The following is a 52563-nucleotide window of genomic DNA, read 5'->3' on the forward strand; positions in this document are numbered from 1 at the left end:
CCCACACAGGCGGCGCCCCGGCGCTGTCCGCTCCCACCGATGAACGCCCCCGTCGACGTCTCCTTTTTTGCGCGTGCCGCCAAGCCGCTGACCAGCTACCGCAAGTACTGGGCGGCCCGTTTCGGCACGGCCAAGTTCCTGCCGACCTCGCGCAAGGAGATGGACGCGCTCGGCTGGGACAGCTGCGACATCATCGTGGTCACGGGCGACGCCTACGTCGACCACCCCAGCTTCGGCATGTCGGTCATCGGCCGCATGCTCGAGGCGCAGGGCTTTCGCGTGGGCATCATCGCGCAGCCCGACTGGCAAAGCGCCGAGCCCTTCAAGGTGCTGGGCAAGCCGAACCTGTTCTTCGGCGTCACGGCCGGCAACATGGATTCGATGATCAACCGCTACACGGCCGACCGGAAGATCCGCAGCGACGACGCCTACACCCCCGGCGACGTCGGCGGCTCGCGCCCCGACCGTGCGGCCATCGTGTATTCGCAGCGCTGCAAGGAAGCCTGGAACGACGTGCCGATCATCCTCGGCGGCATCGAAGGCAGCCTGCGCCGCATCGCGCACTACGACTACTGGTCGGACAAGGTGCGCCGCTCCATCGTGGTCGACGCCAAGTGCGACCTGCTGCTGTACGGCAACGCCGAGCGCGCCATCGTCGAGATCGCGCACCGCCTGGCCGCCAAGGAGCCGGTGCAGCAGATCACAGACGTGCGCGGCACGGCCTATGTGCGCCGCGAAACGCCCGAGGCCTGGTTCGAGATCAACTCCACCAGCGTCGACGAACCCGGTCGCGTCGAGGCGCACGTCAACCCGTACCTGATGGTGTCCGACCAGGCCAAGGCCAACGGCGCCACCTGCGCGAAGGAAGACGAGGCGCAAGCCGTCGCCAAGGCCGCCGAAGCCGCGGGCTCTGCCGCCGGCTCGGTCGTCAACCCCGCCATCAAGCCGCTGAACTTCGTGCCCAACCCGGCGCTGCAAGGCCGCGGCAAGATCGCCGTGCCGCCGCGCGACCGCTCGGTGATCCGCCTGCCTTCGTACGAGCAGGTGCGCAGCGATCCGGTGCTCTACGCCCACGCCAACCGCGTGCTGCACCTCGAGACCAATCCCGGCAACGCCCGCGCGCTCGTGCAGGCGCACGGCGAGGGCGCCACGGCGCGCGACGTGTGGATCAACCCGCCGCCCATTCCGCTCACCACGGCCGAGATGGACCACGTGTTCGACCTGCCGTATGCGCGCAGCCCGCACCCGCGTTACGCCGACGAGAACGGCAGCCACGACGGCGCGACCAAGATCCCCGCGTGGGAAATGATCCGCTTCAGCGTGAACATCATGCGCGGCTGCTTCGGCGGCTGCACCTTCTGCTCGATCACCGAGCACGAGGGCCGCATCATCCAGAGCCGCTCGGAAGACTCGATCATCAAGGAGGTCGAGGCCATCCGCGATTCGGTCAGCGGCTTCACCGGCACCATCTCCGACCTGGGCGGCCCCACGGCCAACATGTACCGCCTGGGCTGCAAGAGCCCCGCGATCGAGGCGGCGTGCCGCAAGCCCAGCTGCGTGTACCCGGGCATCTGCCCGAACCTGGGCACCAACCACGACCCGCTCATCAAGATCTACCGCCGCGCGCGGGCGCTCAAGGGCATCAAGAAGATCCTCATCGGTTCCGGCCTGCGCTACGACCTGGCCGTGCAGTCGCCCGAGTACGTGAAGGAGCTGGTGCAGCACCACGTCGGCGGCTACCTGAAGATCGCGCCCGAGCACACCGAGCAAGGCCCGCTCACGAAGATGATGAAGCCCGGCATCGGCAGCTACGACAAGTTCAAGCAGATGTTCGAGAAGTACTCGGCCGAGGCGGGCAAGAAGCAGTACCTCATCCCGTACTTCATCGCCGCGCACCCGGGCACCAGCGACGAGGACATGATGAACCTCGCGATCTGGCTCAAGAAGAACGGTTTCCGCGCTGACCAGGTGCAAACGTTCTACCCGAGCCCGATGGCCACTGCGACAACGATGTACCACACCAACAAGAACCCGCTGCGCAAGATCACGCGCGAGAGCGAGACGGTGGACATCGTGCGCGGCGACAAGCGCCGCCGCCTGCACAAGGCCTTCCTGCGCTACCACGATGCCAACAACTGGCCGCTGCTGCGCGAAGCCCTGAAGAGCATGGGCCGCGCCGACCTCATCGGCAACGGCAAGCACCACCTGATCCCGACGTGGCAGCCGCTGACCGATGGCGGCTACACGAGCGCACGCCGCAAGAACTCGACCTCGGCGCCGGTGGCCGCCAAGGCCGCGGCGCCGGTCCGGCTGGCGCCGGTGAAGCCCTCCAAGGGCCGCATCCTCACGCAGCACACGGGCCTGCCGCCGCGCGACAACGGCAGCGGCGGCAAGCCGCTCAACAAGCCTTCACGCAAGGTGCGTTGAGGCGTTGATAAGTCGAAGGTGCGGTCAGCCGAAGGCCGCGTGCTTCGACAGCCAGAACACCCACGCCCCCAGCGCCGCGCAATGCAGCGCGACCGTGACGTAGAACCTCCACAGGAAACTCGCCTTGCTCGACTTGTGCCGCAGCAGCCGCTGCGCGCACCACGCGCCCGGCCAGCCGCCTGCGAGGGCGAGCAGGTGCAGCGTGCTTTCCTGCGTGCGCCAGCGCCCGGCCTGCGCCGCGCGCTTGTCGAAGGCGTAGGCGCCGAAGGTAAGCAGGCTCAGCCCCGCGACGACCGCCAGCGCGAACAGTGGCAGGCGACCGAGCCAGACAGCGGCGCCCAGGCCCAGCACATAGACCCCGATCAGCCACGCGCCCCACGGCGTGCCGGCCGTGCTGCGACCCGAAGACCGGCGCGGCTGCGGGCGTGACGCTGCGCGAGGTGCGGCAGCCGCCGAGGCCGCAGCCTCCACGGCCATCGCCCGCGGCCCCTTGCCGCCGACATGGATCTCTTCGAAGTGCACCGCCATGCCGACCTGAGGCTTCAACTGGCGGTCGCGAAAGTCGCGCAGGTGCACGAAGACGTCGGCCGACACCTCCGGGCTGCGGATGAAACCGAAGCCGCGCTCGGCCTCCCAACGAACGAGTCGACCTTGGCGCTTCATGGCATGCAGTGAGAAAGGGCAGGGCACATGCGGGCGATTCTCTCTTGTGGGCGCGGGGCGCCGCTCCTATCATCGGCCGCTCATGCACCTGCATCACTCTCCCCCTTCGTCGACCTGCCGCTGACGTTCGCGCGCGCCTCGCGCCGCGCCCGTCAGGCCCGCAAGTGGTCGCTGCCGTCCGCCTTCTTCCGCTGAATGAAGAACGCCGGGCGGTGGCCGGATGGTCATGCCCGCCCCCGGCAGTGCGTCGACGCGACGCCGAGGCGACGGGCCTCACGGAGAGTTTCAACATGAATGCAAGAACAACGGCCGCCTTGGCCTGGGGCGGCGTGCTGCTGGCCGGCGTGCTCTGGGGCGGCGGCGCCCTGGTGGCGCAATTCCTGATCGACGGCGGCATCGCGCCGCACAGCCTGTCGCTGGCGCGCTTCGCGCTGGGCATGCCGCTGCTGTGGTGGCTGCACTGGCAGGCGACGCGGCGTTCGCCGGTTGCCGATGCCGAGTGGCGCCATCTGACGCGCCGCGAGCAGGGCCACGTCGTCGGCACCGGCGCCGCGATGGCGCTGAACGTGAGCTGCTGGTTTGCCGGCATCGCGCACCTGGGTGCCGCGCTGCCGACGGTGATCTCGATCTGCTGCGCGCCACTGATCGTGGCCTGCGTGTCGGTGCTGCGCGGCTACGAGCCCTTCGGCGCGCGCCTGCTCGGCGGCCTCGTGCTGGCGCTGGCGGGCGTGTTGCTGCTGGTGATGCCAGCCGCTGGATGGGGCGCCTTGCCGACGGGCTACGGCGCCGGGCTCGCGTGGTCCTTCGGCTCGGCCGTCTGCTATGCGCTGGTGGTGCTGGGCAACGCGCGCATGCCGGCGCGGGTGCCGGCCGTGACCGCGTCCGCCTGGGGCATGAGCGCCGCGGCGCTGTGCATGCTCGGCGTCGCCGTGGCGAACGGCATCACCTGGCCCGAGGGCGCGGCGCAATGGACGGGCGCGGCCTACACCGGCGTGGCGACCACGTCGGTGGCCTACCTGGCCTTCGCCTGGGGGGCGCGTCGGCTCTCGCCGACGGCGGCGGTGGTCGGCACGCTGATCGAGCCGCTGGTGGCGGCCTGGCTCGCGGCGCTGTGGCTGGCGCAGCCGATGGCGCCGCGCCAATGGCTGGGCGCGGCGCTGCTGGCGGGGGCGATGCTGCTGCTGGTGCGGCGGAACCGGGGTATCGTGTAGCCCCATGATGAGCAGTTCGCCCCCCGTGCCGGTTTCGTGGAAGCGCATCCTGGCGGTGGCCGCCTGCTGCGGCGTGTCGCTGCTGGCGCAGGCGGCGGCCCCCGAGGCCTCCGCGCCCGCGGGGGCCCAGGCCCTGCGCGCCGAGCACCAGAAGCTCAGCGACAAGCTCGACCAGAGCCGCTTCGGGCGCCCCGTGCAGCTCGACTCCACCGAGACGCCCGGCGGCCTCGAGGGCGACATCTACGCCGTGGTCGAGCACCCGCTGTCGAAGGTCAGCGCGGCGCTCAAGGGCTCGGACCACTGGTGCGAACTGCTCACGCTGCACATCAACAACCGGCGCTGCCGCATCAGCACCTCGCCGCAGGGCAAGGAGACGCTCACGCTGTTCGTGGTGCGCCGCTACGACAAGCCGGTCGACCAGGCCTTCGAGCTGCCTTTTGCCTACCGCGTGGCCAGCGCCACGCCCGAGCACCTGCAGGTCGAGATGTCGGCCGACACCGGCCCGTTCGGCACCAGCAACTACCGCGTGCGGCTCGAAGCGGTGGCGCTCGACGAGCGCAAGACCTTCCTGCACTTCAGCTACGGCTACAACCACAACACGATGGTGCGGTTGGCCACGCAGGCCTACCTCGCCACCTTCGGCAGTTCCAAGGTGGGCTTCACCGTGGTGGGCAAGGGCGCCGACGGCCAGCCCGAGTACATCCGCGGCCTGCGCGGGCTGGTGGAGCGCAATGCGATGCGCTACTTCCTCACGCTCGACGCCTACCTGGCCACCGGCGCCAACGACCCGGCCGAGCGCCGGCAGCGCTACTGGTTCGCGGCGGCCGAGCGCTACCCGCGCCAGCTGCACGAGGTCGATCTCGACACCTACCTTGCGGTCAAGCGCGAAGACCGCCAGCGCGACGGCAGCGGTCGCTGAGAAGGCGCTAAAAGCGCGCCGACCACCGCAACCTTTCGGTTGCAGTTTCACGGGCTTGTCATCTGCCTCGGCATTAATCGCCGGGGCTTGCGCCTTTGCGCGGGCGCATCACAAGGACAACAAGCAATGCACAAGACAACAAGAGGATCGAGGATGGGATGGCTGGCGCTCGTGGGCGCTGGCGCGGTGCTGACCGCCTGCGGCGGCGGCAACGGCGGCGGGGGCGGCTGGTCGTTCCCCGTGGGCGGTGGCGGCACCACCAATCCGCCCGCTGCACAGTCGAAGACCGGCACCTTCCTCGATGCCGCGGTGGAAGGCCTCGACTACGTGGCCGGCAGCGCCCCCAAGGCCGCCACCAACGCCAAGGGCGAGTTCATCTGCAAGGACGGCGAGACCGTCACCTTCAGCGCCGGCGCGCTGGCTTTGGGCAGCGCCGCGTGCGGCGAAGCGATCACGCCGCTCACCCTGGCCGGCGGCAGCGACGTGAAGGCCGATGCCGTGGTCAACCGCCTGCTCGCGCTGCAGAGCTTCGACGAGGACCGCGACCCCGCCAACGGCATCCGCCTGACGCCCGCGCTCAAGGCCGCCCTGACGGCCGGCGCGCTCGATTTCAACGCCTTGCCCGACGCCTTCCACACCGCGCTCAACGCGGTGCTGGCCGCGTTGCCCGCTCCCTACAATGCCCGCATGGTCGACTCGAACCGCCGCATGCTGGCCCGCGAACACTTCGAGGACACGCTGGCCTCGCGCCTGGGTGCACCGGTCACCGAGGCATCGAAGCAGACGAACCAGCTCGGCGCCATCGGCATCGCTGTCACGCGCTACCAGCTGCAGGCCGACACCCGCTTTCACGTGCCCTACGAGGGCGACAACCCGGACATCAAGGCCGACTTTCCGCAGGGCTTCCTGCCGGCCTACGGCTCGGGCCTGGCGTTCAAGGGCAAGGCCGACGACGGCGCGCTCGAGTTCTACGCCATCACCGACCGCGGCCCCAACGGCGACGGCCCGACCGCGCCCGTGCCCGGCGGCGGCGACGGTGTCACCAGCATCAGCAAGGTGTTCCCGGCGCCATCGTTCGCGCCGAGCTTCGGCGTCGTGCGCGTGGGCAAGACCGGCGCGGTGCTCAGCACCAGCGTGCCGCTCAAGCGCGACGCCAACACCAAGATCACCGGCCTGCCGCCGCGCTCGGGCGTGGGCTCGACCGGCGAGACCCCGCTGACCGACCAGTACAAGTTCGACGAAGCCAAGGCCGGCTACGACGCCAACGGCCTCGACCCCGAGACGCTGGTGCTCGACAAGGCGCGCAACGTGCTGTGGACCAGCGACGAGTACGGTCCCTTCATCGCGCGCCTGAACATCGCCAGCGGTGTGGTCGAGAAGAAGTACGCGCCCGGCCCCGGCGCCACCGACCTGCCGGCCGTGCTGGCCCAGCGCCGCCCCAACCGCGGCATGGAAGGCCTGACGCTCGATGTGGCCAGCGGCGTGCTGCACGGCTTCCTGCAGAGCCCGATCGATCCGCGCGACGCCAACGGCAAGTCGATCAAGGCCAAGCCGCCGGGCGGCAGCAACACCGACGTGCGCCACATCGCCAAGTTCACGCGCTGGCTCGCGTTCGATCCGGCCACCGAGACCTCGAAGCTCTACGCCTACCCGATCGACGGCAGCCAGTACGACAAGGACCGCACCGGCAACGCCAAGCTCGGCGACATGGTGAGCCTGGGCAACGGCCGCTTCATCGTCATCGAGCAGGGCGCGCGCAAGGGCGACGGCAAGGTGTTCAACAAGCTGATGCTGGTGGAGCTGCCGGCCAACGCGACGAACATCGCAGCCCCGGAGTTCAACCACAACCTCGAGATCAGCAGCATCACGCAGGCCCCGTCGAATGGCGTCGACTATTCGACCGTGGTGACGATGCGCAAGACCGAGCTGCTCGACCTCAACGTGCTGGGCTGGCTGGCCGAGAAGGCCGAGGGCCTGACCATCGTCGACGACCAGACCCTGGCGCTGGTGAACGACAACGACTTCGGCCTGGGCACCGTGCTGCTCGCCGCCGATGGCACCCGCCTGGCCGGCAGCGTGGAAGAGTGCAAGGTCGATGTCGACGGCAAGCTCCGCGATTGCCCGGCGGGCGCGACCGAAGCACGCATCACGCGCGGCTCCGATCTGGAGCGCCCGACGCGCATCTGGCTCATCAAGCTCGATCGCAAGCTGAGCGAACTGCGCCTGCCGGCGTCCTGAGCGCCGTCAGTCGGCCAGCGTGAGCAGCGGCACGTCGCGCTCACGGCCCATGGCCTCCAGCTCGGCGCGCGTGCGCGTCGCGAGCCAGGCGGCCAGCGCCGCGTGCGTGGCGGGCGCCATCATGTCCGGCGGCGCCACGCCGGCCACGTCGCACAGGCGCGCCGCGAAGTGCGGCTCCAGCGCCGCCACCGCCACGCGGCCGTCGGCGCAGGGGTAGACGCGGTAGCCGGCGTGCGCGCCGCCCACCGCGCCGTCGGGCTTCGTCAGGCCCCAGGTGCGGGGCAGGGCGAGCCAGTCGGCCGAGGCGTTCAGCGCCACCTCGAGGTACACGCCGCCGCGCTGGCGCGTCTGCTGCAGCACGGCCTTGAGCACCGCCTCGCTCGCGAGCAGCGCACCGCCCATGTCGGCGTACAGCGTGGGCGGCAGTGCGGTGCCGGTGACGAGGCCGCTTTCGGCGAGGTAGGTCAGGTCGTGGCCCGGCTCCTCGGCACGTTCGCCCGGGGCGCCGACGATGGCGACCTGCGACAGCGCCGGGTGCCGCGCCTGCAGCGAGGCCCAGTCGAGCTTCAGCTTCTGCAGCGCCGAGGGGCGAAACGAGGTCAGCAGCACGTCGGTGCGGGCCAGCTCGGCATGCAGCTGCGCCTGGCCGGCCTCGGTCTTCAGGTCGACCGTGCGGACCTCGACGCCCTCGTGCAGCGCCGTGTACGCGGGACGGTTGTACAGCCCCATCGGATCGCCACCGGGTGGCTCCAGCTTGAGGCAGGCCGCGCCCATCGTGCGGCAGCGCAGCAGCGCGGCGGGGCCCGGCAGGTTGAGCGCCAGGCTCAGCACGCGCACGCCGTTGAGCGGCAGGAAGGAAGCATCGGAGGAACGGGGCATGGGTCGTGTGTCCGGAAGGTCCAGGGGTGAAAGGGAAGGGGGGCGCGGCCATTTTCACCCGCTGGCGGAGCCAGATTCCGCAAGCCATGGCGCCCTGGCAGTCGTAGCATGCGGCCGATGGCAGCACGCGCTCCTGCCGCTGCCGCAACGCCAAGGAGACCCCTCATGTTCGAAGCATCCCTGATGCGCGGCCAGCGCATCCTCGTCACCGGCGGCGGCACCGGCCTCGGCCGTGCCATGGCCGAGCGTTTTCTGAGCCTGGGCGCCGACGTCGCCATCTGCGGCCGCCGCCAGGCGGTCTGCGAAGAAACCGCCGCCGCCTGGCGCCAGCAATTTCCCGATCGGCGCATCGATGCCTTCGGCGTCGACATCCGCATCGCGCAGCAGGTCGACGACATGGTCGAGAGCCTGTTCCAGAGCGGCGGGCTCACCGGCCTCGTCAACAACGCGGCGGGCAACTTCGTCTCGCCGACCGAGAGCCTGTCGCCGCGCGCCTTCGACGCCGTGGCCAACATCGTGTTCCACGGCAGCTTCTACGTGACGCAGGCCGTGGGCAAGCGCTGGGTGGCGCAGGCCAAGTCGGGCGCGTGGAAGCCGGGCGATGCCTTTCGCAGCGTGATGAGCATCATCGTCACCTGGGTCGACAACGGCAGCCCGTACGTCGTGCCTTCGGCCATGAGCAAGGCGGGCATCGAGGTCATGACCAAGTCGCTCGCGGTGGAGTGGGCGCGCCACGGCATCCGCCTGAACGCCGTGGGCCCCGGCGAGATCCCGACCGAGGGCATGAGCAAGCGCCTGAACCCCGGCGAGGAGCCCGGCGCGCGCAGCATCAAGACCAACCCGATGGCGCGCGTGGGCCGCATGAGCGAGCTGCAGAACCTCGCGTCCTTCCTGATGGCGCCGGGCCAGTGCGACTGGCTCACGGGCCAGAGCATCATGATGGACGGCGGCAATGCGCTGGCCACCGGCGGCAACTTCTACGAGCTGCGCGAGTGGAGCGACGCCGACTGGCTGGCCGCGCGTGAACGCATCGAGGCGCAGAACCAGAAGGACAAGGCGCAGCGCTGAAAGCTACTTGCGCGGCGCCTTTGCCGCACCCACGGTGACCTGCTTGCGCACGGGGCTCGACAGCACGAGCGAGGTGGTCACCGAACCGTCGACCGCGAGTGCGTCCACCACGCGCTCCAGGTCGGTCGGCTCGGCGATGGCGCAGCGCACGAAGAAGCAGTCGGCGCCGGTCACGCGGTCCACCGCGAGCACCTCGGGCATGGCCTCGAAGAGCGCGAGGTAGCGCGCAATGGCTGCGTGCGTGGTGTCGATGCGGATGATGGCCTCCAGCCCCACGCCCAGCGCGCGCAGGTTCACGCGCGCGCCGTAGCCTTCGATCACGCCGGCGTGCTCGAGCTTGCGCACGCGCTCGCTCATCGCCGGCTGCGACAGGCCAATGCGCTTGCCGATCGCGGCCAGGCTCTGGCGCGCGTCGGTCTGCAGGGCTTCGAGGATGAGGCGGTCTTTCTTGTCGATGGTCATGGCGTGCAGCGGAAGAAGAGGGGACCGATGATCGATCGGTAAGGTGCGCTGATTTTCGATGGGTTGCCCTTCTGCGCGCGCGGCGCGGGCGCTATGGTGGCGGTCATCTTTCTTCAGGAGACCCCATGCAACTCGTCGGCATGCTCGACTCGCCCTTCGTTCGCCGCGCCGCGATCTCGCTGCGCCTGCTCGGCCTCGGTTTCGAGCACCGCTCGATCTCGGTCTTCAGCACCTTCGAGCAGTTCCGCGCGATCAACCCGGTGGTGAAGGCCCCGACGCTGGTGTGCGATGACGGCACGGTGTTGATGGACTCGACGCTCATCATCGACCATGCGCAGGCAGTCGCTGGCCGTAGCTTGTTTCCTACCGACCCGGCCGCTCGGCTGCGCGACCTGCGCCTCACGGGGCTCGCGCTCGCGGCCTGCGAGAAGACGGTGCAGATCGTCTACGAGCGCAACCTGCGGCCCAGTGAGAAGCAGCACCAGCCGTGGGTCGACCGCGTGCAAGGCCAGCTGAACACGGCCTATGCCGAACTGGAGCGCGAACTGGCCGCCGCGCCGCTCGCGGTGCCCGACGAGCGCACGATCACGCAGGGCGGCATTTCGACGGCGGTGGCCTGGACCTTCACACAGTTCATCCTGCCTGACGCTGTGCGCCCGTCAGACTTTCCGCTGCTCGCCGCGTACACGGCACAGGCCGAGCAACTGCCGGTGTTCGTCGGCGCGCCGCTGGCCTGAGCGACCGCGTTCAGGCCGCGATGTCCGCCCCGCGCTCGGCCAGCAGGCCGCGCAGCAGCGAGCGGTGGCAGCGTGACTCGTCCTCGCAGTAGCAGCCGACCGCGAGCGCGGCGGTGTGCGAGAGCGCAGCGAGCAGGTCGAGGCTGCGGCTCGCGTCGGCCTCGGCCATCTCGGCCTTGTACTTGCGCATGAAGGCATTCCATTGCGCTGGCGTCTCGGCGTCCTGCCCCAGCTTCATCGTCTCGGCCGACGGCGCGAGGTTGGGGTACCACACGTCGTACCAGTTCTGCGAGGCGAACTCGGTCTTCGGCACGCCGCGCGGCGGGCGGCGCACGGTGCCGATGCGCAGGCCCTCGTCGGGTGCGCGCGGGGTGCCGAGGCGGACGATGCGGATGCTCATGACGGGGATCTCCTTGGGCTGTTGTTGTGGTGTGTTCGACTGTCAGGTGCCGACGATACCGCCGTCGCGCCGGCGGATCGCCAGCGTGGCCGAGCGCGGGCGCGCGCTGCCGGGCTGCGAGCCGTCGGGCCAGGCGCTGTTGTGCTTCGCGTCGCCGTCGTCGCGCGACTCGCCTGGGTGCTGGATGTTGACGAACAGCGTGCGCCGGTCGGGCGTGACCACGCAGCCCGTGATCTCGCAGCCGTTGGGCCCCGTGAGGAAGCGCTGGATGCGGCCCGTGGCCGGGTCGGCGCACAGCATCTGGTTGTTGCCGAGCGCGGCATAGGGCGGCTTGCCCATGGACTGCCCGCTCATGTCGGTCTGGATCCACAGCAGCCCGCCGCTGTCGAAGTGCAGGCCGTCTGGGCAGCCGAATGCGTCGGCGCTGTCGCTGGGGTAGCGCGTGCCGGCGCCGGGCTGCGTGGGGTCGCCTGCGAGCGCGTAGTGGTCCCAGGCGAAGGCGGTGCTGGCCGCGTCGCCGCCGTCCTCGCGCCAGCGCAGGATGCCGCCGAAGAAGTTGGGCGCGCGCGGGTTGGCGGCATCGGCGCCGGGCTTGCCGAGGTCGCCGCGCTGCGTGTTGTTGGTGAGCGTGACGTACACCTCGCCGCTGTGCGGATGCACGGCGATCCATTCGGGGCGGTCCATCTTCGTGCCGCCGACGATGTCACCCGCCAGCCGCGCGTGGATCAGCACTTCGGCTTGGTTGGCGAAGCCGCTGGCGGCGTCGATGCCGTGGCGGCCGTGCACGAGCTCCACCCAGCGCCCGCGCCCATCGGCGTCGAAGCGCGCGACGTGCAGCGTGCCTTCGTCGAGCAAGTGCCGGTTGGCGGCGCGCGCGGCGGCATCGGTGCCGGGGCGCACGGGGTCGCGGCTCACGAACTTGTAGATGTATTCGAAGCGCGCGTCGTCGCCCATGTAGACCACCACGCGGCCGTCCCTGGCCACGGTGCAGGTCGCGCTTTCCTGGCGCTTGCGCCCGAGCGCGGTGCGCTTGACGGGCACCGATTCGGGGTCGAAGGGATCGATCTCGACCACCCAGCCGAAGCGGTGCGGCTCGTTCGGATGGCGGCTCAGGTCGAAGCGTTCGTCGAAGCGCCAGTACTCCACCCACTGCGCGCCCGGCACCGTGCCGTAGCGGCGCTGCGCGGGTGTCGCGTTCCTGGCTGCCTCCTTCGGGCCGCCGAAGTAGCCATGAAAGTTCTCCTCGCAGGTCAGGTAGGTGCCCCAGGGCGTGACGCCCATCGCGCAGTTGGCGAAGGTGCCGAAGACGCCGGTGCCCGCCGGGTCGGCGGCGGTGCGCATCAGCGGCGTGCCCGAGGCGGGGCCGGCGATGCGCATCGGCGTGCGGCCATGCACGCGGCGCGCGTAGGGCGAGGGCAGCACCTGGCGCCAGCCCTCGGGTGTGCGACGGACCTCGATCACCGACACGCCCATCGCATGCAGCGACTTGCGAACCTTGTCGGCGTTCCAGGCCTTCACTCCGTCGGTGTGCAGCAGCTGCTCGTCGGTGTATTCGTGGTTCATCACGAGCAGGCCGCGTTCGCCGCGCGCATCGAGCGCGAAGAAGTGCATGCCGTCGTGGTGCATGCCGGCCTGCAGGGCCTGCTCGTCGGCGCTGTTGCCGGCGTCGGGCGCGAAGGCCGGCATGCGGCCCGCAAGGCCCGTGGGCGCGCCCCAGGGGTAGAGCATCTGCCACTCGTACTCCGGCGGCACCACCACCGCATCGCGTTGCGAAATGGGCACGCTGGTGAAGAAGCCCGAGGGGCTCGTCGCGCTTGTGGAAGGCGGCAGCTGCGAGTGCACGCAGCCCTGGCCGAACAGCGCGACGACGGCGGCGGTGGCGCCCGATTGCAGGAGAAAGTGACGGCGGTCCAGGGGCATGGCGAGGCGGCGGAGGTGTTGGGTCGGCGACAGTGCGCATCATCGCCCAGCGGCCCGGTCGCGCGATACTGAGCCGATACCCGGACACCGACAGGAGACATGCAATGAGCGACCGTATCGAATGGACCCGCCACGCCGACGGCGTGGTGGAACTGCAGCTGGCGCGCGCCGACAAGATGAACGCGCTCGACCCCGCGATGTTCGACGCGCTGGTCCAGGCGGGCGAAGCGCTGCGCGACGACAAGAGCGTGCGCGCCGTGGTCATCGCGGGCCGCGGCAAGGCCTTCTGCGCGGGGCTCGACATGGCGTCGTTCGAACGCATGGGGCAGGGCGCCGCCAGCGACGTGCTGGGCGCCGCGGCCGGCGGCACCGACCTCGTCGCGCGCACCCACGGCCTCTCGAATGCCGCGCAGCAGGTGGCGATGGTGTGGCGCGAAGTGCCGGTGCCGGTCATCGCGGCCGTGCACGGCGTGGCTTTCGGCGGCGGGCTGCAGGTGGCGCTGGGCGCCGACATCCGGCTCGTGGCCGCCGACACGAAGCTGTCGGTGATGGAGATCAAATGGGGCCTCGTGCCCGACATGGCCGGCATGGTGCTGATGCGCGAACTGGCGCGCACCGACGTCGTGCGCGAACTCACTTTCACCGGCCGCATCTTCTCGGGCGAAGAGGCCGTGCGCCTGGGCCTGGCCACGCGCGTGGCCGTCGACCCGCTGGCCGAGGCGCTGCAGATGGCGCACGAGATCGCCGCCAAGAGCCCCGACGCCATTCGCGCCGGCAAGCGGCTGCTGAACGCGTCGCTCGCGCACAGCGCCGCCGAGTTGCTGATCGCCGAGTCGGTCGAGCAGCAGGCGCTGATCGGCAGCCCCAACCAGGTCGAGGCCGTGAAGGCCAACATCGAGCGGCGGGCGCCGCAGTTCAGCGCGCCGGCCTGAGTTTCTTCTTCTCGTTTTTTCCTGCGTTCCTCGCGGTGCGGACACCGCGAGGCGCAGCTGTTGGCGCGCCCGTTTCCGCCGGTCGAAGCGGTGGTCGCAACATTTCGTATGCCAAAAATCGTACACAAAGCGCGCCATCCGTGTCTTTGTGTAAGAATTAAGTAGTTGTTTTCCCGAGTAATTCGGCGGAATTGACCGCACTTTGTGTGCAGAAGGTCACGTCTTGCCGTATGCCCTCGGTCGGGAAAATGACTATCGGAGTCACACTCGAAAACAATTAATCAACTTTTGCTTTGGCTAGCGACGGCGTTCCGCATGTCGACGAATACGTTTTTTTGCAATCTCAGCGTGCCCATCCTCGTGGGCGAGGACCGCTACAAGTACGTCCCGATCGTGGGGGTGTTTCGCAGCATCCCCATCGAGCAGGTCGACGAGTGGGTGATGCACCCCGACGGCCGTCCGCGCAGCGATCGCGAACTCGCTGCCGAAGTGCTGGTCGAAATCCGCAAGCCGCTCGGCACCAGCGGCCACACGGCGCCGAACGCCTTCGACGTCGCCGACATCCTGCAGCTCGATCGCGCGGCCGCCATCGTGGTGTCGACCTTTCTCGCGGCGCTGCCGCGGGTCTGAACGCCGCCTCGCGGCGTCTTCCTTTTTCTTCGCGTCTCAGCTCGCGATGGCGCCGACCGCCCAGTAGAAGGTCGGCCGCGCACCGTTGAGCAGGTGGTCGCCCACCACGCGCCCCTTGTAGATCGTCGGGTTGTGCGACGCCAGGGTGCGCGCATTGCGCCAGTGCCGGTCGAGCCGCCGGTCTTCCTGCAGCGCCGAGGCGCCGCCGATGTCGAACAGCCGCGTGCCCGCCTGCAGCACCGCATCGACGATGCCGGCCTGCGCCTTGGCGGTGTTCAGCTCCACCTCGAACAGCAACTGCTCGGGCACGGCCTCGCCGCGCTGCAGATGGCGGTCGACCTCGCCCAGGCCGCGCGCCACCGCCTGCACGGTCGACGCGGCCACGAAGGCCGTGCTGGCGAGCTGGCCGATCACCTGCTGCACCAGCGGGTCTTCGCGCGGCGTGGCGCCGCTGCCGTGGCTGTAGACGCGCTTGCGCGGCTGCACGAAGGCCACGGCATCGCGCACGATGGCGCGTGCGATGCCCGCCAGCGTTGCCAGGTGCGTGAGCTGGAAATGCGCGGTGAGCGGCGTGGGCTGGTCACGCACGTACAGCAGCACGTGCTCGGGCTTCACGCGCACCTGGCGAAAGCGCGTCGTGCCCGAGGCACTCAGGCGCTGGCCGAAGCCGCGCCAGTCGTCGACACGCTCGACGCCCGCCGCTTCCGCCGGCACGAGCGCGATCACGCGGTCGCTGCTGCCGTCGTCGTTCAGGCGCTGGGCCGCGACCGAGATCCAGTCGGCGTAGAGCGTGCCGGTGCTGTAGAACTTGTCGCCGTCCAGGCGCCACGTGTCGGCGCTCTGCGCGTCGCGCGTGAGCGTGGTCTGCAGCGCGCCGAGCGCGCCTTCGCCGAGCTCGGTGGTGGCGTTGCCGAAGATCACGCCGTCGGCCGCCAGGCGCATCCAGGGGCCGTGCAGCGCGGGGTCAATCTCGGCGAACAGGCGTTCGATGAAGCCGAAGTGCGCGCGAAGGATCTGCGGCAGGTTGGAGTCGGCCTCTCCGAGTTCGATCAGCAGGTCGTACAGCTGCTCGACCGATGCGCCCAGGCCGCCGTGCGCGAGCGGCACGCGCAGTGCGCCGAAGCGGGCGGCCTTGAGCCAGGCCACCGGCGCGTAGGCCAGTTCGCGGTCGTTCTCGCGCTGCGCCGCGTGCTCGGCGATGCGCGCGAAGACGGGGCGGAAACGCTCGGCGAGTTGCTGGGAAGAGGGGGCGAGCGTGGAAGGGCGGGCGGGGGCCGTGGGCGCGGCAGGGCGCGTCGGCGTGTCGTGGGTGGATGCCATGGAGAGCCGGGCGGCCCCGAGGGCGCGCCGGAAAAAGAGCGATACAGGCGTGGGACTGTGCCCGCGCCATGCCGTCGCTGGGAAATACGCTTTTCGTGTTTTCTTATGCGCGACGGGCGAGCGGCGCCATCGCGTCAGAACTCGCCCTTCAGCCCCACGCGCACGCCCACCGATCCGCTCGAACCGCTGACCCCGGCGGAGAGCGCCAGCGGCATGTCCGTCGCAAGGCGGTGCACGACGCTGGCACCCATCGCGGAGTGGCCCTTGTAGTTCGCCAGCTGCGCGGCCCAGCTGGTCTTGCCCGGTGCGGACGGCATCGGCGCATCGCCCATCGCCATCGCCGCGGCCACGCCCTTGGCCGCGAAGCTGCGCGCCTCGGACACCGCGGCCGCCGTCAGCTGCTGGGCCTGCTGCAGGTTGACCGCGTCGGTGGGCAGCACGCCGGGCGCCACGTTGGCGATGCTGCGCGTCTGGCCGGTGGCGGCATTGCCCACCGACACCGAGTTGTCGCGCGTGGCCACCGAGCCCTGGCCGAGGGCGACCGAGTTCGATCCCGCGGCCAGCGTGTTGGCGCCCAGTGCCACCGCGTTGTTGCCGGTGGCGACGGCGTCGTTGCCGACGGCGGTCGTCGGATCGGCCAGCGCCTTCGCGCCCGCACCGATCGCCACCGAGCCCGCGTAGCGCGCCTGCGCCCCGTTGCCCATCGCCGTGGTGTTGTCGCCGTTAGCAGTGGCGTTGGTGCCCAGCGCCGTGGCGCCCGTGCCCGTGGCCTGTGTGCCGGTGCCGCAGGTCACGTTGCCGCCGCTGAAGCTGCACAGGCCATTGGACAGCGCCTGGTTCATGACGCCCTGCAAGGCGGCGATCTGCTGCATCGTGAAGGTGTTGGCCGTGGTCAGCGCGCCTTGCTGCACCTGCTGCAGCTGGCCGACGTTGGCGGCGTCGGTGGCGGCGACGCCCGCGCGCACGTTGCTCAGCGTGGTGCCGGCGCCGCCGTTGGCGTTCAGCGCGACCTGGGCACCGCCCGCGCCGTATTGCACGGAGTTGTTCGCCACGCCCAGTGCGGTGTTGGCGGTGCCTTGCGCGGCGACGGCGGTGGCCTTGGCATCCGTGGCGCTGGCTTGCGCACCTTGCGCCGCGCCGAGGGCCGTGTTGGCGGTGCCCTGGGCCGTGGCTGCGGCCGTGGCCGCGGTGTTGGCCGTGCTCTGGGCGGTCGCCGCCGCGGCCTGCGCGGTTTGCGCGGCGCCCAGGGCGGTGTTGGCGGTGCCTTGCGCCGCGCCCGCGGCGTCCCTGGCGAGGACGGCCGTGCCATTGGCCGCGGAGGCCGCGGCCTGTGCGGTGTCCGCGGCCTGCCGCACGGTGTACAGCTGGCCGCCGTTGACGGCATCGGTGCTGGTGGCGTTCACCGCGCCGGCGCTCACGTTGACCAGGCCGCGCGTCTGTCCCGCGCTGCCGAAAGACACGGTGTTGGCCGATGTGGCGACCGAGTTCGCGCCGATGGCCACGCCGCCGTTCGCACCGTTCGCGACCCGGCTGCCCGAGCCGATCGCCACGCCGCCCGCGGCCAGTGCTGCGGCGCCCGAGGCTGTGTCGCTCGCGCCGCCGATGGCCGTGCTGCCGTTGCCGGAGGCCTGGGCGCCCTGTTGGGTGCCCAAAGCGCTGCCGATGGCGACCGCGGCGTTGCCCGATGCCTGTGCGCCGCTGCCGCCCGATGGGGGGAAAAAGCCGCAGCAACCGCTAGCGCCGGTGCCTCCCGCGCCGAGCGCGATGGCCCCGCTGGTCGATGCCTGTGCGCCACGTCCTCCGGCGCCGCCCGTGCCTCCTGCGCTGCCCTCTCCACCGGTGCCTCCGCCTCCGATGGCCGTCGTGCCGCTTGCGGTGGCGCTGGCGCCGGCCCCTCCCGTGCCGCCGGTCCCGCCGGACGTTCCCACGCCACCATCGCCGCCCGCACCCAGCGCTGTCGCACCGTCGCCGGAGGCCGAGGCGGCACCTCCGCCGACACCGCCGAATCCACCCGACTGCACCGCGCCCACATTGCCCACGTTGCCGTGGACCAGGCCGGCCGCATGGGCACTGCCGGCAACCAGCAAGGCCACGGCAGTCAGGTGCTGAAGTGCGCGGACGCGCGATGGTTGTCCATGGACACCGTGGATGTGGACGTGGATCGGCATGGACTCTTCCCCTGTGAAAGCAAACAAGACAAACGCGTCGAAGTGTGTCTTTTTGCCCTCGAGGGAGCCATCACCGAAAACTGGTACGAGCCCTCGCCAGGGTGCTAGATCGCCTTGACTTCGAAGTACGCCTCGTCGGTATCGCCCAGGTCGCGAAAGCCCGCCGTGCGCGCGGCGTCGTAGGCCTTGACCCAGCGCGCGGCCAGCGCGAGTTCGCCCTTGGTGAGGTCGGTGTCGCTCGACTCGCTGGCGTTCTGGAACGCGCGCATCGCCGGCAGCACGTCGGCGCCCAGCTGCTTTTCGAGTTCGCGCCGGAAGCGTTGCTCCGCGACCCTGACTGCGTCGGCCGACGAGTGGGGGTAGTCGATCAGCTTGGCGGAAAAGGCGTCACGCGGCTCGTCCTCGGTGTCTTCGAGCGCGGCCGCAACGGCAGAGGGCTCGTGGAAGTTGAAGAGGGGCGAGGGCGGCGTTGCCGGCCGGGGGAAGAAGAGTTCAGCTTGGGTCATGGTTCTCCCACGCGTTGGACTGGGATGCGTTCTTCGGCATGTGGATTCCTTGAGGATACTGTTTAAATGTACAGTATTGAATCCAGAATTCAAATGACAGATGGCGCGCATCTGGCGCGTGGAGCCCTCTGCTTTAATGGCGCCTTGCCGGGGAGGTCCCAGGCTTGTGTCACAGAGGAAGGCGACGTGCAGATGGATTGGATGACCGTCCTGGGGACCGTCGGAGTGATCGTCCTCCAAGGGCTGTCGTTCTGGTTCCTCTACTGGCTCTGGAAGAAGCTCCGTACGCCCAAGGCGCCCCGGGCGGGGGCTGCGCCCCTTGCGATCAAGGGTGGGGTAGTGCCCGTCGTGGCCACCTTCACCGGCCTGCGCGGACTGCCGTGGGTGGCGCTGGCGACCAACAGCCTGAACCCTGTCTTGCGCATCGAAAGCGAGCAGCTGGTGTACCGCGTGCTGCGCCAGCGCGAGCGGCCCTTTGCGGACATCCGCCAGGTCGATGTGCGCGAGGCCTATGGCACCTTCAACCTGATCTTCGAGTTCCACGACGCGCGCCGGACTTTCGTGGCCAATGTGGGCACGGCGGCGCGCGGGGCGCAGGCGCTGTCGCTGCTGCCCGAGAGCGTGCCGCTCTCCGCCCGTGCGCGGGAGGCGTTGCGGCCAGCGGGCGCCTAGGCCGGGGCGTGACGGGTTCGTGCGGGGCATCGGCGCGGCTGGCGTCGATGACCTGTGCACTGCGAGGCATCGCTACTACCATCGCGTCCATGCGCCTCACCTTCCTCGCCAGCCTTCTCCTGATCGCCAGCGGCATGGCCCATGCCCAGCAGGTCTATCGATGCGGCAACCAGTACAGCGGTGAGCCGTGTAGCGGCAGCGGCGGCCGCGTGGTCGACGTGTCGCCGCCGGTGCGCAACCTCGAGGCGGCCGGTGCGTCCCAGGTGTTTCTCTGCGTGAGCAACAGTGGCGGGCGTTTCTGGTCGCCGAATCACTGCCGCGAGCGGGGCGCATTGGTCGAGCGCATCGAGCCGGTCCCGGCCGGGCTGCCATGGGAGCAGCAGGTGGAGATGGCCGACCGGCAGACCCGACAGGGCTACGCGGTTCAGCAACAGGCCGCGCAGCAACGCGGTGCGACGTCACCGGGCGTGACGGGTGCCAGTGGCGACACGTCGCGCTGTGCGCACTTCAACGAGCGGGTGGCGTACTACGACCGTTTGGCGCGGCAGCCGCAGAGTGGCGCGACCCAATCCTGGATCGCCGAGCAGCGCAAGGAGGCCCGGGATCAGCAGTTCAGGGCAAGGTGCTGAGGCCCGCGAAAAACGCATTCGCGTGATGCCGTGAGGCCTTCGCTCGCAGGGCCTCAACGGCCGGGCCCGAAATGATTCTGCGCAACGCACCGACGCCCGCCGGATTGCACGGCATTGCAGGCGTTCTCGGCGGCAGCGTACTGCTGTTGGCGCGTCTGGCGTTCCGCGGCGATCTGGGCGGGTGTCACGCCGGGCTCGGTAGGGCAGTTGGCGGCGATCATGTCCAGCACTGTTTTCGTCATGAACATCACCGTTTCCTGGCTGGCGGTGATCGAGGCATTGGGTGCGACCTTCGTCGCGATGACCGACTGCTTCATGGCTTCGCAGGTCTGGCTGGAAAGGCGCGTCCCGGCAGGGCGGCTGGCCGCGTTGGCCGTGCCCGCTGGCGACGAACCTCCACCCGCGGTCGTGCTGCCACCCGACTCGCCCGTCATCTGCCTCGCCGTCGTGGCTGCCAGCGGATGCTCGGGGAAGCGGCTCATCAACGTGCGCTGCACTTCGCGCGCGCGGGCGCGGTCGCCCTGGGCGTTCAACTCGTCGGCGCGGGCGAAGAGCTGGCCTGGGTTCATCGTCTGCAGGCTGGTTCGGAATTGCTGTTCGGCCTGGGCCGCCTGCTCGCGTTTGCGCTGCTGTTCGGCTTCGGCCGCGAGCCGGTTCTTTTCTGCTTCGGCGCGTGCGGCGGCCTCGCGGTCGCGCGGCAGGTTGACATCGATCCGGTTGCCCTCGGTGTCGATACGCGCGCCTACCGACAGCACGCCCTTGTCGTAGCGCCCTTCCTCGGATAGCGACCCGTCGGCACGGTACTCGCGGCCCTGGGCGGGCTTGCCGTCCACGCGCAGGCCTTCGAAGCGGGAGCCGTCGGCGCGCGTGAAAGTGCCCTGCACGGCGCCTGTGTCGGTCCAGCGGCCGACCAGGGTGGCGCCGTTCTTGAAGCCATACGCGCCCGCGCCGACACGCTTGCCGTTCACGTACTCGCCCACGAACCGGTCGCCGGTGGGGTGCAGGACGTCGAATGCCCCCTGCCTCTCGCCTTGCCGGTATTGGCCGCGCTGGATCTCGCCGCTGGAGAAGATCGTCGTGCCGGCGCCTTCTTCCTGCCCGTCCCGGGTCTGGCCGTAATAGACCCAGGTGGTGCCGTTCTTGCCATTGCCGCTCAGGGTATCGCCGGTGCCCGCATCGCGCACGCGGTTGCCGATGTCCTGTGCACGAGGCTGGACGTCGGGCCGGGCGCCCAGCGCACGCTCGTTGCTGCGCTCCTCGCTGTTCAGCTCTGCCGTGAAGATTGCATCAGGTGTGACTTCCTTGCGATAGCCGAACAGCAGCGTGCGCGTGCCTTCGCCAATGGCCGCCTGCAGCCGCTCCAGGTAGCTCTTGGCGCGTGCGCAGGTCTTCTGCACGTTCAGCACGAAGCGGCAGCCGACATGCGCGGCGCAGAGATCGGCCTGGGTGACTGTGGCCTCGTCCTTGAGCTCGGCGCAGTTGGCGATCTCGGGATTGACTTGAGCCCGAGCGTCCGCAGGAACAGCCAATACACAGGCCGAGAGGACGAGCACCGACAGGAAGTGGGTGGGGATCTGGATCGCGTGCAAGGGGCCATGCCGACCTCGGCGGTTGGAGGTGGCGTTAGGTTCTTGCGCGGTGGTCTTTATCGTCATGGCGTCATCCCCTCGATGTGAGACCAGTCGAATCTAGTCGCTCGATTTGCAAGCGAAATACCTCTTTTGTGGGAGTCCACGGAAACCAGTGGGCTGGGACTGCGCTGGCCAAGAAAAAGCCCGCACGACGGCGGGCAAGGGTGGTCCTGAGGAGAGAAAAATTGGGCCACTGAACTCAGCCTGGTGGCCGATCTTCTCGATCAGCGCACCGAGGCATATTGGCTATTGCATGTTCCCCCGGTTGTATTGGTCAAGCCCACGCTGAAAAGCCGTTTTCCCGTTGTACGCCTGGTCATTCTCCCGAAAATATTGGGCAGCAGTCTGAAAGTCCTTGGCGCATTGCTTGTAATGGTTGGCCGCCATCGGTCGGCGATTTTTCTCAGCCTCATGAGCGGCAGTTTCACATTTTCTTTTGTTGTCCATGGATGTTGTCCAATTGCTGGCGAGTGCATGAGAGGAGGCGAATGCCAGCAAGATAGCGAGAGAAAATCGAATCATATGAACTCCTATACAACCCCGTTTTGGTCAATGATGAATTGCAAGCGTTATTTCGCCTCAGGGTTCCCGCCGGATACGATTTGAGCGCTCCCTGGCTTCTTGAACGGATCCCGCTCCCCGGGTGTTGAATCGAACAAGGCACGTGGCGTGTGCGTCTTGGGCGCGCTTGAGCCTGGTGGCTGCGCAGTACTCTCTGTCGTCCTGTGTTCGCTCGCGCTGGCATTGCGCGCGCGTTGTCATGACGGCGCTGTCGAAGTCCCCGCATGCGCGCTGCGCTTCATTGGCGCTCGCAAGGGCGGCGTAAAGAAAAAGGCCGAATGCCAATAGCGGGCTCTTGTAATTCATCGACGTCTCCTCGTGGTGGAAGACCCGAATCTATCCATGCCATTTTGCAAACCAAATACCGCATTTGTGGGAGTCAACGGATACCGGTGGCACGGCAGCGATCACCTTTCGGAGGATGACTGGGCAGTCTTGGGAGAGATCGGAGGGGGGTGTACCGCGAGGGAGTGAGCAGGCGACGGGTGGGTTGAACCTACCGCCGCATCCGTGGGCAGCAAGCGCGTCGACTTGACGATAGCTCGCGCATGCGTGCTCTGTGCGTCGTCCTTCCGGCGGAGCAACGGCGCAAAAGTTGGAGAAACCCGTTGCGGTTGGAGACGCAAATGGCCCCCGGAGGGGATTGAAGGTCGAGCTACAGGCCGCGCCAGTATTCAAATCTGTTTGTTGGCTTGTGAATTGTTCCCCCGTCTGTTCCCCCGCATTGGATGTACTTGCTTTCGATGCGATCTCAGGGCGAGTAGGTGCGCTGCGAGAAGGCATCGAGGCCGAATGTGATCTGGCCGGGGGGAACCCCATTGCCGGTGGTGCCTATGCTGCAGCTCCTTGTTCGCGCAGCCAGGTCGTCACGTCGCCGGCGCGCCAGCGCGTGCATCGCGCACCGTTCTTGATCGGCTGCGGAAAGTTGGCTGTGGCCATCTTTCTGCGGATCGTCGACTCGCCGAGGCCGGTGAGGTGCTCGACGACGTCGATGCGCAAGAGTGCGTCGGGTATGAGAGCGGCCTGCAAGGTCTGGGCCGGTGGTCGACGGTGCTTTTTCGCCGGCACCGAGGATGCAAATTCATTGGGTTCATTCAGCTCGGTGGCGGTTTGGATCTTCGCCCACAACTCGGACGGCACGTTCACAGTGACCCACTTTCCGGCGCCAGCGCGTCGGTGATTTGGGTCGCGGTGATTGCACTGCAGAAGTTCGCGTAGAAGGGCTGTCATGCGGGCACCTCGATTTCTTCAAAGCGCGCCGCGGAGGATTCGCGCAGCGCGTTGATGCAGTGGATCAAGTGGGCGTTGTCGCCGCGGAAGGTGTCGTTCATTTCGGGTCGTCCCATTTGATGCAGCTCGTGCTCGAGCAGCGCCCGCTCATGCGGCCGTCGATTGCGCTGGCGGTGTAGTTGAAGAGGCCGCCGCAGCGCACGCACTGCATAGAGGCCTTCACGGTCTCAGCAGGGCGCAGCGTTGCGGGGTTGTAGTGGCGGCTGAAGATTTCGGCCTTGGCGCGTGCCACCGCGCTGGAGAAGGCGCCGAAGCCAGGCGTGGTCATACTGCGGCTTTCGACATGAGGAGACAGCGATGGCTGAGCCGGAAAAGCAGTTCGAGTACAAGGGACACCAGGTGTCGATTCACGTCACGGAGCGGAAGGACCGTTGGAGCTGGTCGTTCACCATTGACGGCTTCGAGTACGTCGAGATGCAGGACCGACCGATTCCGTCTGAGGGCATGGCGATCCTGGAGGCCGCGGGCGAGGCGAGGTGGCGTATTGACCAGATGAAGTAAGGCGCAAATCATGGCCGGGCCCTCTTGAACTCGACCACCCACACCCAGGGGTTCGCGTCCCAGCTGGCGGCGCCGTTGATCAGCTCCCAAAGCTCCCGGTACCACCCGATGACGTCTTCACCAATGCCGTTCGGGCTCTTCCGGACCGCTTGATAGAAGCCTTCGTCCACCGCATCCGATTCGCTGATGTCGTTCAGGCGCTCGACGCGCACGTCGGTGATTTCGAGATCGATACGGCTGGCCCACCGGGGCATATGGATGCCGGGTCGCAGCTTGCCGGCCCGTGGCGATGTGGTCGGATAGGTCAGCATGCCGACGTTCTTCCAGTTGCGCTGGTCGCCGTCTGCTTCGAATTTCAACGGCGCCCACGGCTTCGAATAGCCTGCATCGAGGCAGCGCTCCGCTACACGGCTCGGGCTATCAGCGTCGAAGGTGTCGGTGAAGCGGTATGCCTCGCGCACCCACAGCCGGTCGCCGGGCTGCCCGTAGGGGCAGTGAGCGAGTATGGCCTCACAGTCATACGCGCGGTGCAGCAGGTGAGCGCGGCTGAAGCCCTGTGAATCGCGTGGGCCGAGGAATGCTTCGCCAAATACGGAGGCGTGGGTCTTCACGATCCGCCGCGTTTGCGTCTTCGTTCCGTCGAGCAGCGCGCGCACCATGGGCGCCGAGAAGAGGATCGGACGCTCCTTCGCCGCCGGTCTGGGCGGGAAGGGCTTCGTGCTCACGAACTCAGGCGGCGCCATTGCGGGCCTCCCGAACGTCGAAGACCATGTCGTAGGAGCCCATCGCCGGCGGCATGCGCGACTCGAGGTCGATGGTGACAGCCAGGCCGCGCGCCCGGGCCGCGTCGACGAGCTGCTGGGCGGCCATCTGCAAGGCCTGGATTTCCTTGGCGCGCACGCGCTCGGGGGAGGTGTCGAGGAGGTTCACAATGCGCTCCCAGGATGGAGTGAGAGATGAAAGAAAAGCTGGTGACCATGGGCACGTTGGTGTGCCTTGTCGTGCTGTCGAGCCTTCTGGTGACCTACGCCTTGGTGATCTTTCCGGGGGGGCCATCGATCCGGTGGTTCTTGGTCACCTCCGCGGTCGTCCTCGGAAGATTGGATGCTCCAGCTTGGGTGCAGGCAGTCGGCTCTGTTATCGCGATCCTGGTTGCGGTCGCGGTTCCAATGCATCAGCGGCGCGCAGAACGAGATGATGCAAGGCGGGCCGCTGCTGCGGTCACGATGGTCGTCGGAGCGGAGATCAGTTCCACCGTCGATATGGCCCTTGCATGCGCGCGTGCAATGTTGTCGGACTTCAAAACACCGACCCATCCGAGCACTGTTGCTCGGGCGAAGTTCTTCTCGGATCTTTTTGAGAAGACTCCGCTGCCTACCGAAGCGCAACTCTTGCAGGTTGCCCCAGCTATGCCCGAGGTAGCGGCCGAAGTAGCCTATGGAGTTGCTTCGTTTCGAAGAGTGCGTCGTTCCCTCGACCTCTTGCTGACGAGAGCCGAGGTGGCAGAGCCGCGACCTGGAGTGCTTGACGGACACTACGCTGGGATGCGGTTGAACCTGTTGCTCTCGATGCGTGCTCTGCGAGCCGCACAAAGACGATTGAACGCATTCCCGAGACTTAAGTAGATGCCCAAACCTACCCGCAGCGCCAAGCAGCTGCAGCAGATGCTGCTCGTGCGCAGCGAGGCACTGCCGGGCCTTCGAGGCCAGCAGACGGATGTGCACCGCGGCGGCGTGATGTGGATGGACCCGGGCCACGAGGGCGGCCCGAACTGGACCGTGCCGGTGCTGACCGACCGGGGCACCTACCGTGCCGATACCGCGCGGATCATTCGGCAGCTGCATGGGCAGTTCGACCTCGAGGATTGAGGGTCGATGGACATCGATCCCAGAGAAAGGCTCGTTGACGTCTACAGCGAGATGCGCGCCTCTGATCCCGATGAGTACCAATATCTGTCCACCAATTACCCCGACGAACTGAGGGTCTGGCACCTGGTCTGCAGAAAGGGGAAGTTTCGAAATTTGATTCTTGAGGCACTTCAGCTGAGACAAGCGATGGGCTTGGACTGACATCACGCGCCCTCCGAAAACAGGATGAGATGCTGCGCGCGCGCATCGCGACCCCCGGCCACGCGGCACTTCTTCGCTCAGCTGAGCAGTCCCGAGCGCCAGCAGATATCCGGAGTTGCGCGCGTACCAGAAAGTTGATCGCCGGTTCATACTGCCGCCTTCAAAAGGTGATCGAGGCAGGAGATGAATAAGAACTATTGGTGGGTGAACCACAACAAGTCTTTCGAGGCTGAGTCGTCCGGCAACTTCATTTGGAGTCCGAAGACCTCGAGTGATGGCAAGCGGAACGAGAGCTATCTCAATTTGGCAAGAACGAGGCCGGGCGACGTCGTGTTCTCGTACGCGCGTCGTCGAGTTCAAGCCGTGGGTGTAGTGACACGTGCCTGCACCGATCGGACCAGTCCACACATTGACAACAGGGACGGTCAAAACTGGGCTGCCCAAGGCTTCTTCGTAGAGGTTGAATGGGTGCCTCTGACGAATCCATTCAATCAGCGTGACCACATGGAGTTGCTTCTCCCTTTGTTGCCGGTCGAACACTCGCCGCTCCAGGGGAGCGGGAAAAGCAATCAGAATTCGTATTTGGCTGCGGTCAGTGAAGCGTTTGCGGATGCCTTGCTGGGATTGATCGACCACGCCAACGTTGGGGTCAGTGAGGAGGTTGCGGATCGCCTCGATGAAATCGATGCCGAGGAAGAGACCATCGACCCTTCGATAGACGTTGATCCCGTTGGCGGGACCATGAGACGTCAGGTCGGTCTCGCGCGCCGCGGTCAGGGTCTTTTTCGAGCTCGAGTTATGGCCATCGAGAAGCTTTGTCGCGTGACGGGAGTAGGCGGAACCGCCTTGGTTGTCGCGAGTCACATCAAACCGTGGAAGCTTTCTAGCGATCGCGAGCGCTTGGATGGCTACAACGGGCTCTTGCTTGCTCCACACGTTGATCGGCTCTTCGATCGGGGATTCATTACCTTCAAAGACGATGGGCAAATGCTGACCGGCGGAGAAGCGGTCGTGACGACGATGAGGCGTTGGGGTATCGACCCGGCTCAGAAGTTGGCGCCGCTGCACGCGCGGCACGCCGAGTACATGGCGTTTCACCGTGAAAAGGTCTTTGGCCTGAAGCGATTGCCAGGTTGAAGCGGAGTTCATTGGCAAGCTGCAGTGGTTTGTTTCTGCTGCATCGGCGACGAGCAATTGACCTCGCGCACCGTCTCGACGGCGATGCCGAGGGCCTGGGCCGCGGCGCGCGCAGCAGCCTCGCGGTCAGCGTTGAGGGTCAGGGCGCGCGCGAACGCGGCCTTCACCTTCGCGATGGGGATGACGGTGAAGTCCATGGTTCAGGCGGATTCGGTGGCAGCGAACTTCTTGAACGGCAGCGGCTTGATGTGCTTGCCGAAGTACGTGCCGATCGATTCAGCTGCGAGGAAGTCGGCGTGCACCTTGGCGTCAACGCCGGGGTACTGGTAGACGGTGCCGGGCCCGCGGTTGAAGGTCACGGCGAGGGTCTTGCTGCCGGCGTCGTAGCCGATGGAGGCCACCTGCTGAGACTTCACGGGCTTCATCACGATCACGATGAGTTCGGCTTCGTCGTTGCGGGCGGCGGGTGCGGAAGTGGTCACGGGCATGGTTGCTCCTGGTGGTGGTCGGTCAGGCAGCCAAGCGCAGCGCGTGCGCGGCCTTGGCTTCGGTGGCGCGGTGCGCGATGGCGTCGCAGATCAGGGGAAACTGGTGCTCGTGGTACAGCGTGGCGGCGCGTTCGGTGCCGGCCGGTTCAACGTCGAGGGCACGCAGCTGCGCGGCGGTGACGGTCCAGCCCAGGCGCTCGGCGATCTCGCCGATGCGCAGCGTGGGGGCGGTGCCGACGACTGGTTCGTTTGCTGCGGTCGCGTCGGCCTCGAATTGCTGGATCGACGCGGCAGCCGGTGTTGGCGAAGGCGCGCGCGGTGCGCGGCCACCCGAAAGGCGGGCCACGGCGGCAGGCGCGCGCTCGGTCGGCGGCTCTTCGCGCTGCTCCTGGGCCTGCTCCTGCGGGGTGGGAGCCGCTTCGGCAGCAGGCGCCGGTGCCGGAACTGGCGCTTGCTGGCGCCTCAGCTCCTCGAGCTGGGCCTGCAGCCGTTCGTTCTCGACGCGCAGCGCTTCCGCCACAGCGCGCTCACGCGCGTCGGCGATCATCTTTTCCAGCGCGCGGATGGTCACGTCCTTCTGCGCCGCGGCGCGCACAGCGAAGTCTTCGAAGGCAGCGGCGCTCACGTCGATCTCGCGCACGTAGGTCAGGCCAGCTTCGATTCGTTCGATGGGCAGGCCCTCGGCCTTTGCCGCGTAGCCTTCGATCAGGGCGATGGCGTCGAGGTGCCGCTGCGCGCGCTCGGCTTCTTTTCGGTCGCGCTCGGCCTTCTCGGCGGCGAGCATGTTTTCATGCACCGTGATCTGCTCGTCGACGGCGGTTTCGACGGGCTTCACGATCTCGATCAATCGCGCGGCCTCCCCATCGACCACCTTCTTGCAGTCGTTGAGCTGCTCCTTGGTCCTGTCGCGCAGGCGTTGCAGCGCGAAGCGGCCCGATTCACGCAGCTCGAGGCGTGCGTCCTTGGCGGCCTTGAAACCCTTCGGCGTGCTCATGTCGAAGGCGACATCGCGGTACCGCTCCGCGAGAGTCTTGACCTCGGTTTCTAGTGGGGAGAAGAGCGCGAGCGCGGCCTGCGCGATGGTCTGCGGCTGGGCGGCAACTGCGTTCGGGGTGACGGTGGAAAGTTCGGACATAGGGCCTCTCAGAAGGGGTTGTCGATGACTGCATTGCCGGCGCGCGCAAGCGGTGCGGGATCTGCGAAAAGGGCGGGTAGGGGGGCGGGCGTGGCCTCAGCGGTGCCGGTGCTGGTGTCGGCAGCCGAGAGCGATGCCGCTGCGACCTTGTCGGCGCCGGACATCTTTTTCGGCGTACACAGGATCTCGAGATAGCTCTCGACGAGCCGGCTGAAGTCGATCAGGTCCGCTTCGAGGGCCTCGATGGCGTCCTCGTTGCGGTAGATGCGCTTCACGAACAGGTCTTTGCCGACGGGCTCCAGCCAGGGGCAGTACACGACCAGGTCGCACCACTTGCGGCCGGTGATCCACAGGCCGCCGTTGATCTGGTCGAGGTACTCGAGGTGCGCCGTCTCAGGGCTAGCCCAGACCTGGCCCAGCTTGTCGCAGGCCAGCGGGCACTTGATCTCGACCATGCCGTCGTCGTCGATCAGGCCGTCCGAGGAGTACCCGAAACGCTCGTCGTCGGTCAGGATCAGGCTGACCTCTTCGACCAGCGCGCCGGTGCGCGCCTCGTAGACCATGCGGGCCCTGGGCTCGAGGTCGCGGCCACGGCGCATCGCGTAGGTGACGAACGTGTCGTCGAGCGGCTCGCGGCTGATCGTCTCGAACGCGACCAGCCAGGCGTACTTGACCGCGGCCGCGCCGGGCTCCGTGGTCGGCTCGCCGTTGAGGGCCTTGGTGAGGGCGCCCGCCGACGGCTTCATCTTGTAGCCCGCTTTGGCGCGCGCGTCCGGTTCGTTCATGCCCAGCTGCAGCGCCTCGACGTAGAGGCGCTGCTGGTCGGTGAGCCCGCCCACGCGCTCTCTCGCATCGGAGAAGCGCGATGCCGTGGGCACGCCGCAACGTGCGCGCAACCAGTCTTCGCTCCCCTGGGGATAGTTCAGCAGGATCACGGACGAACTCCTGCCTTCAGCCGTTGGCGGTGGGCGATCACCGCATCCTTGAACTCGGTGTAGAGGTCGCGGCGCTGTGTCGCCGCCAGCGCGCTCGCCCCTTCCGCCCACAGCGCTGCGGCTGCCTTGTCGGTCTTCGTTTCGCGGAGGCGATGGAACAGCGAATCGGTGAGTCGGTCGGCGTCAGTCGCCTGCCTCACGTCGCCGGGGTCGGCACCGGCGCCGTTGCCATCGTCGTCGTTCTCGCCGATGGCAACGTTGAAGATCAGCTTCAGCAAGTAGCGCTGGGAGTAGGTCATCGCCGAGCCATGGGCGTGGGTCTTCGTCATGACGTCGCCACCCTTGGCGCCCTTGCCGTCGGCCGGCATGTCGCACTTGTAGGTGCGCACGTGCCCGGCAGCGTGCGACACGTAGCAGAGCACGCGGATGTGGTTCTCCTTCGGGCTGTCGTCGGTGTCGAAGCTGAGCGCGAAGCCGTTCTTCGTGTAGATAGGGCGCAGGGCGCGGTTGAGCTGCGCGTAGCTGGCGTAGGTGCTGCGCGTCTGCGGATTTACCGCGTCGGCCGAGATAGGGCCCATCGCAGCCTGGGCCTTCGTCATCGCCGCGTTGAACTTCTGCTCGTTGGCGCGCGCATGCATGCGCTCGTGCATGCTCAGCAGCCGCTCCATCTTGTCGACGTCGACGTTCGGGTCGTTGGCAGCGGCCGTGATGGCGTGCATCACCGTCGCAATCTCGTTGCGCGGCGGCAGGATCACGGGCGCCTTGGCCACGAGCACCTCGGCGTCCACGTGAGCGAGTGCGGCGCTCACTTCGCAATGCCCCACAGAGAGAACCAGGAATCGCGCGGGCCTTCGCCGTACATGCCGAGCAGCACGGCGGCCAGGATCAGCAGCAGGACCAGCGCACCGACAACCAGGTTGTCGCGGCCGGTGGAAGGGAACCAGAGGCCGCCGATGGCCTCGTCGTTGGCGGCCGGCGGGAAGCTGGTCGGCGTGGTGGCGGCGCTGGCCTGCGGGCGCGGCGGGTGGACAAGGCGAACGCTCACGATGCGATCCTTTCGAAGATGAGAAGGGCGATGACGAAGAGGCCGGCGAGGGCGCCGGCGCACGCGACCAACTTCTCGGACGGGTGCATGGGCTTGTCGGCATCCATCGGAACCAGAACACCGAAATCGGCGGCGGGCCCGAAGGCCTCGCGCAAGGTCCGCGGAGTAGGGCTGCCGCGGTCCGCCGAGCCGTCTACGAAGCCTGCGAATTCGCTCGGGGCGCTGAGGGAGGGATGGCGCAGCGCATTCACGACGTGCTTCCCTTCGCTTGGCGGCCGGGTGTGCCAACTCGGGCGATACTTACGACAGGAGAAGAAGGAGCAAGTGGATGGCAGGCGGTGAAAAGTCGAGCTGGGTGCGAGAGATCGTCGTTTCGCTCACGACAGCAGGGTTGATCGGACTGTTCAGTCTGATTCCAGGCGGATGGACTTGGTTGTTCGCGCTTCCAGGTGCGATTTGGGCGCACCTGATCCGAACCAGCGCCATGCCAAATTGGTCGCTTTATCTGCTTGGCGTAGCCGCGCTCTTCACGCTCGGTTCTTTGATTTCGTCCCTCTTGCAGTCCCGTGAGCCGGAGTGGAAGGCGTATGTCAAGGACGAATTCCTCAGCGTGCCCTGGCGTTGGAGCTACATCGGAAATCAAATTCACGCGCCTTGGGCGTTCTGCCCAGCATGTGACACAACCTTGATCTATCAAGAGCGAGGTGGAGGCTTTTCCCCGACGCCCGAAACCATCCATCTGCGGTGCGAGCGATGCAATGTCGAGCGCCTTCGGCATGAGGGCAACAAGAAGTACTTGACCAGTCTGATATCGCGCCAGATTGATCGCAATATTCGAACGGACGAGTGGCGCAAGCCTGTGCCTTGATCTAACTGAAAGCGAGGCGCGCGTAATCCTCTCGCCGCGACCTTGGCGCGGAGCCAGCCTTGTGGCCCATAGGCCGATCAGTTCCTGTGCGCGCTCGTGAGGATTGCGACGCTGGCGGACGAGCCCCCCTCGCTTGACGAAGATATTGGCCGACGGTGTGCGGTGCGCGGCGCTCATGCTGCACACCATCCAAAGTGGGTCGACATGGCGCGCACGCGGCGCGCATCGGCGTAGCGCCGGCGAAGGGCTGCGATCTGGCGCTGCAGCTCCAGCCCGTGGGCAATCAGCGTCGCCATCATGCGAGCCTCGCCGAACGGTTGTGCGACAGCTCGAGGTTCAGCGCGGCCGAGGCCTGCATGCGCTCAAGCGCGCCGGTGTCCTTGGCGCCCGCATAGCCACGATCAAAGGCGAGCAGCTGTTCTTCGCTGAGCTCGGGGCAGGGGGCCGGCAGCGCCGCCAGCTTGGTGTGGGCCGTGTGCCCGGGGTTTTTGTGCATCTGTGCTCCTCGCGGCGTCGGTGCCGGCGGAAGCGAGTATCAGCGCCGCTGATTTGCATGTCAATCAGCGGCACTGATTTTTTTGTTCATCTTTTTTGTAACAGTGCCGCTGATATTGGAGCGACCGCTCAATAGCGCACAAAAAAAAGCCCGCACTCGGCGGGTTGCGGGCTATGCCCCCGGAGAGGGGCGGGGAGCGAGTTAGCCTAGAGCTTCGTGCCCATCCATACCGCCTTGCCGACCAACGTTTGGCCGGCCTCAAACGGGAAGTCGGGATACCGACGCTTGTTGTCGCTGTCGGATCGTGCGATCCAGCGGTCTCCCTCGTGCACCACGCGCTTGACTGTCGGCCCATCTTCTTTCACGAAGACGAAGATTTTTCTGTGCTCAGGCGACCTGATCTTCTTGTTGATGAGGATGACGGCGCCGTCCGCAACGGTGTCCCCCATGCTCTCGCCGCGCACGTTGACAATCACTCCCTCGTGCGGGGTGTAGATGCCGCACTCACGCAGGAAGTCTTTCCTGAAGGTAAGGCCGCCGATGACATCTTCGGAACTGGTGACGCGCCCATCGCCAGCACCGACCATCACGTCGAGGCGGGGGATCAGCAAGCTCTCATCGTCGTTGACCAGGCCGGCCGCATCTGCCGCACGATGTGCCTCGGCGGCCAGTCGCTCACTGAAGTCTCGAATCTTGCAGTTCAGTCCGTTCGCAAAGCCGACGGCCGCTTTCAGACTAAGCGCGGAGGCCCCGCCCAGAAAGTTGGCGACAGCGCTCTGACCGCCGATGCCGAACTCCTTGCCGAACTCGCCCTGACTGGCAGGTTTGACTCGGTCCCAGATTGACTTCAAGGCGCGGGCCTCAGCTCGGTGCATGTCAGTGACTTGCGCCTTCCGGGGGTCTTTTTCCTTGTCTTCGCTCATCGCGGCAGGATCAGCGACGCTGTTACTTAAAAATCAGCGCCGCTGATTGACATGAAAATCAGCGGCGCTGATACTCGGGGCTTATGAACCCCATCAAAGCAATTCGCGAATGGTTCGGCGTCACTCAGGCCGAGCTGGCCGTCGGCATAGGGTGCTCGCAGAGCAACGTGTCCGCCTACGAAAAGGGGCAGACGGTGCCGCCTGCCAGCGCACGAGCGTTGATCGCATTCGCGGCCAGTCGCGGCCGTTTGATCACCTTCGACCACATCTACGGCGAAGCTGAGTTGCCCGAGGTGCCGAAGGCCGAGCCCGCGGAGCAGGGGGCCTGACGCATGACCGAGTTCGAAGCCATCGGCGCGGCTGCGCTCTTCATCGTGATCGTCGGCGTGGTGCTCTGGTGCACAGGCGTCCTCGAGGTGTCGTTCCTTGCTGGAACAGACGAGAAGCTGGTTGAGCCCCTCAGTTCGAAGCACAGCGTCCCGGCGCACTCGCATGCACGGCTCATTTCAGTCACCAGCCTGTCGAAAGGCGAAACCGTCGTAGACATCGGCGACGACACGTTGCGCCTATGCGAAAGAGAGCGCAGGGCACTCCACAGCGCACTCAGTCGTTCGGGCGAGCACTCCCCGAGTCGTATTCGTCGAGGTTGCGAATGATGTTGCCCAACACCTTGTGCAGATGTCTCGCGGTGGGTTCCGACATCCGAATCTCGCTCCATTCCTGGCGCGATTCTGAGTTCTCGCCAGTACTGATGGTTCCGATGACGCGGACGAGCAAGGCGTGCTCGTACGAAGCGCCATCGAGAGATTCCAAATTGAAAACTGCAGTCATTCCGTCCGCCCCTCGCGGGGTCCGTGTTGTGGTGACCGGACTCTACCCCGCGAGGGCGCGGGCACCCCGTCACCACCTCATTCCTTCGAAGGCACGCTGATGCACGTCAAGTCTCTTTTCGCGCTCGATCACGCCGAAGTCGTCGAACTCGCCACGCACGCGGCCGAGCGGGGCGACGACATCGCGAACGCCAACCCGTTTCCGTCGGGTTGCTGGCGGCACGCCGTCTTTCGCGACGTGTTCGTCGCTCGCACCGCCGACCTCCAGCCGGTCGGCTGACCACTTCACTCCAACGAGCAATTCAAGATGCCCACCCTCGACGAGAACGACGAGCCGGCTTTCGCCCGCGGTATCGCCGGGCCCCTCGGCAAGCTGACCGAAGACCTGAAGACCAAGGTTGACGAGTCGACTGACAAGGTATTCCGGCAGCACTGCGCCATGAGCGGAACGGATGCCTCCACACTGCTGCGCGACTTCGTTTACCTGACCTGCTACGGCAAGACATGGCGGGCGATGGCGGCTGAGAAGCTGATTCATGACGAGGAGCGTATCGGCGCGCTACGCAAACTGACAGGGCCTTTTGAGGGCCCCGAATTCGTACAGCGGGGAGGGCGGGCTTGATGGGCGGCGCGACTCCTGCACCCGCCGTGAAGCGGCCGCTGCTGATGGCTCAGCAGCACGTCGACCAGTTCACGCCGGCATTCATTGCCTATCTGCCCGAGAACCTGGATGTCTACAACGCCTTCGAGCGTGAGGCCCTGCGCGTGGTTCGCCGCGGCTTCGAGCACTACAGCGCGCGCACCATCATCGAGGTGCTGCGCCACAACTCGGCCCTGGCCGAGCGCTCGGGCCCGTGGAAACTGAACGACTGGCACACGCCATACCTGGCACGCCTGTTCGCGCTGCTGAACCCGGCTTTCGCAGGGCTGTTCGAGTTCCGCGTCACGAAGGCGGTGGGCCGCGGCCGCGCCGCTGCGGCGAACGATCCCTCGATGGGAGCGGATGCGTGAAGGTCATTCATGTTGTTTCCGTCTCCGGTGGCAACCCGTTCCTTGATCTGTGCATGTGGAAGGGCCGTTTTCCTTCGCGCAAGGCGCAGTTCTGCACCGAGGAACTGAAAACCAACATGGCGGTCGGCTTCCAGCTCGACCTGATGGAGGCCGGCCACAAGGTGGTTTCCTGGCAAGGCATCCGGCGCGATGAATCGCAGAACCGGGCTAATGCCAAGAAGTGGGAGCGCGTCGGCCGGGGCCTGTGGATCGCTCGCCCGATCGTCGAGAACACCGCAGAGGAAGTTTTCGCCTTTTCCGCATCGCGCGGCGTCAAGCCCAACCCGCTGTACCTGCAGGACATGAACCGTGTCGGCTGCATGCCGTGCATCAACTGCAGCAAGGGCGAACTGCGCGCCATTGCCGCGCGCTTTCCTGAGCACTCCGCACGCATTGCCGAGTGGGAGCTGATCGTCGGCGCGTGCAGCAAGCTCGGCGGCTCGACTTTCATGGCCGACGCGCACCAGGCGAAGGACCGCCGAATCATCTTTGCCGATCTGAACATCTGGGCGCGCATCGAGTGGTCGAAGACCAGCCGTGGCGGCAAGCAATTCAACCTGCTGGACGAGCAGGAGAACGAGGGCGGCGGCTGCAGCTCTTCCTACGGCCTATGCGATCAGGGTGAGCCCGGGTTCCTGGAAGAGCCTCCAGTGCTTCCGCAATCGCGCGCCCGCGTGATTCCGATCCGGGAGGTGGCCTGACGTGATGCGCCCCATTCCATACCCCGCAGATACCCGCGCGAAGGGCTGGCGCTTCGAGCTGGACCACGAGCGCATCGAGCAGTCCGACACGTGGACGCTTGCGCCGCCCGAGGTCCGGCCGTGGCTGCTGATGCTGTGGCTCACGGCCTGGCGGCAGGAGCCCTGCGGGTCGCTGTCGAACTCCGACGAGCTCATCGCGGCCCGCATCGGCATGCCCATGAAGAACTTCAACAAGCACCGCGCCGTGCTCATGCGCGGCTGGTGGCTGGCCGAGGACGGGCGGCTGTACCACGACACCGTGACGAAGCGCGTGCTGGAAATGATCGCGGCGCGCGACAAGGACCGAACCCGGAAGGCCGCGTACCGCGCTCGGATGGACGCGGAAAGGACGGGGGCGTCACAAGGTGGTCCTGATTTGTCCCATGGGACAGACACGGGACACGGTGGGGACTCTGGGCGGAGTGACCCCGGGAGAGACGACACCGGAACCGGAACCAGAACCAGTACTGGTAAAGAAGAAACCACCACCACGTCCAGATCCCAGGCCGGAACGGTGGGGGGTGATGTGCAAAGCCCAACGAAGGCGGGAGCCATCTGCAAGGCCATCCGTGCGAAAGGCATTGCCGACGTGAACCCTTCGAGCCCGGAGCTTCTGGCCCTCATCGCCAAGGGCGTGCCCGTCGAGACGTTCGAGGCAGCGGCCGAAATTTGCGCCAAGGCCACGCCTCCCAAGGGCTTCGCCTACCTGCTCGGCATCGTAAAGCGCCAGCTCGGCGAGGCCGCGGCCATCGCTTCCGGCGTCGGCATGCCCGTGAAGCCCTGGGACGAGTCCCGCACGTCCATCGAGGCGAAGGGCGAGGAGGTCGGCCTGGGCCGTTGGAACGAGCACGACCTGAGCGTCAACCGCGAAACCTTTCCCCAGTACACGGCCCGCGTGCGCCGGGCCGTCGAGCAACGACAAGGAGAACCCGCATGACCAGCATCGCGCACGTCGCCTCCATCGCACTCGGCGCGCAGCGCCGCCTGCACGTCCTCTCGTGCGCCGAGCGCCAGCTGCGCGGCCAGGGGCAGCTGTCCGCCGCGGCCGCGTACGGCATCAGCGCCTACCGCGCTGTCGAGCGCAGCAGCCTGGACGTGTGCGCCGAGCACTTCGCAAACCTGGCCCCGGCAAACGACAGCGCCTTCACCCCAACCCCGGATCCCGAACTGGCATGACCACGCGCCGCCCCAAGTTTGAATTCGACGCCGACGAGGTGTTCGCCCGCATCCGCACCAAGCCGGTTCGCTGGAATGACCTCGCAAAGACCAAGACTGCACGCAGCCAACTGCGGCCGATCATCGACAACCTGCTGGCCAGCGGCGCCGTCAAGTTCGTGCGCCTTGGTGGCAGTCGGCATCTTGCTGCAGCAGCCTGGAGCCCGTCGAAGCAGGAGGAACTGGACGAAATCTACGGCCGTTGCCGTGCGGTCGACGGTTGCATGCTGTGGACCGGGCGCATCGACCCTGACCGCGGCCCGGCCATGTACGCCGCTTGGGGCGGCACCGAGCGCTCTGCGCGTCGGCGCGTCTGGGGCGTCCGGCAGCGCAAGCTCGACCGCGCGAGCACGATTGCGATGACCTGCGCCAACCCCTCCGACTGCGTGCTGTTCGAGCACATGCAGCGCACCAACAGCGGCGCGAAGATGAAGGGCAAGCCCAAGACTCTTTTGCACCGGATTGCCATCGCAACAGCGAAGCGAAAGACGTCGGGAAAGCTCACGGACGAGAAGGTCGCACGCATCCTCGATGGTGATGAGAGCACCCGGTGCCTCGCACGTGAGCTGGACGTGAGCCAAGCCACGGTACATGCAGTGCGCTCGCGTGATCGCTGGCGCAACTACCGTGCGACGCCGTTCTCTGGCCTCGACGCCGCCAACGATTCAGGGAGGCGCCGCGCATGAGCTGCCGGAACTGCGACCTGGCCGCCGTGCGCGCCGATCACCCGGGCTACACGGCCAACTGCCGTGAGTGCCTTGCCCGTGGCATCGCCAACGGCCCCGAGTTCTGGCGCTCGCGCCAGGACGGCGCCATGAGGCCCGAGTACGTCTCCGCGCTCAAGAGCATCTGGGGCGAAGACTGGGAGGCCGGGAACGAAGCCGTGAAAGCGGCGCATGTGCGGCTGCGCGCACTGCGCACTTCGCCGCAGGGGGCGCTCCTGTGACGGCGCGCATCCTTGGAATGGACCCCGGCGCCAGCACCGGACTGGCCTGCTACGAAGACGGAGTGCTGACCTGGCTGCGCACCATCGAGCCGCACGCCATCGATCACTTCCTCCGCGACCTGATGCCGGCGCGTGTGGTGTTCGAAGACAGCCGCCTCGAGAAGCGCGCGTGGAATGCGCGCACGAAGAAGGACTACGGCGCGGCACTAGCCACGGCCCGCTCGCTGGGGCAGGTGGACGCCTGGTGCAGCCTGATCACTTCCATCTGCGCGAACCTGGGCATCCCGGCCCACGGCATCAGCCCGACCGCGAAGGGCGCCAAGTTGGACGCGGCCGCCTTCGCTGTCGCCACCGGCTGGACGGCACGCAGCAACCAACACGAACGCGACGCCGCGATGCTGGCGCGCATCTACCGGAGAGCGATTCGATGAGCGACCTTGCCTTGCATGTGGTCTGGCCGGACCAGGAGCGCGCGCGCTCCAGCTTCCTCGAGCGCGTGGCGCCGTGGTGCAAGCAGCAGTGGGCCGCCGGCCGTCGCCTGGAGCTGGAAATCCGGCTGCACGAAGACGCCAAGACCGACCGTCAGCGGAAGTACTACCACGGCGTGGTGCTGAAGACGATTGCGGCGCAGGCCCGACCGCAGGGTGCACAGTTCCCGCTGGCGGTGTGGAAAGAGCACTTCCGCGCCGAGTACCTGGGCCACAAGACCGTCACGACGAAGAACCCTCTCACCGGCAAGAAGGTGCGCCGGCGCGAGCGCGTCAGCACCGAAGACCTCGGCGTGAAGGGCTACAGCCAGCTCATCGACCGCGTGAGCGCCTTCGCCGCCACCGAGCTGGGGGTGAGCTTTCCCGCCAGCTACGAGCAGTGGGAGCGCATGCAGGTCGACCCGGACACGGGCGAGATCATCGGAGCCATCACGCCATGAAGTCGCTGACCTTCGGGCTGGACTACGACGACACCTTCACCGCCGACCCGGATCTGTGGCGCCAGTTCATCGCGACCGCGCAGGCGCGAGGCCATGCTGTGGTGTGCGTCACCGCGCGCCGCACGCCGCCCGACTTCTCGCGCGAGCCGCGCATGCCCGACAGCGTGCCCGTCGTGTGCACGGGCGGCCAGCCCTACAAGAAGCATGCAGCGGCCAAGGCCGGCTACGCCGTCAACGTGTGGATCGACGACATGCCGAGCCTGATCGAGCCGTCGCTGGTGCTGGACTTCGGCCTATGAAGCGCAGCGCGCCCCTGAAGCGAACCGCGTTCAAGCGCCCACGGCCCAAGGTCGTCGGCGTGGACCTGGCCGTGGGCCCGGACATCACGGTGCTGGTCCGCGTGCAGCAGGTGTCGGGCCGCATCGTTCGCATGGCTGCGATCAACGATGCGGACTTCCGGGGCGGCGCGCCGAAGACCGAGGCACAGCGCAACCCGGCGCTGCTGGCGATGGCGCGCAGCCAGCGCTGCTTGCTTACCGTGCCCGGCGTCTGCCGGCCTGACCCGGCCACCACGGTGGCGTGCCACAGCAACCAGTCGGTGCACGGCAAAGCCGGCGCGCGCAAGGCTGACGACCAGTGGCACGTATACGGCTGCTACTCCTGCCACCGGTGGCTCGACCAAGGCCCGGCGCCGGCGGTCGAAAAGATCGAGCGCTTCGCCGCAGCTCACAGCTGGATGGTTTCCATCTGGCAGGACATCGTTGCCGGCATGCAGCCGTCGACGCCGAAGGAACGGAAGGCTGCCCAGTGGGCGCTCGACCGCATTGAACCCAGACGAGGAGAAAAAACGAATGGCTGACGCCCGGAAATCAACAGCCGCCCTGGTGCTCGAGGCCGTGCAAGACCTGCACGCCAAGGAGCAGATCGTGACCCGCGAGACGCTGGCCGAACTCACCGGACTGAAGCTCACCGTGATCGACGACCGCCTCGGCACGCTGGTCGACGACGGCGCCATCCTGCGCGTGCAGCGCGGGGTGTTCGTGCCGGCGCAGCAGCACCCGCCTGCGCGGCCCATGTCGAAGACCGTGATGCCCGACGGAATGGTCAAGATCGAGATCGGTGACGAGGTGCTGTCGTTGACGCCCCGTGAAGACCGCGCGATGGCGAACCTGATGGCCGGCGCGGCAGCGCAGGCGGTGGCAATCGAGACGGGCCGCAACACCGCCATCCTGGCCGCCGAGCTGGGCGAGCAGATCAAGCAGCTGCGGCGCCAGGTCGCCGCGCTCGAAGCGAAGATTGACCCGAAGCAAGTGCAGCTGTTCGACACGCCCTGCAAGTCGAGCACCGCGGCAGCCAGCGCCGGCAAATTCAATGGTGCTACGCAATTTCGGTAGGCTGAAGCTGAGATTTCCTATGGGGTAACGCCCGGAAGCAGGGAGCCCATTCAAGATGAAAGGCGCCATTCACGCAGACATGCAGAAAGAAATTGAATGCCCAGCGGAGATAATTCTAGTGCGCCTCTTTTGTAGGAAATTGTTCGATCTGGAAATTCATCTAAAAATCTCTGAGAGTTTTCTTTTTGATGCGAATTTTCTATTGACACGTACATTGCCTTGTCGGTCAAAGAGTTTTCATCGAAGCGCGTTACCAAGCCCAGTCCATTGAGGTTGCTGATGTATACGCCGATGTTTTCTGGAAATGCGAGTTTTTTTACGCATTCGAGAGGCACGAGAGGCGACCCAATTTTTTTATAGTTTTTCTCTTCTTTAGCCATGGCTCTCACAGTAACCATTGGCATGGTATTTGATTTGCTGAAGTGCCTAAGAAACTGAGCCTCATCTGAACTTAGGCAGTTGATGATGTGCACAAAGCTCGGATGCGCATAATGCAACTTTTCGATATTGGATGCAGATGCTAGTAGGGTTGCATATAGATCGGCTAACTGGTCGTCCATTACATAAGTCAATTTATCCAGAGCAGGGACTCCGATCTCTGGCACTGCTCGTGCGACGTGATCTTCTGCGACTTTTTCCATCTCGGCACGGTAGCGTTCCATATTTTTTTCAAAAATCAAGCGACTTTTTTCATTCGCCATCTTTATCGGAAGCAGTATGGTGTTTCCCAGCCCGAGAACGGTTTCCAGCGCCTGACCTACCTGTTTAACTCCGGGGCGAGCCAAGTCTCCGTATATCTCAACAAGAATCCCGGGAACCTTGAGAGCTTCTTGAGCTACCTGTAACCAACCTTCGGCCATCTATATCTCCTCCAAATTGTGGTGCGATCGATTTTGATGCCATTCAGCGAGAAGCGAGCATCTGGTTTTTGCCAAGTACTCGGCCCCTGTAGGGATTCGCCGGACGTCCGTCCCGCGAGAACTCACCGATACCGGACCCCGAATATGGCGCGAGCCCTGGGGCTGGAGTGGGGGCAAACCACTTTGCGATACCCCCTTGCTCAGCCGAGGGGCCACAGGGTGAGGTTTCCCCAAAAGAGCCCACGCCTTGCGCCCTGGAACACTCACGCGCATCGACGAGCCCGCGCCTGGACTCTCGGGCTTGTGGGGGACCGTGGCGCTGGAAATACGAAAGCCCGCTGAAGCGGGCCGTCATCGGAAGCGGGCTGCGCCTACAGGCCGAACTTCTTGAGGATCGCGGGCAGCAACTGGGCCAGTAGGACTGCGCTGACGACCCACATGATGATGCTGTTCTTCGCCTCGGCGATGTCTGCTTTCGTGGCGTAGTTGGACTTCACAACGGCGAGGTCCTTTTCGAGCGCGGTCAGCTTCTCGCTCGTCTTTTCGGCGAGTGATTCGAGCTTGGCGACGCGGGCTTCCATATCCCCATTGTGGGGTGGTCCGCCTGACTTTCCAAGACCCTCACGCTGGCGTTCCAACTCCATCGCCATTGCCTTCGTCGGAATGTTGGTGGGCTCAGCCATTGGTCGCGTCCTTCGGCCCGCCCATCTTGAGCAACTTTCCGACCGAACTAAACGAGTCCGATAACTCTTTATGCAGCGCGTTCCGCTCAGCAGTTTCGGGGACGAGATCGACCAATTTGGAGACGACCATCGAAAGCGACAGCAGCGCCTGGATGATTTCAATTCGCTCGGCAGGTTCCATCGCTTGAGTATGCCCGCGATCAGTGCGCCTTCAACGACCTCAAAGAACGGGCCGTTGGCTGATGGCGCTGCGCGACTACTGCGACGGCCGCTTGAAGGCGAGGGCAGAGGCTCGCCCTCGCGATAGGCGATGATCAGCCGCCGGCTGCGCGAGGGGCAGGGCGGTTGGGTGGAGGGGCGCATGCCGAGCGAGGCATGCCGCATGCGCCATCGTTGTCGCAATTGAGGGAGACGTGGTTGATTGAGGACGAAGATTCCAAGATCAGGAGAAACCTGATCGTCGTCAGCGTGGTGATCGTCTTGCTGTGGTGGCTGAAAGTGCCACTCGGCGAAGCCGCCGGAAAACTGCTCAATGTCACCCTCGACAAGAAGGTGACTGAGTCGCGGCTATGGCGGGTCGCGCTGATCGGCTTGCTCTACTTCGCCATGAGGTTCAAGTTTTCGCAAGAGCACGCCGACGACTTCAAGAAGATGAAGGAAGAGTTTCTGGACTACCGAGATGAAGTGTTGTTCTGGGTCCTGAAGGAGAACGTGGCTTGGACCCGGGGTGCAAAGGCCTTGGGGACGTTTCACGAGAGGATGGCGACCCAATACGGTTACTCGCGGCAAGAGGCTGCAGTGAATCTCAGAGTGCACTCGATCAAAATTCACAAAGCAATGTTTGGATTCGTGAATGGCAAGAACGAGAGGGTCCGCCCGGAGAACGGGCAAGTTCGGGCCGAGATGGAGTGGGCCGTAACCACCTCCAGTAGGGACAGGTGGCGTGAGCCAGACTTGAGCTTCTATCCCCCCAAGCGCTTTCTGGTCGCGATATGGTTGATGTCGGCAGCCAAGCTGACGATTTACTCCAGAACCTGCACCTCTTTTCTTGTGCCTTGGGGACTGGCAGCCGTGGCAGCGGTTGTTGCTGGGTACCAAGTCATCAGTACCTGGTGATTCGCCAACGCTGTCAGACCGCGCGCACCATTGCGGTGGCATGCGAAATCCGAGGGGCGTGAAATGAAGGAACTGAGACACCGCCGGTGGGTCGTCGTGGCCTTGGTGCTGGCTGCGCTGGCTGGCTGCAAGGGAGAGCCGGGGCCAGAGCTATCCAATCGCTCCACACTTTCTCCGGAACAGGCGCTCGGTGCCTACGCGGCGCGCCTGGTTCAGGTTCGGCCACAGGACCTCGTGCGGGCTGGGCCGGCGCATCAGACGCTCGAAGCGCCACGGAGCTATCTCACGATTTTCACGGCGATCAGCCCTGCGATGCTGACGGAGTCGTCCGGCGTTGTTGACGAAGCCGCCCGACGGCGAAACGAAGCTATCACTCAACAGTGGCAGGACACCTACTGCACCGCCGAGATTCAGGCCATCCTTCGGCAGCACGGTGTGAAGCTTGCCTCGGCCCAGATCGTGGACGAGGCCGGTGTTCGTCACTCGCTCGCGATGTGCATCTTGCGCAGCTAGTCCTCCTGTAGGGCGAGCAATTTCACTGGCTCGGCGGCGCACTTCCCCATCACCACGCGCCGTAGGGATTCGCCACTCGGCCGTCCCGCTAGAACATTCCCTCGACGCTTTCGCCGAGCAGTTGTCTCCTCGCGCGGCCCCGGTCGCACCTCGCCCGCCAGGACCACCCTGGCGGGCTTTTCTTTGCGCATTGCTGCTCCTGCTGGTTGTCGACATAGACAAATAGTAACTTCCGTGTAATCTTGCTGCGCGCGGCTTGCGCGGCAAGGAGTCATGTGGAACAGCAATCTCTCTTTCGTTATTATTCGTTTGGGTACAATTACTGCATATTGCGAACAACAAAGGCTAACGAGTTGGGAAAGGAGTCCACCCTTTCGCAATTGAATTCGTTTTTGAGCTCGCTGAGCGAATTCGACCTGCAGGTAACTCAAAAAATTTGCACTGACCTTGTTGCCATAGAGGCTGAAATAGAAGCATCAGAGAAGAATGAGGTTTCGGTGGAGCACGCCAGCCGAATCGAGTCGGCTGTTGAGAAGTTGGACCCGGCATTGGACGCCGAATTGAAGCTCCGGGCTGCCTACATCATGACCAAGAAGAGGCACGCCTTGCCCTCTCTCACCGAAAGTCCTCAGGATCTTCTCGGAAAAGATTCCTGGAAAACGCTAACTGAAACCTCTGAAAAAGATTTCAAATCGGCCTGCATGTTGATAGCGCTTAATCAGCCGACGGGAGCGGCATTTCATTTAATGAGGGCGCTAGAGGAGCAGGTTAAAGTTCTTTATTTTGCATTTAAAAAGACCAAGCGACTTGCAAAGCCGATGTGGGGGCCAATGACCACTGAGCTGAGGAAAAAGAATAAGCCAAAGCCCTCTGAGAAGTTGCTTTCTCATCTCGACGGGATGCGTGTTCATTTTAGAAATCCAACACAGCATCCGACAGCGTTCTACTCGATGAATGAGGCCGAAGATCTGCTTAGCCAGACCACAGTCGCAATCGGAATGATCTGCGCGGAGCTTCCTCCGAAAGCTGTCTAATCGGGCTGCCCCCTCTAGGGTTCGACCAATTGGCCGCGCGCGGGAAGACTCTCGCGCATGGCAACTCGCAAGCCGGCCAAGAAGCCAGCACCCGCAACGAAGAAGACCACCAAGACCCCCGCCGCCCCAAAGAAGGCTGCGGGTGTTCCTGCGCGCAAGAAGGCAGCAGCCGCGCCTGTGAAGCCCAAGAGGGCGCCCCGGAAGGTCAAGCCCGCACCTGTCGAGAGCCCGCAGCTCGGCCTCACCCCACTGCAGCAGCGCTTCGTCGACGAGTACCTCGTGGACCTGAACGGCACGCAGGCTGCGATCCGGGCGGGCTACAGCGTCGACACCGCGCGGCAGATGGCTTCCGAGAACCTGTCAAAACCGTACATCCAGGTTGCCATTGCCGATGCTCGCCAGCGTCAGCAGGAGCGCACGCACATCCAGGCTGACCGTGTGGTGCTCGAGGCTTGGAACATCGTCTTCGCCGACCCGCGCGAGCTGGTGCAGGTGAAGGTGGGCTGCTGTCGCCACTGCTACGGCGAGGGCTTCAAGTACCAGCGCACCCTCGGCGAGTTCAACCATGACCAGGAGCACCACGCCGTGAAGGCTGGCAGCTTGGCTGACTTCGACGAGAAGGGAGGCATTGGCTTCGACCCGCTCAAGCCACCGCACCCGTCGTGCCCGGAATGCGGCGGTGATGGCCACGCGCGCGCCGTGCTGGCCGACACCCGCAATCTGTCGCCCGCCGCGGCGGCGCTGTATGCCGGCGCGAAGCATGGCAAGTACGGCATCGAGGTGCTGACGCACGACAAGGCCGCGTTCGCCGAGAAGCTCTTCAAGCACCTGGGCCTGTACGAAAAGGACAACCAGCAGAAGACCGATCCACTCGCGGCGCTGCTGCACGCCATCGCGAAGGGAAGCGGCAACGGGTTCAGCCCGGTCGCCAACGACCCGGAACGCAATGCAGCGCCCGCGGCGCCCAGCGCCTTCGTGCCACGCGCCGACGTGGAAGACGAGGGCTGATCGTGGCCGGCCGGACCCGAGTCGTCCACGACACCCCGCTGCGTCCTCTGCCCACCAACGCGGAGGAGCTGCAGCGCTGCCTGGCCGACCCGGAATGGCGCCTGTTCAGCGGGTGCCTGTACAAGATCATGGTGAAGGGCGACGACGCGGAAGAGGGCGAGCCGGCCGAGTCGTTCGTTCTGCCGTTCAGGCCCAACGGCGCGCAGCGGCGCTTCCTGCTACGCCTCTGGCACCGGAACCTCATCCTCAAGGCCCGGCAGCTCGGTTTCACGACGCTCATCGCCATCCTGTGGCTGGACCACGCGCTGTTCAACGCTGACCAGCGCTGCGGCATCATCGCGCAGGACCGCGAGGCGGCCGAGGCGATCTTCCGCGACAAGGTGAAGTTCGCCTATGACAACCTGCCGGAGGAGATCCGGCAGCGCTTTCCGCTCGCGCGCGACAGCGCCGTCGAGCTGCTGTTTGCCCACAACAACAGCAGCGTGCGTGTTGCAACCTCGATGCGCTCCGGCACCATCCACCGGCTGCACATCAGCGAGTTCGGAAAGATCTGCGCGAAGTACCCGGAGAAGGCGCAGGAGGTCGTCACCGGCTCGATTCCGGCTGTGCCGAAGAACGGCATCCTGGTCATCGAGAGCACCGCGGAAGGGCAGGAGGGCGAGTTCTTCGAGATCGCCAAGCGGGCTCAGGCGCTGCACTTCGGCCATCGCGTGCTCACCGTGCGCGACTACCGCTTCCACTTCTATGCGTGGTGGCAGGAGCCGAACTACACGATGGACCCTGGCCTGGTGCCCATCACGGTCGAGCAGCACGAATACTTCGAGCGCATCGAAGAGGAGATGGCCTGCAAGATCGACATGGGCCAGCGTGCTTGGTACGTCGCCACGCAGCAGGCGGACTTCCCGGGCAAGGAAGAGCGCATGTGGCAGGAGTACCCCTCCACGCCCGATGAAGCATTCCAGGTTAGCGCCGAGGGCAACTACTACGCCAAGGACATGGTGAAGCTGCGCAAGCGCGGCGGCATCACCTCGGTGCCCGTGCTGGACCTTCCCGTCTTCACGTTCTGGGACATCGGCAACAAGGATGGCACGGCCATCTGGTTTATGCAGGAGCTGCGCGGCGAGGCCCGCTTCATCCGCTACTACGAAGAGCACAACGAAGACCTGCGCCACTACGCCGCCCAGCTGAAGAACACCGGCTATCTGTTCGGCGCGCACTTTCTGCCGCACGACGCCGGCCACAAGCGGCTTGGCGACTTCAACCACAGCACGCGCGATCAGCTGCAGGCCCTGTTGCCCGGCCACACCTTCTTCATCGTGCCGGCCATCACGGAGTTGATGTCCGGTATCAGCATGACGCGCAAGCACCTCAAGGGCGCGTGGTTCGATCAGGAGGGATGCAAGCAGGGGATGGAGCGCATCCAGGGCTACCGCAAGAAGTTCAGCCGCTCCGAGAACCGTTACCTCGACCAGCCCGACAAGAGCAATGGTTGCAGCGAAGGCGCCGACGCGCTGCGCCAATGGGCTCAGGCCAAGGAAATTGGCCTGTTGGCCAACCTCACCGAGAGCACCGCATACGTAGAAGCACCCGCCTTGCATTGGCGCGTGTAGGAGCACCCATGACCAACGACATCAGCACCACCAACGAAACCGTCGACGACATCGAAGCCACCGGCGCACTCTCGCTGGAGGAATACCGCCAATTCATCTACGAGATAGAACAGCAGCCGCCGTGGCGCGGCGTGGCCGACAAGGAGCTGGACTACGCCGACGGCAATCAGCTCGACACTGAGCTGTTGAAGGCGCAGAAGGAGTTGGGCATCCCGCCGGCGAAGGAGGACCTGATCGGCCCGGCGCTGCTGGCGATCCAGGGCTACGAGGCCAAGGTGCGCACCGACTGGCGCGTGACGCCCAACGGCCAACCGGAAGGCCAGGACGTGGCTGACGCGCTGAACTTCCGGCTCAACGAGGCCGAGCGTCACTCAAAGGCCGATCGCGCGTGCTCTGCTGCGTTCCGGCCCCAGGCTGCCGTCGGCCTTGGCTGGGTGGAGGTCTCGCGCGAATCGGACCCCTTCAAGTACCCGTACCGGTGCACGACGGTTCACCGCAACGAGATCCACTGGGACTTCTACGCCAAGGAGGACGACCTGAGCGACGCGCGCTACCTGCGCCGCGAGCGCTGGCTTCAGCCCAGTCGCATCGCCAAGGTGTTCCCGCAACACAAGGAGCTGATCCGAGAGTGCGGGCGGCACGGCCAGTCGTGGTGGGTCAACCTGTCGCCCGAGGCGCTTGACGGCGGCGGCTCAACCGGGCTGACCTCGGGAGCTTGGGATGCCGCGCGCGGTTGGACGGTTTCCGAGCACCACTGGTACGACCCGGTGAGCAAGGACATGTGCCTGTCTGAGGTCTGGTATCGCCGCTGGGTCGACGCCATCGTGCTGCGCTCACCGGACGGCCGCGTCGTCGAGTACGACAAGGACAACGCGCTGCACAACCACGCATTGGCGCGTGGCTTCGTGCGACCGCAGCGCAGCGTGATCTCGCGCGTGCGACGCAGCTTCTGGCTCGGCCCGCACTGCCTGCACGACGGGCCCACCCCGTACACGCACCGCCACTTCCCCTACGTGCCCTTCTGGGGATTCCGCGAAGACGGAACTCGCGTGCCATACGGCTTGGTGCGCGGCATGGTCTTCCAGCAGGACCGCCTGAACAGCGGCACGGCAGCCATGACGTGGGGCATGACGGCCTATCGGGTTGAGCGCACGAAGGGCGCGGTGGACATGACCGATGAGCAACTGCGGCGCCAGGTCGGCCGTCGCAACGCTGACATCGTGCTCAATGCAGGCGCGATGTCGCAGCAGGGCGCCCGGTTCGAAGTGAAGCGTGACGTGCAGCTCACTGACCAGCAGCTCCAGATGCTCAACGATGCGCGCATGGCGCTCGAGCGCGTGTCGCCCGCGGCCGCCGGCGCATTCTCCGGCCGGCGCGGCACGGCCACCAGTGGCGTGCAGGAAGAGACGCAGGTCGAACAGGCGAACCAGGGCCTCGCGCACTTGATGGACAACTTCAGCGCTGGCCGTACCCAGGTCGGCGAGTTGCTGCTGGCGATGATCGTGGAAGACATGGGCCGCGAGCAGCACACGGTTGTCATCGAGGGCGATGCCATCACGTCCGACCGAACCGTGGTCATCAACAAGCCCGAGACGGATCCGCAGACGGGCACCACCTACCTCAGCAACGATCTACAGCGCATCCGCCTTCAGGTGGGCCTCGAGGACGTGCCCAGCTCACGCACCTATCGCGGCCAGCAGCTCAACGCGATGTCCGAAGCGGTCAAGAGCCTGCCGGCCCAGTATCAGGCGGCGGCCATGCCGTTCCTCGCTTCCCTCATGGATGTGCCGTTCAAGCGGGACCTGGTGGCGGCGCTGCGCAGCGCGGGTCAGCAGGCATCACCGGAAGACATCGAACGCCAGATCCAGGAGCGTGTGGCGCAGGAGGTCAAGCTGGCCGGCCACGAGCTGAAGGCCCGCGAGCTGGACATGAAGGAGCGGCTGACCGACGCGCAGATCAAGCAGATCATGGCCCAGGCAGTGCAGACGGGCGTACAGGCGGCCTTCGCGGCGATGCAGGGCGGAGCGCAGGTGGCGCAGATGCCGATGATCGCGCCCATCGCCGACACCATCATGCAGGGCGCGGGCTGGAAGCGTCCGAACCCTGGCGGCGACGATCCGAACTTCCCGGTGCCGGGCGAGACGGCCGCAGTGCAGATGAAGGACCCGTACATCCAGGGCGAGGGCCGCCCGATGCCGACCGCAGAAGAAGCTGCGGCATCGCCGGTGCGGGAGAACACGAGCCCAGGTTTCCCGCCTGTCCCGCAGGAGCCGCAGCGTGGAATGCACGGCATCGAGACGGCGCGGACTATCGACAACGTTCCAGCTTAAACACAGCAGCTTGAGCCAGCGTCAGGTTGGCGCTGCTGTAGGGGATGCGACCGCTGCTTCTGCTGTGGGGGCCGTGACCACTACTGATGCGAGAGGCGTGGCACCGAATACCCGTAGCAACAGGCTTGAAAGTCGAGGTGAACTTTTATCAGCAATGAGATTTCGACACGCTTCAAGGAAATGAATTGTGGCCTTTCCAAAGTGCTTTTCATACCTGCCCGGTTGGTTGCTCATCTCAATCATGCGTCTGAGAAATATCGCTAGCTTGTCAACATCTGCAGATCGGATTGCGTTCTCGAAGTCTGCGACCGTAGCTGATTGCATGACCAGTTCCTCTTCATTTCCCCAGCCGCTGTTTCGCACGATACCCATGCAAACATCGAAGACATTGCGCTTTGAATTTTGGGAGAGTTTTTTATTTTCGATGGCGGTTTTTATGCTGGAATGGACTGCTCGATGAAAACCATCAGAGTCTTCGATTTCTTCTTCGTTTTCATTGAAGCTAGTCAGCCAGCGATTAAGAATTTCATCTGCAAGGCTTCCTCCGTTGGGCAGCTTTGACACCGCATCGACAATCTCTGTCACCGAATATTGATCAAGTTGTGCGGAAATATCGGGGAATGCGCGGGCTTGCTGAAGTAGATCGGGTTCGGTAAGTTTATGGTTCCAATAGTACTCCTTGATGAATTTTCCGGCCTGCTCGTGTGCGCCATAACGGGTGTGCTCGTTAACATATCTTTCAATGATGGAGTTGATCTTGGTTGCATCGAGAAGGCCTGATTCCAAAAAGTCAAAAACTAGAGTGTCAAAATCATCAAGGCGACTTATCTCCAGGCTTGCCATCAGCAGTCTCCAGGCGGCCTCCTTTTTTTCCTCGGGGGTGGGCTCGTCTTTTTTATTTATGTCCGCCCAGACCATCCAGTCTTGCGTGCTGCCGAATCGAAGCACGAACTCCTTGGTTGGCCCATTCTCGATGGCCATCAAGTTCATGCCTGTAAGCAAAACAATCGATGGAACAGTTCTGTTTTGAATCCGTTCATCGAGAATTTTATTTTGCAGAAGTCGATTCGCGGTTTGAATTATCTTTTTTATAACTCGTATATTGGTCAGTTGGCATGTGGTGATTGATTTTCGAAGCACTTCCGCATAATTGGAGGGCACGCTTTCGATGGCGACTTCAAATGCTTCAGCTGGAGTTATTGATAGTTTAATCTCATGGTCTACGACTTTCTCTCTAAAGCCTTGCCACAGGTCGTTGTCGCTTACCTTGTCATTGTTGAGTATAAGGAGAAATCTAGAATTGTGCTGATTGATATACTCATCAATGAGTCCGAGCAATTCATCTGCCCCTAAGTTTTTGTGCTTGCGATCAATGTCGTCAATTACGATGAGCTTATCTTTTAGTATCAGAGGCGCCACGAGCAGTAAATTTAATTCGTTTAAGGTTGCGATGCCTTTGTAGTGTGTATCTGCCGCTTTGACGCTTAGCTTGTAAAAGCTTTTTAGCGAATCCATCCATTTTTCGCTCGATCGATTTGCGGGGAGTCGAGATTCTAAAAGCTTGCACTTAATATCGCTGATCCCGGAGAGTCCGAAAATAGAAATTTGAAGTGAGTTTGTAATTTCTGGTTTGGGTGAGCTTTTTTTAATTTTGTTCCAGAGATGTGTCTTGCCCGTTCCCCACTTTCCCGACAGCGCGATAACCCGGTACTCGGGATTGTCTAAAAGGTGGGTGAGTTGATTTTCAATTTCGCTGATTGACATTGGTTCGCCTCGACTGTGTTGCATCTTGTATTAGGTCACAGAGCCTCAATGCTTTCGGTGGGTAAGTTCCCGCATCGCCAACCTGTGTTGGCCGAGATGTACCCCCTGTAGGGTTTCGCTTTTCGAGCCTGTTTTCCCACACTGCCCTCAAGCAACCGCGCGCGAGCGCCGTTGCGAAGGTCACGACCGAGAGGGCGTGAGTCTCCATAGCAGATGGAGCAGGTCCGCGAGGTCTTGCACCGGATTGCTGGCCCTTTGCGGCCACGGCGATATGTGGCGGGACAGGCATGACGACATCAACCAACGACTTTTTCCAGAACAACGAGATCGACGGCGCGCTGACGCCACTGCAGGCCGCACAGCTCCTCGAGCTGGCGGAATCGGGCGATACCAGCTTCGGGCTGGACAACGGTGGCGCGCCCACGACCACCACTGCTGCACCAGCACCCGCACCGGAAGGCGCGGGCAACGTCGACGACCAGAAGAACAGCAGTACCGCCGCGCCGGCAGCTGCATCCGCCGCTGCGCCGGCACCAGCAGTTGACGTCGAGCTCGACCTTGTCAAGTCGGTCGTGCTCGCAAAGGATGGTGTCCACACCATCCCCTACGAGAAGCTGGCGCAGGCGCGCGAGGGCGAGCAGCACTGGAAGGCTCAGGCCGAGGCCGCGCAGCGTCAGCTCGCCGACCTGCAGACCGAAGCCCAGCAGCGCGCGGATGCCGGGCAGACGCCGACCAAGACCGACAACCAGGTGGCGGCCGCGCAAGCGGCCATCGACAAGGGCGTTGATCCGGTGATCTTCGGGGACTTCTCCGAGGAGGCGCTCGCCAAAGGCATCCAGACGCTGATTGCGCAGAGCGTGCAGGAGCAGGTGACTGCTCAGGTTGGAAAGGCACTCGCGCCGTTCCAGCAGCACCAGCAGCAGGCGGCGCAGGACGCGCACCTGGGCGCGATCTACAAGGCTCACCCCGACGCCGACTCCGTAGCGGAGAGCGCCGAGTTGAAACAGTGGATCGGTACCCAGCCCAGCTACTTGCAGCCCACGCTGCGAGCCGTGCTGGAGCAGGGCTCCGCCGAGCAGGTCATCGAGCTGTTCAACGACTTCAAGAAGGGCACTCAGGCCCCTGGAAAAAGCCAAACCGCCGTAGCCGACCCAACGGCCGCGGCACGGGCCGCTATCGCCGCTGCAGCGACTGCTGTTCCCGCTTCTCTCTCGGACATCCCGGGCGGGCGCGCGGATGCGCAGTCGCCGCACGAGCGGCTGGCGGCGATGGACCCCGCATCGATGGCTGACGCCATGCAAGGCATGACGCCCGACCAGATCGATGCGTTCCTGAACCGATCCCTGTGAGCCGACAGGCACACGCAGCACCACAACACAAGGAGGTCTAGATGACCGCGACCAAAACGCAAACGTCGTATGGCGATCCGAAGGCAATGATCCAGCAGGCTGCTGGCGTCTTCGCGGTCTGCCAGCAGCGCAACACCACCATGAACCGCCTGACGGGCAAGATGCCCAAGCTCGAAGGCGCGATCAGCACGATCAAGAAGCAGTCGAGCAATCACATGCCCATCGTGCAGGCCCAAGACCTGGGCCAAGGCAAGGGCGACGAGGTGAAGTTCAACCTCATCAACCCGAGCGGCGGTTACCCGATCATGGGCAGTGCGTACGCCAAGGGCAAGG

Annotated in this window: 68 protein-coding genes (1 of these 68 cut by a window edge); 40 read left to right on the forward strand and 28 right to left on the reverse strand. The window is 65.4% G+C overall.

Annotated features, from left to right (window positions below; translation table 11 throughout):
* Positions 1-39 precede the first annotated feature (39 nt).
* Positions 40-2427, forward strand: a complete 2388-nt coding sequence (locus AC57B8_RS03665; RefSeq protein ID WP_062481079.1) for a YgiQ family radical SAM protein — start codon at positions 40-42, stop codon at positions 2425-2427.
* A gap of 24 nt (positions 2428-2451) precedes the next feature.
* Here AC57B8_RS03665 and AC57B8_RS03670 read toward each other — a convergent pair whose 3' ends face one another.
* Positions 2452-3090 carry a DUF1294 domain-containing protein gene (locus AC57B8_RS03670; protein ID WP_496478671.1) on the reverse strand — a complete coding sequence of 213 codons (639 nt, stop codon included), beginning with the start codon at positions 3088-3090 and terminating at the stop codon, positions 2452-2454.
* A 290-nt stretch (positions 3091-3380) separates the two neighbouring features.
* On the opposite strand from AC57B8_RS03670, the gene AC57B8_RS03675 reads away from it, so the two are divergent.
* The 3 genes from AC57B8_RS03675 to AC57B8_RS03685 all read left to right on the forward strand — a co-directional run bounded on the left by AC57B8_RS03675 (position 3381) and on the right by AC57B8_RS03685 (position 7458).
* Entirely contained in the window at positions 3381-4301 is a 921-nt protein-coding gene (locus AC57B8_RS03675) for a DMT family transporter (protein ID WP_496478672.1), read from the forward strand.
* Positions 4302-4308: 7 nt separating this feature from the next.
* On the forward strand, positions 4309-5220 hold the full coding sequence (locus tag AC57B8_RS03680) for a hypothetical protein (protein ID WP_062481616.1): 912 nt from the start codon (positions 4309-4311) through the stop codon (positions 5218-5220).
* 153 nt (positions 5221-5373) lie between these two features.
* Positions 5374-7458, forward strand: a complete 2085-nt coding sequence (locus AC57B8_RS03685; RefSeq protein WP_496478673.1) for an esterase-like activity of phytase family protein — start codon at positions 5374-5376, stop codon at positions 7456-7458.
* 6 nt (positions 7459-7464) lie between these two features.
* Here AC57B8_RS03685 and AC57B8_RS03690 read toward each other — a convergent pair whose 3' ends face one another.
* The gene (locus tag AC57B8_RS03690; RefSeq protein WP_496478674.1) at positions 7465-8337 is read right to left on the reverse strand and encodes a CoA transferase; all 873 of its coding nucleotides are present in this window, start codon (positions 8335-8337) and stop codon (positions 7465-7467) included.
* Positions 8338-8502: 165 nt separating this feature from the next.
* Between AC57B8_RS03690 and AC57B8_RS03695 the strand changes: the two genes are divergently transcribed.
* Entirely contained in the window at positions 8503-9405 is a 903-nt protein-coding gene (locus AC57B8_RS03695) for an SDR family oxidoreductase (protein ID WP_095745627.1), read from the forward strand.
* Between the two features lie 3 nt (positions 9406-9408).
* Here AC57B8_RS03695 and AC57B8_RS03700 read toward each other — a convergent pair whose 3' ends face one another.
* On the reverse strand, positions 9409-9867 hold the full coding sequence (locus AC57B8_RS03700) for an Lrp/AsnC family transcriptional regulator (RefSeq protein ID WP_496478675.1): 459 nt from the start codon (positions 9865-9867) through the stop codon (positions 9409-9411).
* A 125-nt stretch (positions 9868-9992) separates the two neighbouring features.
* Here AC57B8_RS03700 and AC57B8_RS03705 point away from each other — a divergent pair, with 125 nt between their 5' ends.
* Positions 9993-10604, forward strand: a complete 612-nt coding sequence (locus AC57B8_RS03705; RefSeq protein WP_496478676.1) for a glutathione S-transferase — start codon at positions 9993-9995, stop codon at positions 10602-10604.
* Positions 10605-10614: 10 nt separating this feature from the next.
* Here the strand turns inward: AC57B8_RS03705 and AC57B8_RS03710 are convergent, their stop codons facing one another.
* Together AC57B8_RS03710 and AC57B8_RS03715 are read right to left on the reverse strand one after the other, a co-directional pair.
* A complete protein-coding gene (locus AC57B8_RS03710; protein ID WP_496478677.1) occupies positions 10615-11004 on the reverse strand; it encodes a DUF488 domain-containing protein in 390 nt (129 codons plus the stop codon).
* Positions 11005-11046: 42 nt separating this feature from the next.
* Positions 11047-12924, reverse strand: coding sequence for a PhoX family protein (locus tag AC57B8_RS03715; RefSeq protein ID WP_496478678.1), 1878 nt, complete (start codon positions 12922-12924; stop codon positions 11047-11049).
* A 104-nt stretch (positions 12925-13028) separates the two neighbouring features.
* Here AC57B8_RS03715 and AC57B8_RS03720 point away from each other — a divergent pair, with 104 nt between their 5' ends.
* Positions 13029-13856, forward strand: a complete 828-nt coding sequence (locus tag AC57B8_RS03720; protein ID WP_496478679.1) for a crotonase/enoyl-CoA hydratase family protein — start codon at positions 13029-13031, stop codon at positions 13854-13856.
* A 315-nt stretch (positions 13857-14171) separates the two neighbouring features.
* Entirely contained in the window at positions 14172-14486 is a 315-nt protein-coding gene (locus AC57B8_RS03725) for a hypothetical protein (RefSeq protein ID WP_070060970.1), read from the forward strand.
* Between the two features lie 36 nt (positions 14487-14522).
* Here the strand turns inward: AC57B8_RS03725 and AC57B8_RS03730 are convergent, their stop codons facing one another.
* From AC57B8_RS03730 to AC57B8_RS03740, 3 genes are all read right to left on the reverse strand, one after another.
* Positions 14523-15806 carry an acyl-CoA dehydrogenase family protein gene (locus AC57B8_RS03730; RefSeq protein WP_496478680.1) on the reverse strand — a complete coding sequence of 428 codons (1284 nt, stop codon included), beginning with the start codon at positions 15804-15806 and terminating at the stop codon, positions 14523-14525.
* A 134-nt stretch (positions 15807-15940) separates the two neighbouring features.
* Positions 15941-17899, reverse strand: coding sequence for a YadA family autotransporter adhesin (locus AC57B8_RS03735; RefSeq protein WP_496478681.1), 1959 nt, complete (start codon positions 17897-17899; stop codon positions 15941-15943).
* Positions 17900-18078: 179 nt separating this feature from the next.
* Positions 18079-18480, reverse strand: coding sequence for a hypothetical protein (locus tag AC57B8_RS03740; RefSeq protein WP_447744826.1), 402 nt, complete (start codon positions 18478-18480; stop codon positions 18079-18081).
* A 225-nt stretch (positions 18481-18705) separates the two neighbouring features.
* Between AC57B8_RS03740 and AC57B8_RS03745 the strand changes: the two genes are divergently transcribed.
* Positions 18706-19152, forward strand: a complete 447-nt coding sequence (locus tag AC57B8_RS03745; RefSeq protein ID WP_496478682.1) for a hypothetical protein — start codon at positions 18706-18708, stop codon at positions 19150-19152.
* An 89-nt stretch (positions 19153-19241) separates the two neighbouring features.
* Complete coding sequence (locus AC57B8_RS03750; RefSeq protein ID WP_496478683.1) at positions 19242-19781, forward strand: hypothetical protein; 540 nt, start codon at positions 19242-19244, stop codon at positions 19779-19781.
* Between the two features lie 53 nt (positions 19782-19834).
* Here the strand turns inward: AC57B8_RS03750 and AC57B8_RS03755 are convergent, their stop codons facing one another.
* Entirely contained in the window at positions 19835-21436 is a 1602-nt protein-coding gene (locus tag AC57B8_RS03755) for an MORN repeat-containing protein (RefSeq protein WP_496478684.1), read from the reverse strand.
* 183 nt (positions 21437-21619) lie between these two features.
* Here AC57B8_RS03755 and AC57B8_RS03760 point away from each other — a divergent pair, with 183 nt between their 5' ends.
* On the forward strand, positions 21620-22018 hold the full coding sequence (locus AC57B8_RS03760; protein WP_496478685.1) for a hypothetical protein: 399 nt from the start codon (positions 21620-21622) through the stop codon (positions 22016-22018).
* Here AC57B8_RS03760 and AC57B8_RS03765 read toward each other — a convergent pair.
* The 3 genes from AC57B8_RS03765 to AC57B8_RS03775 form a co-directional block, all read right to left on the reverse strand.
* Positions 21992-22279, reverse strand: coding sequence for a hypothetical protein (locus AC57B8_RS03765; RefSeq protein WP_496478686.1), 288 nt, complete (start codon positions 22277-22279; stop codon positions 21992-21994). The genes AC57B8_RS03760 and AC57B8_RS03765 overlap by 27 nt on opposite strands.
* Before the next feature lie 525 nt (positions 22280-22804).
* Positions 22805-23203, reverse strand: a complete 399-nt coding sequence (locus tag AC57B8_RS03770; RefSeq protein WP_496478687.1) for a helix-turn-helix transcriptional regulator — start codon at positions 23201-23203, stop codon at positions 22805-22807.
* Between the two features lie 97 nt (positions 23204-23300).
* Positions 23301-23531: a hypothetical protein gene (locus tag AC57B8_RS03775; protein WP_496478688.1), complete on the reverse strand. Its 231-nt coding sequence runs from the start codon at positions 23529-23531 to the stop codon at positions 23301-23303.
* Positions 23532-23560: 29 nt separating this feature from the next.
* Here AC57B8_RS03775 and AC57B8_RS03780 point away from each other — a divergent pair, with 29 nt between their 5' ends.
* Complete coding sequence (locus AC57B8_RS03780; RefSeq protein WP_496478689.1) at positions 23561-23764, forward strand: hypothetical protein; 204 nt, start codon at positions 23561-23563, stop codon at positions 23762-23764.
* Between the two features lie 8 nt (positions 23765-23772).
* On the opposite strand, the gene AC57B8_RS03785 is transcribed toward AC57B8_RS03780, so the two are convergent.
* Positions 23773-24507: a hypothetical protein gene (locus tag AC57B8_RS03785; RefSeq protein WP_496478690.1), complete on the reverse strand. Its 735-nt coding sequence runs from the start codon at positions 24505-24507 to the stop codon at positions 23773-23775.
* Entirely contained in the window at positions 24494-24694 is a 201-nt protein-coding gene (locus tag AC57B8_RS03790; protein WP_496478691.1) for a hypothetical protein, read from the reverse strand. Before AC57B8_RS03790 ends, AC57B8_RS03785 begins: the two co-directional genes overlap by 14 nt.
* Positions 24695-24720: 26 nt before the next feature.
* On the opposite strand from AC57B8_RS03790, the gene AC57B8_RS03795 reads away from it, so the two are divergent.
* The 4 genes from AC57B8_RS03795 to AC57B8_RS03810 all read left to right on the forward strand — a co-directional run bounded on the left by AC57B8_RS03795 (position 24721) and on the right by AC57B8_RS03810 (position 26970).
* On the forward strand, positions 24721-25389 hold the full coding sequence (locus AC57B8_RS03795) for a hypothetical protein (RefSeq protein WP_496478692.1): 669 nt from the start codon (positions 24721-24723) through the stop codon (positions 25387-25389).
* On the forward strand, positions 25390-25632 hold the full coding sequence (locus AC57B8_RS03800) for a hypothetical protein (protein WP_496478693.1): 243 nt from the start codon (positions 25390-25392) through the stop codon (positions 25630-25632).
* Between the two features lie 6 nt (positions 25633-25638).
* A complete protein-coding gene (locus AC57B8_RS03805) occupies positions 25639-25833 on the forward strand; it encodes a hypothetical protein (RefSeq protein WP_496478694.1) in 195 nt (64 codons plus the stop codon).
* A 183-nt stretch (positions 25834-26016) separates the two neighbouring features.
* Positions 26017-26970: an HNH endonuclease gene (locus tag AC57B8_RS03810; RefSeq protein WP_496478695.1), complete on the forward strand. Its 954-nt coding sequence runs from the start codon at positions 26017-26019 to the stop codon at positions 26968-26970.
* An 8-nt stretch (positions 26971-26978) separates the two neighbouring features.
* On the opposite strand, the gene AC57B8_RS03815 is transcribed toward AC57B8_RS03810, so the two are convergent.
* From AC57B8_RS03815 to AC57B8_RS03845, 7 genes are read right to left on the reverse strand one after another with little or no spacing between them, the layout of a single operon-like run.
* The gene (locus AC57B8_RS03815) at positions 26979-27167 is read right to left on the reverse strand and encodes a hypothetical protein (protein WP_496478696.1); all 189 of its coding nucleotides are present in this window, start codon (positions 27165-27167) and stop codon (positions 26979-26981) included.
* 3 nt (positions 27168-27170) lie between these two features.
* Complete coding sequence (locus AC57B8_RS03820; protein ID WP_496478697.1) at positions 27171-27458, reverse strand: KTSC domain-containing protein; 288 nt, start codon at positions 27456-27458, stop codon at positions 27171-27173.
* Positions 27459-27480: 22 nt separating this feature from the next.
* Positions 27481-28593, reverse strand: coding sequence for a hypothetical protein (locus AC57B8_RS03825; RefSeq protein ID WP_496478698.1), 1113 nt, complete (start codon positions 28591-28593; stop codon positions 27481-27483).
* Positions 28594-28601: 8 nt separating this feature from the next.
* Positions 28602-29528 carry a lambda exonuclease family protein gene (locus AC57B8_RS03830; RefSeq protein ID WP_496478699.1) on the reverse strand — a complete coding sequence of 309 codons (927 nt, stop codon included), beginning with the start codon at positions 29526-29528 and terminating at the stop codon, positions 28602-28604.
* Positions 29525-30337, reverse strand: coding sequence for an ERF family protein (locus tag AC57B8_RS03835; RefSeq protein ID WP_496478700.1), 813 nt, complete (start codon positions 30335-30337; stop codon positions 29525-29527). Before AC57B8_RS03835 ends, AC57B8_RS03830 begins: the two co-directional genes overlap by 4 nt.
* Positions 30334-30573, reverse strand: coding sequence for a hypothetical protein (locus AC57B8_RS03840; protein WP_496478701.1), 240 nt, complete (start codon positions 30571-30573; stop codon positions 30334-30336). Before AC57B8_RS03840 ends, AC57B8_RS03835 begins: the two co-directional genes overlap by 4 nt.
* Positions 30570-30824, reverse strand: coding sequence for a hypothetical protein (locus AC57B8_RS03845; RefSeq protein ID WP_496478702.1), 255 nt, complete (start codon positions 30822-30824; stop codon positions 30570-30572). Before AC57B8_RS03845 ends, AC57B8_RS03840 begins: the two co-directional genes overlap by 4 nt.
* A 77-nt stretch (positions 30825-30901) precedes the next feature.
* Here AC57B8_RS03845 and AC57B8_RS03850 point away from each other — a divergent pair, with 77 nt between their 5' ends.
* Entirely contained in the window at positions 30902-31441 is a 540-nt protein-coding gene (locus AC57B8_RS03850) for a hypothetical protein (RefSeq protein WP_496478703.1), read from the forward strand.
* Positions 31442-31614: 173 nt separating this feature from the next.
* Here the strand turns inward: AC57B8_RS03850 and AC57B8_RS03855 are convergent, their stop codons facing one another.
* The 3 genes from AC57B8_RS03855 to AC57B8_RS03865 form a co-directional block, all read right to left on the reverse strand.
* On the reverse strand, positions 31615-31737 hold the full coding sequence (locus tag AC57B8_RS03855; protein ID WP_496478704.1) for a hypothetical protein: 123 nt from the start codon (positions 31735-31737) through the stop codon (positions 31615-31617).
* Positions 31737-31937, reverse strand: a complete 201-nt coding sequence (locus AC57B8_RS03860; protein WP_496478705.1) for a hypothetical protein — start codon at positions 31935-31937, stop codon at positions 31737-31739. The genes AC57B8_RS03855 and AC57B8_RS03860 overlap by 1 nt, the downstream gene beginning before the upstream one ends.
* A 206-nt stretch (positions 31938-32143) precedes the next feature.
* Positions 32144-32860: a S24 family peptidase gene (locus tag AC57B8_RS03865; RefSeq protein WP_496478706.1), complete on the reverse strand. Its 717-nt coding sequence runs from the start codon at positions 32858-32860 to the stop codon at positions 32144-32146.
* Between the two features lie 83 nt (positions 32861-32943).
* Between AC57B8_RS03865 and AC57B8_RS03870 the strand changes: the two genes are divergently transcribed.
* From AC57B8_RS03870 to AC57B8_RS03940, 15 genes are all read left to right on the forward strand, one after another.
* The gene (locus tag AC57B8_RS03870) at positions 32944-33189 is read left to right on the forward strand and encodes a helix-turn-helix domain-containing protein (protein WP_496478707.1); all 246 of its coding nucleotides are present in this window, start codon (positions 32944-32946) and stop codon (positions 33187-33189) included.
* 3 nt (positions 33190-33192) lie between these two features.
* Entirely contained in the window at positions 33193-33516 is a 324-nt protein-coding gene (locus AC57B8_RS03875; protein WP_496478708.1) for a hypothetical protein, read from the forward strand.
* Between the two features lie 274 nt (positions 33517-33790).
* Positions 33791-33970, forward strand: coding sequence for a hypothetical protein (locus AC57B8_RS03880; RefSeq protein ID WP_496478709.1), 180 nt, complete (start codon positions 33791-33793; stop codon positions 33968-33970).
* A 27-nt stretch (positions 33971-33997) separates the two neighbouring features.
* Complete coding sequence (locus tag AC57B8_RS03885) at positions 33998-34312, forward strand: hypothetical protein (RefSeq protein ID WP_496478710.1); 315 nt, start codon at positions 33998-34000, stop codon at positions 34310-34312.
* Positions 34313-34338: 26 nt separating this feature from the next.
* The gene (locus AC57B8_RS03890) at positions 34339-34701 is read left to right on the forward strand and encodes a hypothetical protein (protein ID WP_496478711.1); all 363 of its coding nucleotides are present in this window, start codon (positions 34339-34341) and stop codon (positions 34699-34701) included.
* Positions 34698-35441: a phosphoadenosine phosphosulfate reductase domain-containing protein gene (locus tag AC57B8_RS03895; protein WP_496478712.1), complete on the forward strand. Its 744-nt coding sequence runs from the start codon at positions 34698-34700 to the stop codon at positions 35439-35441. The genes AC57B8_RS03890 and AC57B8_RS03895 overlap by 4 nt, the downstream gene beginning before the upstream one ends.
* 1 nt (position 35442) lies before the next feature.
* A complete protein-coding gene (locus AC57B8_RS03900) occupies positions 35443-36417 on the forward strand; it encodes a hypothetical protein (protein ID WP_496478713.1) in 975 nt (324 codons plus the stop codon).
* Complete coding sequence (locus tag AC57B8_RS03905) at positions 36414-36656, forward strand: hypothetical protein (RefSeq protein WP_496478714.1); 243 nt, start codon at positions 36414-36416, stop codon at positions 36654-36656. Before AC57B8_RS03900 ends, AC57B8_RS03905 begins: the two co-directional genes overlap by 4 nt.
* Positions 36653-37381 carry a hypothetical protein gene (locus tag AC57B8_RS03910; protein ID WP_496478715.1) on the forward strand — a complete coding sequence of 243 codons (729 nt, stop codon included), beginning with the start codon at positions 36653-36655 and terminating at the stop codon, positions 37379-37381. The genes AC57B8_RS03905 and AC57B8_RS03910 overlap by 4 nt, the downstream gene beginning before the upstream one ends.
* Positions 37378-37641 (forward strand): hypothetical protein, encoded by a 264-nt coding sequence (locus AC57B8_RS03915; protein ID WP_496478716.1) that lies wholly within the window; start codon positions 37378-37380, stop codon positions 37639-37641. The genes AC57B8_RS03910 and AC57B8_RS03915 overlap by 4 nt, the downstream gene beginning before the upstream one ends.
* On the forward strand, positions 37638-38072 hold the full coding sequence (locus tag AC57B8_RS03920) for a hypothetical protein (protein ID WP_496478717.1): 435 nt from the start codon (positions 37638-37640) through the stop codon (positions 38070-38072). The genes AC57B8_RS03915 and AC57B8_RS03920 overlap by 4 nt, the downstream gene beginning before the upstream one ends.
* The gene (locus tag AC57B8_RS03925; protein WP_496478718.1) at positions 38069-38569 is read left to right on the forward strand and encodes a hypothetical protein; all 501 of its coding nucleotides are present in this window, start codon (positions 38069-38071) and stop codon (positions 38567-38569) included. Before AC57B8_RS03920 ends, AC57B8_RS03925 begins: the two co-directional genes overlap by 4 nt.
* Entirely contained in the window at positions 38566-38868 is a 303-nt protein-coding gene (locus AC57B8_RS03930; RefSeq protein ID WP_496478719.1) for a hypothetical protein, read from the forward strand. Before AC57B8_RS03925 ends, AC57B8_RS03930 begins: the two co-directional genes overlap by 4 nt.
* Complete coding sequence (locus tag AC57B8_RS03935) at positions 38865-39428, forward strand: nuclease domain-containing protein (RefSeq protein WP_496478720.1); 564 nt, start codon at positions 38865-38867, stop codon at positions 39426-39428. The genes AC57B8_RS03930 and AC57B8_RS03935 overlap by 4 nt, the downstream gene beginning before the upstream one ends.
* Positions 39421-39963, forward strand: a complete 543-nt coding sequence (locus tag AC57B8_RS03940) for a hypothetical protein (RefSeq protein ID WP_496478721.1) — start codon at positions 39421-39423, stop codon at positions 39961-39963. Before AC57B8_RS03935 ends, AC57B8_RS03940 begins: the two co-directional genes overlap by 8 nt.
* 50 nt (positions 39964-40013) lie before the next feature.
* Here the strand turns inward: AC57B8_RS03940 and AC57B8_RS03945 are convergent, their stop codons facing one another.
* The 3 genes from AC57B8_RS03945 to AC57B8_RS03955 form a co-directional block, all read right to left on the reverse strand.
* Positions 40014-40823, reverse strand: coding sequence for a DUF4393 domain-containing protein (locus AC57B8_RS03945; protein WP_496478722.1), 810 nt, complete (start codon positions 40821-40823; stop codon positions 40014-40016).
* Positions 40824-41194: 371 nt separating this feature from the next.
* Positions 41195-41506 (reverse strand): hypothetical protein, encoded by a 312-nt coding sequence (locus tag AC57B8_RS03950; protein WP_496478723.1) that lies wholly within the window; start codon positions 41504-41506, stop codon positions 41195-41197.
* The gene (locus AC57B8_RS03955; protein ID WP_496478724.1) at positions 41499-41687 is read right to left on the reverse strand and encodes a hypothetical protein; all 189 of its coding nucleotides are present in this window, start codon (positions 41685-41687) and stop codon (positions 41499-41501) included. The genes AC57B8_RS03950 and AC57B8_RS03955 overlap by 8 nt, the downstream gene beginning before the upstream one ends.
* A 236-nt stretch (positions 41688-41923) precedes the next feature.
* Between AC57B8_RS03955 and AC57B8_RS03960 the strand changes: the two genes are divergently transcribed.
* The 6 genes from AC57B8_RS03960 (at position 41924) to AC57B8_RS03985 (ending at position 49117) form a co-directional block, all read left to right on the forward strand.
* Complete coding sequence (locus tag AC57B8_RS03960; protein WP_496478725.1) at positions 41924-42622, forward strand: hypothetical protein; 699 nt, start codon at positions 41924-41926, stop codon at positions 42620-42622.
* Between the two features lie 63 nt (positions 42623-42685).
* Positions 42686-43135, forward strand: a complete 450-nt coding sequence (locus AC57B8_RS03965; RefSeq protein ID WP_496478726.1) for a hypothetical protein — start codon at positions 42686-42688, stop codon at positions 43133-43135.
* 275 nt (positions 43136-43410) lie between these two features.
* Positions 43411-44169 carry a hypothetical protein gene (locus tag AC57B8_RS03970; protein WP_496478727.1) on the forward strand — a complete coding sequence of 253 codons (759 nt, stop codon included), beginning with the start codon at positions 43411-43413 and terminating at the stop codon, positions 44167-44169.
* 57 nt (positions 44170-44226) lie between these two features.
* Positions 44227-45177, forward strand: a complete 951-nt coding sequence (locus AC57B8_RS03975; RefSeq protein ID WP_496478728.1) for a terminase small subunit — start codon at positions 44227-44229, stop codon at positions 45175-45177.
* Between the two features lie 2 nt (positions 45178-45179).
* Positions 45180-46787 carry a terminase gene (locus AC57B8_RS03980; RefSeq protein WP_496478729.1) on the forward strand — a complete coding sequence of 536 codons (1608 nt, stop codon included), beginning with the start codon at positions 45180-45182 and terminating at the stop codon, positions 46785-46787.
* An 8-nt stretch (positions 46788-46795) separates the two neighbouring features.
* The gene (locus AC57B8_RS03985) at positions 46796-49117 is read left to right on the forward strand and encodes a portal protein (protein WP_496478730.1); all 2322 of its coding nucleotides are present in this window, start codon (positions 46796-46798) and stop codon (positions 49115-49117) included.
* A 21-nt stretch (positions 49118-49138) separates the two neighbouring features.
* Here the strand turns inward: AC57B8_RS03985 and AC57B8_RS03990 are convergent, their stop codons facing one another.
* Positions 49139-50881 carry a P-loop NTPase fold protein gene (locus tag AC57B8_RS03990; protein WP_496478731.1) on the reverse strand — a complete coding sequence of 581 codons (1743 nt, stop codon included), beginning with the start codon at positions 50879-50881 and terminating at the stop codon, positions 49139-49141.
* A gap of 287 nt (positions 50882-51168) precedes the next feature.
* On the opposite strand from AC57B8_RS03990, the gene AC57B8_RS03995 reads away from it, so the two are divergent.
* Both AC57B8_RS03995 and AC57B8_RS04000 read left to right on the forward strand, forming a co-directional pair.
* Complete coding sequence (locus AC57B8_RS03995; protein WP_496478732.1) at positions 51169-52230, forward strand: hypothetical protein; 1062 nt, start codon at positions 51169-51171, stop codon at positions 52228-52230.
* A 41-nt stretch (positions 52231-52271) separates the two neighbouring features.
* Positions 52272-52563 carry the 5' end (the start) of a N4-gp56 family major capsid protein gene (locus AC57B8_RS04000; protein WP_496478733.1) on the forward strand. 998 nt of this gene lie beyond the right edge of the window, so only the first 292 of its 1290 coding nucleotides appear in the window; it begins with the start codon at positions 52272-52274; its stop codon lies beyond the right edge, outside the window.

It is taken from the genome of Variovorax sp. BGA-UO-ETr-C22, assembly GCF_059567965.1.

Excerpts from the sequence above, each read along its gene's own strand:
- AC57B8_RS03855 (WP_496478704.1), bottom strand. The coding sequence starts at position 31,737 with ATGGCGACGCTGATTGCCCACGGGCTGGAGCTGCAGCGCCAGATCGCA.
- AC57B8_RS03740 (WP_447744826.1), bottom strand. The coding sequence starts at position 18,480 with ATGACCCAAGCTGAACTCTTCTTCCCCCGGCCGGCAACGCCGCCCTCG.
- AC57B8_RS03985 (WP_496478730.1), top strand. The coding sequence starts at position 46,796 with ATGACCAACGACATCAGCACCACCAACGAAACCGTCGACGACATCGAA.
- AC57B8_RS03975 (WP_496478728.1), top strand. The coding sequence starts at position 44,227 with ATGGCAACTCGCAAGCCGGCCAAGAAGCCAGCACCCGCAACGAAGAAG.
- AC57B8_RS03685 (WP_496478673.1), top strand. The coding sequence starts at position 5,374 with ATGGGATGGCTGGCGCTCGTGGGCGCTGGCGCGGTGCTGACCGCCTGC.
- AC57B8_RS03730 (WP_496478680.1), bottom strand. The coding sequence starts at position 15,806 with ATGGCATCCACCCACGACACGCCGACGCGCCCTGCCGCGCCCACGGCC.
- AC57B8_RS03915 (WP_496478716.1), top strand. The coding sequence starts at position 37,378 with ATGAGCTGCCGGAACTGCGACCTGGCCGCCGTGCGCGCCGATCACCCG.
- AC57B8_RS03775 (WP_496478688.1), bottom strand. The coding sequence starts at position 23,531 with ATGACCACGCCTGGCTTCGGCGCCTTCTCCAGCGCGGTGGCACGCGCC.
- AC57B8_RS03715 (WP_496478678.1), bottom strand. The coding sequence starts at position 12,924 with ATGCCCCTGGACCGCCGTCACTTTCTCCTGCAATCGGGCGCCACCGCC.
- AC57B8_RS03820 (WP_496478697.1), bottom strand. The coding sequence starts at position 27,458 with ATGCCCGTGACCACTTCCGCACCCGCCGCCCGCAACGACGAAGCCGAA.
- AC57B8_RS03825 (WP_496478698.1), bottom strand. The coding sequence starts at position 28,593 with ATGTCCGAACTTTCCACCGTCACCCCGAACGCAGTTGCCGCCCAGCCG.
- AC57B8_RS03870 (WP_496478707.1), top strand. The coding sequence starts at position 32,944 with ATGAACCCCATCAAAGCAATTCGCGAATGGTTCGGCGTCACTCAGGCC.
- AC57B8_RS03990 (WP_496478731.1), bottom strand. The coding sequence starts at position 50,881 with ATGTCAATCAGCGAAATTGAAAATCAACTCACCCACCTTTTAGACAAT.
- AC57B8_RS03765 (WP_496478686.1), bottom strand. The coding sequence starts at position 22,279 with ATGAATTACAAGAGCCCGCTATTGGCATTCGGCCTTTTTCTTTACGCC.
- AC57B8_RS03805 (WP_496478694.1), top strand. The coding sequence starts at position 25,639 with ATGGACATCGATCCCAGAGAAAGGCTCGTTGACGTCTACAGCGAGATG.
- AC57B8_RS03705 (WP_496478676.1), top strand. The coding sequence starts at position 9,993 with ATGCAACTCGTCGGCATGCTCGACTCGCCCTTCGTTCGCCGCGCCGCG.
- AC57B8_RS03770 (WP_496478687.1), bottom strand. The coding sequence starts at position 23,203 with ATGACAGCCCTTCTACGCGAACTTCTGCAGTGCAATCACCGCGACCCA.
- AC57B8_RS03925 (WP_496478718.1), top strand. The coding sequence starts at position 38,069 with ATGAGCGACCTTGCCTTGCATGTGGTCTGGCCGGACCAGGAGCGCGCG.
- AC57B8_RS03965 (WP_496478726.1), top strand. The coding sequence starts at position 42,686 with ATGAAGGAACTGAGACACCGCCGGTGGGTCGTCGTGGCCTTGGTGCTG.
- AC57B8_RS03880 (WP_496478709.1), top strand. The coding sequence starts at position 33,791 with ATGCACGTCAAGTCTCTTTTCGCGCTCGATCACGCCGAAGTCGTCGAA.
- AC57B8_RS03865 (WP_496478706.1), bottom strand. The coding sequence starts at position 32,860 with ATGAGCGAAGACAAGGAAAAAGACCCCCGGAAGGCGCAAGTCACTGAC.
- AC57B8_RS03935 (WP_496478720.1), top strand. The coding sequence starts at position 38,865 with ATGAAGCGCAGCGCGCCCCTGAAGCGAACCGCGTTCAAGCGCCCACGG.
- AC57B8_RS03690 (WP_496478674.1), bottom strand. The coding sequence starts at position 8,337 with ATGCCCCGTTCCTCCGATGCTTCCTTCCTGCCGCTCAACGGCGTGCGC.
- AC57B8_RS03950 (WP_496478723.1), bottom strand. The coding sequence starts at position 41,506 with ATGGCTGAGCCCACCAACATTCCGACGAAGGCAATGGCGATGGAGTTG.
- AC57B8_RS03860 (WP_496478705.1), bottom strand. The coding sequence starts at position 31,937 with ATGCACAAAAACCCCGGGCACACGGCCCACACCAAGCTGGCGGCGCTG.
- AC57B8_RS03885 (WP_496478710.1), top strand. The coding sequence starts at position 33,998 with ATGCCCACCCTCGACGAGAACGACGAGCCGGCTTTCGCCCGCGGTATC.
- AC57B8_RS03680 (WP_062481616.1), top strand. The coding sequence starts at position 4,309 with ATGAGCAGTTCGCCCCCCGTGCCGGTTTCGTGGAAGCGCATCCTGGCG.
- AC57B8_RS03795 (WP_496478692.1), top strand. The coding sequence starts at position 24,721 with ATGAAAGAAAAGCTGGTGACCATGGGCACGTTGGTGTGCCTTGTCGTG.
- AC57B8_RS03930 (WP_496478719.1), top strand. The coding sequence starts at position 38,566 with ATGAAGTCGCTGACCTTCGGGCTGGACTACGACGACACCTTCACCGCC.
- AC57B8_RS03945 (WP_496478722.1), bottom strand. The coding sequence starts at position 40,823 with ATGGCCGAAGGTTGGTTACAGGTAGCTCAAGAAGCTCTCAAGGTTCCC.
- AC57B8_RS03955 (WP_496478724.1), bottom strand. The coding sequence starts at position 41,687 with ATGGAACCTGCCGAGCGAATTGAAATCATCCAGGCGCTGCTGTCGCTT.
- AC57B8_RS03695 (WP_095745627.1), top strand. The coding sequence starts at position 8,503 with ATGTTCGAAGCATCCCTGATGCGCGGCCAGCGCATCCTCGTCACCGGC.
- AC57B8_RS03875 (WP_496478708.1), top strand. The coding sequence starts at position 33,193 with ATGACCGAGTTCGAAGCCATCGGCGCGGCTGCGCTCTTCATCGTGATC.
- AC57B8_RS03710 (WP_496478677.1), bottom strand. The coding sequence starts at position 11,004 with ATGAGCATCCGCATCGTCCGCCTCGGCACCCCGCGCGCACCCGACGAG.
- AC57B8_RS03755 (WP_496478684.1), bottom strand. The coding sequence starts at position 21,436 with ATGACGATAAAGACCACCGCGCAAGAACCTAACGCCACCTCCAACCGC.
- AC57B8_RS03780 (WP_496478689.1), top strand. The coding sequence starts at position 23,561 with ATGGCTGAGCCGGAAAAGCAGTTCGAGTACAAGGGACACCAGGTGTCG.
- AC57B8_RS03720 (WP_496478679.1), top strand. The coding sequence starts at position 13,029 with ATGAGCGACCGTATCGAATGGACCCGCCACGCCGACGGCGTGGTGGAA.
- AC57B8_RS03785 (WP_496478690.1), bottom strand. The coding sequence starts at position 24,507 with ATGGCGCCGCCTGAGTTCGTGAGCACGAAGCCCTTCCCGCCCAGACCG.
- AC57B8_RS03700 (WP_496478675.1), bottom strand. The coding sequence starts at position 9,867 with ATGACCATCGACAAGAAAGACCGCCTCATCCTCGAAGCCCTGCAGACC.
- AC57B8_RS03665 (WP_062481079.1), top strand. The coding sequence starts at position 40 with ATGAACGCCCCCGTCGACGTCTCCTTTTTTGCGCGTGCCGCCAAGCCG.
- AC57B8_RS03750 (WP_496478683.1), top strand. The coding sequence starts at position 19,242 with ATGCGCCTCACCTTCCTCGCCAGCCTTCTCCTGATCGCCAGCGGCATG.
- AC57B8_RS03995 (WP_496478732.1), top strand. The coding sequence starts at position 51,169 with ATGACGACATCAACCAACGACTTTTTCCAGAACAACGAGATCGACGGC.
- AC57B8_RS03670 (WP_496478671.1), bottom strand. The coding sequence starts at position 3,090 with ATGAAGCGCCAAGGTCGACTCGTTCGTTGGGAGGCCGAGCGCGGCTTC.
- AC57B8_RS03850 (WP_496478703.1), top strand. The coding sequence starts at position 30,902 with ATGGCAGGCGGTGAAAAGTCGAGCTGGGTGCGAGAGATCGTCGTTTCG.
- AC57B8_RS03910 (WP_496478715.1), top strand. The coding sequence starts at position 36,653 with ATGACCACGCGCCGCCCCAAGTTTGAATTCGACGCCGACGAGGTGTTC.
- AC57B8_RS03810 (WP_496478695.1), top strand. The coding sequence starts at position 26,017 with ATGAATAAGAACTATTGGTGGGTGAACCACAACAAGTCTTTCGAGGCT.
- AC57B8_RS03675 (WP_496478672.1), top strand. The coding sequence starts at position 3,381 with ATGAATGCAAGAACAACGGCCGCCTTGGCCTGGGGCGGCGTGCTGCTG.
- AC57B8_RS03800 (WP_496478693.1), top strand. The coding sequence starts at position 25,390 with ATGCCCAAACCTACCCGCAGCGCCAAGCAGCTGCAGCAGATGCTGCTC.
- AC57B8_RS03725 (WP_070060970.1), top strand. The coding sequence starts at position 14,172 with ATGTCGACGAATACGTTTTTTTGCAATCTCAGCGTGCCCATCCTCGTG.
- AC57B8_RS03815 (WP_496478696.1), bottom strand. The coding sequence starts at position 27,167 with ATGGACTTCACCGTCATCCCCATCGCGAAGGTGAAGGCCGCGTTCGCG.
- AC57B8_RS03940 (WP_496478721.1), top strand. The coding sequence starts at position 39,421 with ATGGCTGACGCCCGGAAATCAACAGCCGCCCTGGTGCTCGAGGCCGTG.
- AC57B8_RS03905 (WP_496478714.1), top strand. The coding sequence starts at position 36,414 with ATGACCAGCATCGCGCACGTCGCCTCCATCGCACTCGGCGCGCAGCGC.